At 71.2% G+C, this 53,671-nt stretch carries 59 protein-coding genes (2 of these 59 cut by a window edge); 29 read left to right on the plus strand and 30 right to left on the minus strand.

Annotation, left to right across the window (positions count from 1 at the left end; genetic code table 11):
* Window positions 1–85: the 3' portion of a hemerythrin domain-containing protein gene (locus tag AB0K05_RS14770; RefSeq protein ID WP_219542944.1), read on the plus strand. It extends 341 nt beyond the left edge of the window; 85 of the gene's 426 nt are visible here — the last part of the coding sequence; its start codon lies beyond the left edge, outside the window; its stop codon occupies window positions 83–85.
* 1 nt (window position 86) lies between these two features.
* Here the strand turns inward: AB0K05_RS14770 and AB0K05_RS14775 are convergent, their stop codons facing one another.
* The 6 genes from AB0K05_RS14775 to AB0K05_RS14800 all read right to left on the minus strand — a co-directional run bounded on the left by AB0K05_RS14775 (window position 87) and on the right by AB0K05_RS14800 (window position 4,575).
* Window positions 87–806, minus strand: a complete 720-nt coding sequence (locus AB0K05_RS14775; RefSeq protein ID WP_364229469.1) for a DUF2071 domain-containing protein — start codon at window positions 804–806, stop codon at window positions 87–89.
* A 15-nt stretch (window positions 807–821) separates the two neighbouring features.
* Entirely contained in the window at window positions 822–1,208 is a 387-nt protein-coding gene (locus tag AB0K05_RS14780; protein WP_219542946.1) for a DUF2795 domain-containing protein, read from the minus strand.
* Window positions 1,209–1,234: 26 nt separating this feature from the next.
* Entirely contained in the window at window positions 1,235–1,669 is a 435-nt protein-coding gene (locus tag AB0K05_RS14785; protein WP_271277359.1) for a hypothetical protein, read from the minus strand.
* A 9-nt stretch (window positions 1,670–1,678) separates the two neighbouring features.
* Window positions 1,679–2,200 (minus strand): DUF5709 domain-containing protein, encoded by a 522-nt coding sequence (locus tag AB0K05_RS14790; RefSeq protein WP_364229471.1) that lies wholly within the window; start codon window positions 2,198–2,200, stop codon window positions 1,679–1,681.
* A gap of 75 nt (window positions 2,201–2,275) precedes the next feature.
* On the minus strand, window positions 2,276–4,054 hold the full coding sequence (locus AB0K05_RS14795) for an NAD(P)/FAD-dependent oxidoreductase (protein ID WP_364229473.1): 1,779 nt from the start codon (window positions 4,052–4,054) through the stop codon (window positions 2,276–2,278).
* 62 nt (window positions 4,055–4,116) lie between these two features.
* The gene (locus tag AB0K05_RS14800) at window positions 4,117–4,575 is read right to left on the minus strand and encodes an Lrp/AsnC family transcriptional regulator (RefSeq protein WP_148035372.1); all 459 of its coding nucleotides are present in this window, start codon (window positions 4,573–4,575) and stop codon (window positions 4,117–4,119) included.
* A gap of 152 nt (window positions 4,576–4,727) precedes the next feature.
* Here AB0K05_RS14800 and AB0K05_RS14805 point away from each other — a divergent pair, with 152 nt between their 5' ends.
* Together AB0K05_RS14805 and AB0K05_RS14810 are read left to right on the plus strand one after the other, a co-directional pair.
* The gene (locus AB0K05_RS14805; protein ID WP_364229475.1) at window positions 4,728–8,126 is read left to right on the plus strand and encodes an indolepyruvate ferredoxin oxidoreductase family protein; all 3,399 of its coding nucleotides are present in this window, start codon (window positions 4,728–4,730) and stop codon (window positions 8,124–8,126) included.
* Window positions 8,123–9,262: an acyl-CoA dehydrogenase family protein gene (locus AB0K05_RS14810; RefSeq protein WP_364229477.1), complete on the plus strand. Its 1,140-nt coding sequence runs from the start codon at window positions 8,123–8,125 to the stop codon at window positions 9,260–9,262. The genes AB0K05_RS14805 and AB0K05_RS14810 overlap by 4 nt, the downstream gene beginning before the upstream one ends.
* Here AB0K05_RS14810 and AB0K05_RS14815 read toward each other — a convergent pair.
* Both AB0K05_RS14815 and AB0K05_RS14820 read right to left on the minus strand, forming a co-directional pair.
* Complete coding sequence (locus AB0K05_RS14815; RefSeq protein WP_271277364.1) at window positions 9,220–9,489, minus strand: hypothetical protein; 270 nt, start codon at window positions 9,487–9,489, stop codon at window positions 9,220–9,222. The two genes, AB0K05_RS14810 and AB0K05_RS14815, sit on opposite strands and share 43 nt — an antisense overlap.
* Before the next feature lie 22 nt (window positions 9,490–9,511).
* Window positions 9,512–9,991 (minus strand): helix-turn-helix domain-containing protein, encoded by a 480-nt coding sequence (locus tag AB0K05_RS14820; protein WP_364229480.1) that lies wholly within the window; start codon window positions 9,989–9,991, stop codon window positions 9,512–9,514.
* Between the two features lie 84 nt (window positions 9,992–10,075).
* Between AB0K05_RS14820 and AB0K05_RS14825 the strand changes: the two genes are divergently transcribed.
* From AB0K05_RS14825 to AB0K05_RS14840, 4 genes are all read left to right on the plus strand, one after another.
* Window positions 10,076–10,777 (plus strand): SDR family oxidoreductase, encoded by a 702-nt coding sequence (locus tag AB0K05_RS14825; protein WP_364229482.1) that lies wholly within the window; start codon window positions 10,076–10,078, stop codon window positions 10,775–10,777.
* Window positions 10,778–10,813: 36 nt separating this feature from the next.
* Window positions 10,814–11,239 (plus strand): tautomerase family protein, encoded by a 426-nt coding sequence (locus tag AB0K05_RS14830; protein WP_364229484.1) that lies wholly within the window; start codon window positions 10,814–10,816, stop codon window positions 11,237–11,239.
* A gap of 427 nt (window positions 11,240–11,666) precedes the next feature.
* Window positions 11,667–12,044, plus strand: coding sequence for a type II toxin-antitoxin system RelE/ParE family toxin (locus AB0K05_RS14835; RefSeq protein WP_364229486.1), 378 nt, complete (start codon window positions 11,667–11,669; stop codon window positions 12,042–12,044).
* On the plus strand, window positions 12,041–12,460 hold the full coding sequence (locus AB0K05_RS14840; protein WP_271280287.1) for a helix-turn-helix domain-containing protein: 420 nt from the start codon (window positions 12,041–12,043) through the stop codon (window positions 12,458–12,460). The genes AB0K05_RS14835 and AB0K05_RS14840 overlap by 4 nt, the downstream gene beginning before the upstream one ends.
* A 290-nt stretch (window positions 12,461–12,750) precedes the next feature.
* Here AB0K05_RS14840 and AB0K05_RS14845 read toward each other — a convergent pair whose 3' ends face one another.
* Window positions 12,751–13,377, minus strand: a complete 627-nt coding sequence (locus AB0K05_RS14845) for a YdcF family protein (RefSeq protein ID WP_364229488.1) — start codon at window positions 13,375–13,377, stop codon at window positions 12,751–12,753.
* 187 nt (window positions 13,378–13,564) lie between these two features.
* Window positions 13,565–15,271 carry an ATP-binding protein gene (locus AB0K05_RS14850; protein ID WP_364229490.1) on the minus strand — a complete coding sequence of 569 codons (1,707 nt, stop codon included), beginning with the start codon at window positions 15,269–15,271 and terminating at the stop codon, window positions 13,565–13,567.
* A gap of 236 nt (window positions 15,272–15,507) precedes the next feature.
* Here AB0K05_RS14850 and AB0K05_RS14855 point away from each other — a divergent pair, with 236 nt between their 5' ends.
* Window positions 15,508–15,990 carry a cupin domain-containing protein gene (locus AB0K05_RS14855; RefSeq protein ID WP_219542953.1) on the plus strand — a complete coding sequence of 161 codons (483 nt, stop codon included), beginning with the start codon at window positions 15,508–15,510 and terminating at the stop codon, window positions 15,988–15,990.
* Window positions 15,991–16,038: 48 nt separating this feature from the next.
* Here the strand turns inward: AB0K05_RS14855 and AB0K05_RS14860 are convergent, their stop codons facing one another.
* Window positions 16,039–16,899: a hypothetical protein gene (locus tag AB0K05_RS14860; protein ID WP_364229492.1), complete on the minus strand. Its 861-nt coding sequence runs from the start codon at window positions 16,897–16,899 to the stop codon at window positions 16,039–16,041.
* Window positions 16,900–17,099: 200 nt separating this feature from the next.
* On the opposite strand from AB0K05_RS14860, the gene AB0K05_RS14865 reads away from it, so the two are divergent.
* On the plus strand, window positions 17,100–17,537 hold the full coding sequence (locus AB0K05_RS14865; RefSeq protein WP_148035359.1) for a hypothetical protein: 438 nt from the start codon (window positions 17,100–17,102) through the stop codon (window positions 17,535–17,537).
* Between the two features lies 1 nt (window position 17,538).
* On the opposite strand, the gene AB0K05_RS14870 is transcribed toward AB0K05_RS14865, so the two are convergent.
* Entirely contained in the window at window positions 17,539–18,006 is a 468-nt protein-coding gene (locus AB0K05_RS14870) for a MarR family transcriptional regulator (protein ID WP_148035358.1), read from the minus strand.
* Between the two features lie 130 nt (window positions 18,007–18,136).
* On the opposite strand from AB0K05_RS14870, the gene AB0K05_RS14875 reads away from it, so the two are divergent.
* Complete coding sequence (locus tag AB0K05_RS14875) at window positions 18,137–20,257, plus strand: MMPL family transporter (protein WP_364229495.1); 2,121 nt, start codon at window positions 18,137–18,139, stop codon at window positions 20,255–20,257.
* On the opposite strand, the gene AB0K05_RS14880 is transcribed toward AB0K05_RS14875, so the two are convergent.
* From AB0K05_RS14880 to AB0K05_RS14890, 3 genes are all read right to left on the minus strand, one after another.
* Window positions 20,254–21,444 (minus strand): tetratricopeptide repeat protein, encoded by a 1,191-nt coding sequence (locus tag AB0K05_RS14880; RefSeq protein WP_364229497.1) that lies wholly within the window; start codon window positions 21,442–21,444, stop codon window positions 20,254–20,256. The two genes, AB0K05_RS14875 and AB0K05_RS14880, sit on opposite strands and share 4 nt — an antisense overlap.
* The gene (locus AB0K05_RS14885; RefSeq protein WP_364229499.1) at window positions 21,438–22,814 is read right to left on the minus strand and encodes an AAA family ATPase; all 1,377 of its coding nucleotides are present in this window, start codon (window positions 22,812–22,814) and stop codon (window positions 21,438–21,440) included. Before AB0K05_RS14885 ends, AB0K05_RS14880 begins: the two co-directional genes overlap by 7 nt.
* 70 nt (window positions 22,815–22,884) lie before the next feature.
* Window positions 22,885–23,187: a 4a-hydroxytetrahydrobiopterin dehydratase gene (locus tag AB0K05_RS14890; protein WP_364229501.1), complete on the minus strand. Its 303-nt coding sequence runs from the start codon at window positions 23,185–23,187 to the stop codon at window positions 22,885–22,887.
* 82 nt (window positions 23,188–23,269) lie between these two features.
* On the opposite strand from AB0K05_RS14890, the gene AB0K05_RS14895 reads away from it, so the two are divergent.
* Window positions 23,270–24,172 (plus strand): transglycosylase SLT domain-containing protein, encoded by a 903-nt coding sequence (locus AB0K05_RS14895; RefSeq protein ID WP_364229503.1) that lies wholly within the window; start codon window positions 23,270–23,272, stop codon window positions 24,170–24,172.
* Here the strand turns inward: AB0K05_RS14895 and AB0K05_RS14900 are convergent.
* Complete coding sequence (locus tag AB0K05_RS14900) at window positions 24,161–24,517, minus strand: ArsC/Spx/MgsR family protein (RefSeq protein WP_222709225.1); 357 nt, start codon at window positions 24,515–24,517, stop codon at window positions 24,161–24,163. The two genes, AB0K05_RS14895 and AB0K05_RS14900, sit on opposite strands and share 12 nt — an antisense overlap.
* Window positions 24,514–25,065: a GTP cyclohydrolase I FolE gene (folE, locus tag AB0K05_RS14905; protein ID WP_148035352.1), complete on the minus strand. Its 552-nt coding sequence runs from the start codon at window positions 25,063–25,065 to the stop codon at window positions 24,514–24,516. Before folE ends, AB0K05_RS14900 begins: the two co-directional genes overlap by 4 nt.
* 109 nt (window positions 25,066–25,174) lie before the next feature.
* On the opposite strand from folE, the gene AB0K05_RS14910 reads away from it, so the two are divergent.
* Together AB0K05_RS14910 and AB0K05_RS14915 are read left to right on the plus strand one after the other, a co-directional pair.
* Window positions 25,175–25,861, plus strand: a complete 687-nt coding sequence (locus tag AB0K05_RS14910; RefSeq protein WP_148037124.1) for a helix-turn-helix domain-containing protein — start codon at window positions 25,175–25,177, stop codon at window positions 25,859–25,861.
* A gap of 3 nt (window positions 25,862–25,864) precedes the next feature.
* Window positions 25,865–27,049 (plus strand): FAD-dependent oxidoreductase, encoded by a 1,185-nt coding sequence (locus AB0K05_RS14915; protein ID WP_364229506.1) that lies wholly within the window; start codon window positions 25,865–25,867, stop codon window positions 27,047–27,049.
* Between the two features lie 48 nt (window positions 27,050–27,097).
* Here the strand turns inward: AB0K05_RS14915 and AB0K05_RS14920 are convergent, their stop codons facing one another.
* The 3 genes from AB0K05_RS14920 to AB0K05_RS14930 are packed head-to-tail and all read right to left on the minus strand — an operon-like array spanning window position 27,098 to window position 29,309.
* The gene (locus tag AB0K05_RS14920; RefSeq protein WP_364229508.1) at window positions 27,098–28,066 is read right to left on the minus strand and encodes an NAD(P)-dependent alcohol dehydrogenase; all 969 of its coding nucleotides are present in this window, start codon (window positions 28,064–28,066) and stop codon (window positions 27,098–27,100) included.
* Window positions 28,063–28,977 carry a hypothetical protein gene (locus tag AB0K05_RS14925; protein ID WP_219542964.1) on the minus strand — a complete coding sequence of 305 codons (915 nt, stop codon included), beginning with the start codon at window positions 28,975–28,977 and terminating at the stop codon, window positions 28,063–28,065. Before AB0K05_RS14925 ends, AB0K05_RS14920 begins: the two co-directional genes overlap by 4 nt.
* Window positions 28,974–29,309, minus strand: a complete 336-nt coding sequence (locus tag AB0K05_RS14930) for a PadR family transcriptional regulator (protein WP_148035348.1) — start codon at window positions 29,307–29,309, stop codon at window positions 28,974–28,976. The genes AB0K05_RS14925 and AB0K05_RS14930 overlap by 4 nt, the downstream gene beginning before the upstream one ends.
* Window positions 29,310–29,385: 76 nt before the next feature.
* On the opposite strand from AB0K05_RS14930, the gene AB0K05_RS14935 reads away from it, so the two are divergent.
* The 7 genes from AB0K05_RS14935 (at window position 29,386) to AB0K05_RS14965 (ending at window position 35,335) form a co-directional block, all read left to right on the plus strand.
* A complete protein-coding gene (locus tag AB0K05_RS14935; protein WP_271277964.1) occupies window positions 29,386–29,838 on the plus strand; it encodes a TIGR03618 family F420-dependent PPOX class oxidoreductase in 453 nt (150 codons plus the stop codon).
* A gap of 100 nt (window positions 29,839–29,938) precedes the next feature.
* Entirely contained in the window at window positions 29,939–30,256 is a 318-nt protein-coding gene (locus AB0K05_RS14940) for a hypothetical protein (protein ID WP_364229511.1), read from the plus strand.
* 200 nt (window positions 30,257–30,456) lie between these two features.
* A complete protein-coding gene (locus tag AB0K05_RS14945; protein ID WP_271277962.1) occupies window positions 30,457–31,410 on the plus strand; it encodes an STM4015 family protein in 954 nt (317 codons plus the stop codon).
* Window positions 31,407–32,453, plus strand: coding sequence for an STM4014 family protein (locus AB0K05_RS14950; RefSeq protein WP_271277961.1), 1,047 nt, complete (start codon window positions 31,407–31,409; stop codon window positions 32,451–32,453). The genes AB0K05_RS14945 and AB0K05_RS14950 overlap by 4 nt, the downstream gene beginning before the upstream one ends.
* Entirely contained in the window at window positions 32,450–33,235 is a 786-nt protein-coding gene (locus tag AB0K05_RS14955) for an STM4013/SEN3800 family hydrolase (protein ID WP_364229786.1), read from the plus strand. The genes AB0K05_RS14950 and AB0K05_RS14955 overlap by 4 nt, the downstream gene beginning before the upstream one ends.
* Entirely contained in the window at window positions 33,222–34,490 is a 1,269-nt protein-coding gene (locus AB0K05_RS14960) for an STM4012 family radical SAM protein (protein WP_271277960.1), read from the plus strand. The genes AB0K05_RS14955 and AB0K05_RS14960 overlap by 14 nt, the downstream gene beginning before the upstream one ends.
* A complete protein-coding gene (locus tag AB0K05_RS14965; protein WP_271277959.1) occupies window positions 34,484–35,335 on the plus strand; it encodes an STM4011 family radical SAM protein in 852 nt (283 codons plus the stop codon). The genes AB0K05_RS14960 and AB0K05_RS14965 overlap by 7 nt, the downstream gene beginning before the upstream one ends.
* Here AB0K05_RS14965 and AB0K05_RS14970 read toward each other — a convergent pair.
* Genes AB0K05_RS14970 through AB0K05_RS15000 form a run of 7 tightly spaced genes read right to left on the minus strand, consistent with a single transcriptional unit; the run spans window position 35,311 to window position 39,918 of the window.
* Window positions 35,311–36,375, minus strand: a complete 1,065-nt coding sequence (locus tag AB0K05_RS14970; RefSeq protein WP_271277958.1) for a DUF6745 domain-containing protein — start codon at window positions 36,373–36,375, stop codon at window positions 35,311–35,313. The two genes, AB0K05_RS14965 and AB0K05_RS14970, sit on opposite strands and share 25 nt — an antisense overlap.
* Complete coding sequence (locus AB0K05_RS14975) at window positions 36,375–36,671, minus strand: hypothetical protein (RefSeq protein ID WP_219542974.1); 297 nt, start codon at window positions 36,669–36,671, stop codon at window positions 36,375–36,377. Before AB0K05_RS14975 ends, AB0K05_RS14970 begins: the two co-directional genes overlap by 1 nt.
* A gap of 59 nt (window positions 36,672–36,730) precedes the next feature.
* Window positions 36,731–37,714, minus strand: a complete 984-nt coding sequence (locus tag AB0K05_RS14980; RefSeq protein ID WP_364229515.1) for an endonuclease/exonuclease/phosphatase family protein — start codon at window positions 37,712–37,714, stop codon at window positions 36,731–36,733.
* Window positions 37,715–37,755: 41 nt separating this feature from the next.
* Window positions 37,756–38,523 (minus strand): MauE/DoxX family redox-associated membrane protein, encoded by a 768-nt coding sequence (locus AB0K05_RS14985; protein ID WP_364229517.1) that lies wholly within the window; start codon window positions 38,521–38,523, stop codon window positions 37,756–37,758.
* A gap of 11 nt (window positions 38,524–38,534) precedes the next feature.
* Window positions 38,535–39,131, minus strand: coding sequence for a cell wall protein (locus AB0K05_RS14990; RefSeq protein WP_148035345.1), 597 nt, complete (start codon window positions 39,129–39,131; stop codon window positions 38,535–38,537).
* Between the two features lie 10 nt (window positions 39,132–39,141).
* A complete protein-coding gene (locus AB0K05_RS14995) occupies window positions 39,142–39,591 on the minus strand; it encodes a hypothetical protein (protein WP_148035344.1) in 450 nt (149 codons plus the stop codon).
* A gap of 12 nt (window positions 39,592–39,603) precedes the next feature.
* Window positions 39,604–39,918, minus strand: a complete 315-nt coding sequence (locus AB0K05_RS15000; protein ID WP_364229522.1) for a hypothetical protein — start codon at window positions 39,916–39,918, stop codon at window positions 39,604–39,606.
* Here AB0K05_RS15000 and AB0K05_RS15005 point away from each other — a divergent pair.
* The 3 genes from AB0K05_RS15005 to AB0K05_RS15015 all read left to right on the plus strand — a co-directional run bounded on the left by AB0K05_RS15005 (window position 39,917) and on the right by AB0K05_RS15015 (window position 43,688).
* On the plus strand, window positions 39,917–40,150 hold the full coding sequence (locus AB0K05_RS15005) for a hypothetical protein (protein ID WP_364229524.1): 234 nt from the start codon (window positions 39,917–39,919) through the stop codon (window positions 40,148–40,150). The genes AB0K05_RS15000 and AB0K05_RS15005 overlap by 2 nt on opposite strands.
* Window positions 40,138–42,273: an ATP-binding protein gene (locus AB0K05_RS15010; protein WP_364229526.1), complete on the plus strand. Its 2,136-nt coding sequence runs from the start codon at window positions 40,138–40,140 to the stop codon at window positions 42,271–42,273. The genes AB0K05_RS15005 and AB0K05_RS15010 overlap by 13 nt, the downstream gene beginning before the upstream one ends.
* A 785-nt stretch (window positions 42,274–43,058) precedes the next feature.
* A complete protein-coding gene (locus AB0K05_RS15015) occupies window positions 43,059–43,688 on the plus strand; it encodes a response regulator transcription factor (protein WP_333485723.1) in 630 nt (209 codons plus the stop codon).
* A gap of 30 nt (window positions 43,689–43,718) precedes the next feature.
* Here the strand turns inward: AB0K05_RS15015 and AB0K05_RS15020 are convergent, their stop codons facing one another.
* Window positions 43,719–43,934, minus strand: coding sequence for a hypothetical protein (locus tag AB0K05_RS15020; RefSeq protein WP_148035339.1), 216 nt, complete (start codon window positions 43,932–43,934; stop codon window positions 43,719–43,721).
* 268 nt (window positions 43,935–44,202) lie between these two features.
* On the opposite strand from AB0K05_RS15020, the gene AB0K05_RS15025 reads away from it, so the two are divergent.
* Window positions 44,203–45,087: a helix-turn-helix transcriptional regulator gene (locus AB0K05_RS15025; RefSeq protein ID WP_271277952.1), complete on the plus strand. Its 885-nt coding sequence runs from the start codon at window positions 44,203–44,205 to the stop codon at window positions 45,085–45,087.
* A 3-nt stretch (window positions 45,088–45,090) separates the two neighbouring features.
* Here the strand turns inward: AB0K05_RS15025 and AB0K05_RS15030 are convergent, their stop codons facing one another.
* A complete protein-coding gene (locus tag AB0K05_RS15030) occupies window positions 45,091–45,900 on the minus strand; it encodes an SAM-dependent methyltransferase (protein ID WP_271277951.1) in 810 nt (269 codons plus the stop codon).
* A gap of 78 nt (window positions 45,901–45,978) precedes the next feature.
* Complete coding sequence (locus tag AB0K05_RS15035) at window positions 45,979–47,037, minus strand: peptidase (protein WP_271277950.1); 1,059 nt, start codon at window positions 47,035–47,037, stop codon at window positions 45,979–45,981.
* Window positions 47,038–47,315: 278 nt separating this feature from the next.
* Here AB0K05_RS15035 and AB0K05_RS15040 point away from each other — a divergent pair, with 278 nt between their 5' ends.
* The 5 genes from AB0K05_RS15040 to AB0K05_RS15060 all read left to right on the plus strand — a co-directional run.
* Window positions 47,316–47,618 carry an STAS domain-containing protein gene (locus AB0K05_RS15040; protein ID WP_271277949.1) on the plus strand — a complete coding sequence of 101 codons (303 nt, stop codon included), beginning with the start codon at window positions 47,316–47,318 and terminating at the stop codon, window positions 47,616–47,618.
* Between the two features lie 150 nt (window positions 47,619–47,768).
* Window positions 47,769–49,865, plus strand: a complete 2,097-nt coding sequence (locus tag AB0K05_RS15045) for a PQQ-dependent sugar dehydrogenase (RefSeq protein WP_271277948.1) — start codon at window positions 47,769–47,771, stop codon at window positions 49,863–49,865.
* Between the two features lie 9 nt (window positions 49,866–49,874).
* Window positions 49,875–50,771 carry a sugar phosphate isomerase/epimerase gene (locus AB0K05_RS15050; protein WP_345483007.1) on the plus strand — a complete coding sequence of 299 codons (897 nt, stop codon included), beginning with the start codon at window positions 49,875–49,877 and terminating at the stop codon, window positions 50,769–50,771.
* 99 nt (window positions 50,772–50,870) lie between these two features.
* Complete coding sequence (locus AB0K05_RS15055; protein ID WP_364229531.1) at window positions 50,871–52,160, plus strand: MFS transporter; 1,290 nt, start codon at window positions 50,871–50,873, stop codon at window positions 52,158–52,160.
* Window positions 52,157–53,671: the 5' portion of a sugar-binding domain-containing protein gene (locus AB0K05_RS15060; protein WP_364229533.1), read on the plus strand. 210 nt of this gene lie beyond the right edge of the window; the window shows 1,515 of its 1,725 coding nt (coding positions 1–1,515); its start codon is at window positions 52,157–52,159; its stop codon lies off the right edge, out of view. The genes AB0K05_RS15055 and AB0K05_RS15060 overlap by 4 nt, the downstream gene beginning before the upstream one ends.

Consider the following 53,671-nt stretch of genomic DNA (forward strand, 5'->3'; position numbering starts at 1 on the left):
GCACATCGACAAGGAGGAGCACGGCCTGTTCCCCGCCTCCGTGATCGTCCTGCCGATCCCGGCCTGGGACCGGATCACGGCCTGACTCAGAGCGGCTTCCACATGCCGATGCGGACCGGCACGCCGGGGGAGGCGTGCACGAGGGGCTCGTCATCGGTGTCGGGCAGGCCCGCCGCGCGCCGCAGCGTCTCGTCCAGGTCCAGCAGTCCCGCGCGGTGCAGCGGCCAGGGCGGGTGCTCCACCTCGGCGGTGACGGGCCGCCCCGCGACCTGCGAGAACAGCCTGAACCTGGCCGTCAGGAAGTGCGCCGTCTCGTCCCGCTCGCGCTCCGACAGCACCAGGCCGACCTTGGACTCGGCGTGGCAGCGGGCGCCCCGCGGCCCCGGCCAGATCCTGCGGCACCGGTAACGCCATCGACCGGCGTCGACCCGTACCGACATGTCAGACCAGTGGTACGGCAGCCAGTAGCCGGCCCGGCCGCCCAGCACGGCGGGCAGCCGCCCGGCGTCGAGCGACAGGAACCAGATCCCGCCGCGCCCGTGCTCGTCACGCACGTAGGTGCGCAGGTTGGTCTCCGGGAACCGCGACACCCACGGCAGCCTGGGCAGACCCGGCGCCCGCACGTCCTCCATGAGGAACGGCGTCATCCCCACCCAGGCGCTGCCATCGAACGTCTCGACCGTGAGATGGCCGGGCACCAGCGGCCGGACCGTCTCCGCCGGGTAGCGCCAGTGCAGGAAGGTCATGCTGGACCAGCGGTGGTACATCACCGGACGCGCGACGCGGGGCGAGGGCGGAGCCTTCATGGTCGGTCCCTGCCGTCAGTCGAACTGGCCCCGCCCGGCGATGCCGAGCTGCTCGGCCACCTCGTTCATGTTCTCGTAGCTGCGGTCCGGCAGCGACCGCAGCGCGGACAGCACCGCGTCCGGCGCGAACTGCTCCTGGGCCCGCTCCACCAGCTCCTTCTTGTCCGCCGGGAAGGCGTGCACGCCGCTGACCCAGCGGGCCAGGTTGCTGCGGCTGTCCACCTCCTCGGCGGTCATGCCCTCCGGAGAGCCGGGCTCCTGCGCGCGCGGCGCGGAGAGCCTCTCCTCGCCCGGCGCGTCGCCCGTCGGCTCGGGCCGCTGGTGCTCCTCCGACCGGCTGTCGTGCTTCTGCTCCTCGTCCATGCGGGGGCTGTGCTTGTCGCTGCCTCGCTGCTGCTCCATGCCACCGTTCCCTCGTTCGGTACGTGTCAGTAAGGCCGGCCGGTGCCCTCGCCCGGCAGGTAGTCGCCGTCATCCGCGTCGGTGCGGCCGGAGCCGGCGTCCGGGTCCTCGGCGAGGTCGGAGTCGACCCATTCGGTGTCGCCGCTCAGGTGGCCGCCGGCCGGCACGCGCTCGGCGAGGTTCTCGCCGTCGTCCTCGACCTCGCCCTCCCTGGCCTCGTCCACCGGACCTCGCACGCGGAAGCCCGGATCGCCGCCGTGGCCCTGGTCGCCACGCGCGCCGGGCGGCATCGGGTGCGGGCTGGGACCGGCGACGACCTCCTCGTGGCCCTCGATCTCGTCGGTGCGGGCGGCCACGGCCTTCTCGTCGGAGCCTGCCGTGACGGCGTACTCGTCGTCGCGACCGGCCATGTAGCCGGCCTCCTCGGAGTAACCGCCCTTGTCCCTTTCTTTTCTGGTCATGTGGTCTCCCTATTCCGGCTCGACCCGCATGGCGGACTCCTCGGCGGAGTAACCGCCGGCGTCCGGGCCGACGTCGCGGGCCACCTCGTCCGGTTCGGTGTCGGGGTGCGCGCCCTCGTCGGCGGCCACCAGGCGGCCGGCGCGGTCCGGGTAGTCCCCCTCGTCCACCCCGCTGTCCTGCTGGAAGTCGGTGTCGAGGTCGGAACCGACGCCCAGTCCGCCTTCGTCGGTGAGCGGTTGCTCGTCGGGGTCGGGGGACGGGGCCCGCTGCACGGTCACCGGCGTGTCCGTGCCGAACGACGCCTCCTCCTCCGGCACCTCGCGCTCCAGCCGGCCCTCCAAGGGCTCGCCCCGGATCTGCTCGTCGACGGTGGTGCCGAAGTCGTCGACGGCGGTGGGATGGTCCGCCGGGAGCGGAGCCTCCTGCGGGTCCTCGGCCCACTGCTGCTCCGGCGTGCCGTCCTGAAGATCCGGGATCCCCTCGTCCTCGAACCGCGAGCGCGGATCGTGTTCAGGTATGTGCTCAGTCACAGCGTCCCCTCCAGGTTTTCAGGCCGTCCATCGCCCGCTACCCCGGACGGCCGGAACCTCACAGGAGACGCGACCTCAGCGGAAGGCGAGTCCCTCGAACGTGCCGGACGCGCGCCACCGGTCGATGTAGTCGAAGAACGCGGTCGCGCCGTGCGGGTAGCCGACGAAGAGGCGGCCGAGCATCCCGGCGTCCTGACCCTCGTTGTTGTAGTAGCCGGGAGTGCAGTCGGCCCCGCCGAGCAGCCCGCCCGTCCCCGTCAGCAGCAGCTCCACCCAGGCGTCCTCGGCCTCGGCGGTCACCTCGACCTCGCGGTGACCGTGGTCGAGTGCGTGCCGGACGATCGCCGCGATGGTCCTGCCGGATTCGGTGAGGTTGTGCGGGATGTTGGAGACGAGGTTGGCGCCCTGGGTGGGCTGCACGATGAAGACGTTGGGGAAGCCGTGCACGTGGATGCCGTGCAGCGTGCGCATGCCGTCGGCCCAGCGCTCCGACAGCCTGACCCCGCCGCGCCCGACCAGGTCGTAGCCGGCCCGCCGGGTGAACTCGGTGCCCACCTCGAACCCGGAGGCGTAGATCAGGCAGTCGAGTTCGTACTCCCGGCCCGCGACCACGACGCCCTTCGCGGTGATCCGCTCCACGCCCTTGCCGTCGGTGTCGACCAGGTGGGTGTTCGGCCGGTTGAACGCCTGCAGATACTCGTCGTGGAAGCAGGGGCGCTTGCAGAGCTGGCGGTACCACGCCTTCAGCGCGCGGGCCGTCTCCGGATCCTCGACCACGGCGTCCACCCGGTCCCTGATCTCCGCCATCTTCTCGAAGTCGGAGTCCTCGAACGCGGCCAGCATCCGCTCCAGGGTCCGCTCCTCCGGCGGCAGCTCGGCGATCCTGCTGCGGACCCTGCGCGCGAGGTCGGTCCAGCCGTCCATCACCAGGTCCTCGTCGGCGAGCACGCCGGTCTGCATGGCGGTGAAGTTCTCCAGCCAGCGCCGCTGCCAGCCGGGGGTGGCGATCGAGGCGAACCATTCGGGGTCGGTCGGCCGGTTGTCGCGCACGTCCACCGACGACGGCGTGCGCTGGAACACGTACAGCTCGCCGCAGGCCCGCGCCAGGTGCGGCACGCACTGCACGGCCGTGGCCCCGGTGCCGATGACGCCCACCCGCTTGTCGCCGAGCCGGTCCAGGGGCGCGCCGGACGGGTCGCCGCCGGTGTAGTCGTAGTCCCACCGGCTGGTGTGGAAGGAATGGCCCCGGAAGTCCTCGATGCCGGGGATGCCGGGCAGCTTAGGCACGTGCAGCGGCCCGATGCCCATGGCCAGGAAGCGCGCCGTGAACGCGTCGCCCCGGTCTGTCGTCACGATCCAGCGGGACCGGGACCCGTCCCATTCGAGGCCGGTGACCTCGGTGTGGAACAGCGCGTCGTCGTACAGGCCGAAGTGCTTGCCGATGCGCCGGCAGTGTTCGAGGATCTCCGGCGCGTGCGCGTACTTCTCCGTGGGCATGTGGCCGGTCTCTTCGAGCAGCGGCATGTACACGTACGAGGCGGTGTCGCACTGCGCGCCCGGGTAGCGGTTCCAGTACCACGTGCCGCCGAAGTCGCCGCCCTTCTCGACGATGCGCACGTCCTCGACGCCGGCCTCCTTGAGCCGGGCCCCGGTGAGCAGGCCGGCGAAGCCGCCGCCGATGAACGCGACCGTCACGTCGTCGGTCTTCGGCTCCCGCTCGGTCCTCGGCGTGTACGGGTCGTCGAGGTAGCGGGAGAACCGGCCGGTGAGCCGGATGTACTGGTCGTTGCCGTCGGGACGCAACCGCTTGTCGCGCTCTTCCCGATATTTCAGGCGAATGGCCTCTTTGTCCACGATGCGCGCTCCGAAGGACGGGATTCCAGAATGGCATTCCGAAATAGTGCCGACAAGAGCCTTCAGGACGTCCGCGGCGTCAGCGTGTCGCGCGTCCAGGAACCCAGCACCAGCAGCGTCTTGGTGCCCGTCACGTCGCCCGCCCTGCGCAGCCGGTCGACGACCTGCTGCAGGTGGCCCAGGTCGCGCACCCGGACGTGGATGAGCGCGTCGGGGTCGCCGGCGATCGTGAACACCTCCTGCACCTCCGGCACGGTCGCCGCGGTGCGGACGATCTCGGCGACCGGGGTCGTGCCCGGATAGCTCAGCTCGGTGAACGCCTCGATGCCCCACCCCAGCTTCGCATAGTCGATCTGGACGGTGAAGCCGGTGATCACCCCGAGCTCCCTGAGCCGGTCGACGCGCCGCTTGACCGCCGCCACCGACAGGCCGATCCGCTCGGCCATCTCCGAGAACGTGCGGCGGCCGTCCTCCCGGAGCAGGCGCAGCAGCCGGTGGTCGATCTCGTCGACGTCTGACATGGGAAAGCCTCCTCACCGGCGCAAAGAAAGCAGCCGAATCCCCCAACAGTCTCAAACTTTTTGCGTCTTTCAACACCCTCCCCGCTTGACTCTTGCGCGTCCATAGGCCTCGTTGCTGTGCTGGGGGTTCCCCCCGCACGAAGGAGGTTCGCGTGAGCGTGACTCCCGCTGAGGTGTCGATCGACGACAAGTACGCGGCCGAGAGCGGCCGGGTGCTGATCTCCGGCATCCAGGCCCTGGTCCGGCTGACCCTGGAGCAGCGCAGGCTCGACCGCGAGCGCGGCCTGGACACCCGGGTCTTCGTCTCCGGCTACCAGGGCTCCCCGCTGGGCGGCGTCGACCTGGAGATGGGGCGGGCGGCGCGCTTCCTGGAGCCCGCCGGCGTGGTGTTCAGGCCCGGACTGAACGAGGAACTGGCCGCCACCGCCGTGGCCGGCACCCAGCTCCTCGACGCGCTGCCCGGCCGCCGCCACGAGGGGGTCACCGGCTTCTGGTACGGCAAGAACCCCGGCCTGGACCGGGCCGCCGACGCCATCCGCCACGGCAACCTGGCCGGCACCGCGCCGCTCGGCGGGGCCGTGGCCTGGATCGGCGACGACCCCGGCAGCAAGTCCTCCACCGTGCCCAGCTCGTGCGAGCCGATGTGCCAGAGCCTGTCGATGCCGCTGCTCGCGCCCGGCTCCGTCGCCGAGATCATCGAGTACGGGCTGCACGCGGTGGCGCTGTCCCGCGCCAGCGGCCTGTGGACCGGCCTGAAGATCGTCGCCGACGTCGCGGACGCCGCCGCCACCGTCGAGGTCGGCGGCCACCACGGCGTCCCGGAGCCCGGGCGGCCCGGCCCGCGCAAGCCGCCGGTGCTGGTCGGCCCGGCCTCGCTGGACGCCGAGCACGACATGCTCACCCGCCGCCTCGACGTGGCCCGCGCCTACGGCCACGCGCACGGGCTGAACCGCGTCGTGTTCGACGCCCCGCACGCCAAGCTGGGCATCCTCGCCTCCGGCACCGGATTCGCCGTGGTCCGGCGCGCGCTGGCCGACCTCGGCCTCGACGAGAGCGCCATGACGGACCTCGGGATCCGGCTGATCAAGATCGGCATGCCGTTCCCGCTCGACCACGCCGCGCTGGCCGCCCAGACCGCCGGGCTGGAGCGGGTGCTCGTCGTCGAGGACAAGGTGCCGTTCCTGGAAGGTCAGCTCAAGCAGGCGCTCTACGGCGGCGAGCACACCCCGGCCGTGCACGGCCGCGACCTGCTCACCGCCCGGGGCACGCTCGGCGCCGACGAGGTGGCCGAAGCCGTCGCCCGCTGCGTCGGCCCGGACCGGCTGCCCAGGAAACCGGCCGCGCCCAGGCCCGCGCGCCGCATGCTGCCGCTGGTCGCCGCCCGCACCCCGTACTTCTGCTCGGGCTGCCCGCACAACACCTCCACCCGCACCGCCGACGACACGCTCGTCGGCGTCGGCATCGGCTGCCACGCCATGATCGCGCTGGACGGCGACGGGCGCGGCACCCAGGTCGGGCTCACCCAGATGGGCGGCGAGGGCGCCCAGTGGATCGGGCTCGCCCCGTTCACCGGCGACCGCCACTTCGTGCAGAACCTCGGCGACGGCACCTTCCACCACTCCGGCTCCCTCGCCGTCCGCGCCGCCGTCGCCGCCGGCGTGACGATGACGTACAAGCTCCTCTACAACGACGCCGTCGCCATGACCGGAGGCCAGCGCGCCGAGGGCCGCCTGGACGTGCCCGCCCTCGCCCACGAGCTGGCGCTCGAAGGCGTACGGGAGATCGTCGTCACCACCCCTGAGCCGGAGACGTACCGGGGCGTCCGGCTGCCCGGCATCGCCCGCGTCCGCCACCGCGACGAGCTCCAGCAGGCCGAGAAGGAGCTGGCCGCGGTCGACGGCGTCACCGTGCTCATCCACGACGACCGGTGCGCCGCCGAGGAGCGGCGGCTGCGCAAGCGCGGCAAGCTGCCCGTCCCGGCCGCCAAGGTCGTGGTGAACGAGCGCGTCTGCGAAGGCTGCGGCGACTGCGGCGACGTCTCCACCTGCCTGTCGGTGCAGCCGGTGCAGACCGAGTTCGGCCGCAAGACCCGCATCCACCAGCCGTCCTGCAACACCGACCTGAGCTGCCTCAAGGGCGACTGCCCGTCGTTCCTGCTGGTCGAGCCGGGCACCAGAAGCGCGCACCAGGTGCCGGACCTGCCCGTCGAACCCGGCGAACCGGACCGCAAGGTCGGCGACACCGTGCTCATCAGGATGCCCGGCATCGGCGGCACCGGCGTCGTCACCGTCTCCCAGATCCTGCAGATGGCCGCCCACCTCGACGGCCTGCACGCCGCCGGGCTGGAGCAGACCGGGCTCGCGCAGAAGGGCGGCCCGGTCGTCAGCGACGTCCGCATCTTCGCCCGGCCGCTCACCGGCTCGGTGCGGGCCACCCGCGGCGCCGCCGACGTGCTCATCGGCTTCGACCTGCTCGGCGCCGCCGCCGACGGCAACCTCTCCGTCGCCGCCCCGGACCGGACCATCGCCGTCGTCGACACCTCGGTCGTGCCCACCGCCGCCATGGTGACCGGCCGCGCCGCCGTGCCCGGCTCGCCCGCCGACGCGCTGGCCCGCATCGAGTCCGCCACCCGCTCGGGCCTCTACGTGGACGCGCACGGGCTCGCCGAGGCGCTCTTCGACGACCACATGCCGGCCAACATGCTCCTGGTCGGCGCCGCCTACCAGCACGGCTGCCTGCCCGTCTCCGCCACCGCTCTCGAGCGCGCCATCGCGCTCAACGGTGCCGCCGTGGACAAGAACGTGGCCGCCTTCCGCTGGGGCCGCGCCCTGGCTCACGACCGCGACGCCGTGCTCAAGGCCGCCGGGCTCGTCGTCCCGGAGCCCACCGGCCTGGAGGAGGCGCTCGCCATCCGCGTCGCCGACCTCACCGGCTACCAGAACGCCACGTACGCTCGCACGTACGCGGAGGACGTGCGGCGCGTCACCGCGCTCGCCGTCGAACGGGCCGGCCAGGAGGCCGGCACCCGCGTCGCGCTCGCCTACGCCAGGAGCCTGCACCACCTCATGGCCTACAAGGACGAGTACGAGGTCGCCCGCCTGCACCTCGACCCCACGGAGCAGGCTCGGCGGGACCGCGAGTTCGGGCCCGACGCCAAGGTGTCCGTGCTGCTGCACCCGCCCGTGTTCCGCGCGCTCGGCATGAAGCGCAAGATCAAGCTGCGCCGCTCGGCCGGGGTGCTCTTCCGCGGCCTGCGCGCCGCCCGCGTGCTGCGCGGCACCGCGCTCGACGTGTTCGGCCGCGCTGAGGTACGCCGGGTCGAGCGCGGGCTCGTGGGGGAATACCGTGATCTCATGAACGACGCCCTCGCCCGCCTCACCCCCTCGACCGCCGACGCGGTGGCCGAGCTGGCGGCGCTGCCGGAGGGCATCCGCGGATACGAGGACATCAAGCTGGCCCGCGTCGCCGAATACCGCGAGCGCGCCGCCGCGGCCCTCGCGGCCCTCACCCAGGACGACCGGCTCCGGACCACCGCTCGGGAGAGATCATGACCGTCGACCGCCTGCTCCCCAGCCAGGACGCCCGGGACCTCATCGAGCTGACCCGCGAGATCGCCGACAAGGAGCTCGCCCGCCGGGCCGACCGGCACGAACGCGAAGAGACCTACCCTGCGGGCCTGTTCCCGCTGCTGGGCGAGGCGGGGCTGCTCGGGCTCGCGTACCCGGAGGAGTACGGCGGCGGCGGCCAGCCGTACGAGGTGTACCTCCAGGTGATCGAGGAACTGGCGGCCCGCTGGGCGTCGGTCGCCGTCGCCGTGAGCGTCCACACCCTCGCCTGCTTCCCGGTCTTCACCTACGGCACTGACGAGCAGAAGTCGCGCTGGCTGCCCGACATGCTGGCCGGCCGGCTCATCGGCGGCTACAGCCTCTCCGAACCCCAGGCCGGCTCCGACGCCGCCGCCCTCACCTGCCAGGCGGTCAAGACCGACGACGGCTACCGGATCACCGGCAACAAGGCGTGGATCACCCACGGCGGCATCGCCGACTTCTACGCCCTGTTCGCCCGCACCGGCTCCGGGAGCCGCGGCATCTCCTGCTTCCTGGCTCCCGGCACGGCCGACGGGCTGACCTTCGGGCGTCCGGAGGAGAAGATGGGCCTGCACGCCGTCCCCACCACCACCGCCCACTACGACGGCGTCCTGCTGGACTCCTCCCGGCTGCTGGGCTCGGAGGGCGAGGGTCTGCAGATCGCGTTCAGCGCCCTCGACTCCGGCCGCCTCGGCATCGCCGCCTGCGCCGTCGGCCTGGCCCAGGCGGCTCTGGACGAGGCGGTGACGTACGCCAAGGAGCGGCAGACGTTCGGCAAGCGCATCATCGACCACCAAGGGCTGGGGTTCCTGCTGGCGGACATGGCGGCGGCGGTGGACTCGGCTCGGGCCACCTACCTGGACGCGGCGCGACGCCGGGACGCGGGGCTGGGGTACTCGCGGCAGGCTTCGGTGGCGAAGCTGGTGGCCACGGACGCGGCGATGAAGGTGACCACGGACGCGGTGCAGGTGTTCGGGGGGTACGGGTACACACGGGAGTTCCGGGTGGAGCGGTACATGCGCGAGGCGAAGATCATGCAGATCTTCGAGGGGACTAATCAGATCCAGCGGTTGGTGATCAGCCGGCACTTGGCGAAGTAGACCCGGCCAGAGACTGGGCGGTGGGAGAGGCGTTCGGGACCGACCCCGGCTTGGCCCGGCCCAAGTTCGGCCATCCCAAGGACCGCAGGCCCGATCTGAAGCAGATCCAGGCCGGGATCGCAGTCAGCTCCGATGGCGCGATCCCAGTCTTCCACCGCGCCTATGACGGCGGGGGCCGGCGAGGTCGGCCAGGTGATCGGCGCCATGCGCGGGTTGCGGAAGCTCATGCGGAAAACGGGGCCAGCCGCGCTACCAGGCGGGGTTCAGCCGGATCTCGATGTCGTCGCACATCGTCTCCGGCGCTGCGTCGGCGGTTACGCGGACCCGTATCGGACGGCCGGTGTCGGTCTCGACGAACGACAGAGGCGGGCGGCCTTCCTGTAGGTACGTGTCGCCCCATTGCATCAGCGACAGAAACACCGGCAGCAGGTCCCGGCCCGCCTCGGTCAGCCGGTACTCGTCGCGGGCCCGGCTCCCCGGCTCCCGATAGAGAACGGGCGCGACAATACCCGCGGCTTTCAGCTGTTTGAGTGCCCGAGACACCGCAGGGGCCGAGGTCCCGATCCGCGCCACGAAGTCGTCAAACCTGGTCGTGCCGTAGAAGCATTCGCGGACCACCAGGAATACCGTCTTGGTGCTGAGCAGGTCCAGCACCCGCCCCGCCGAGCATCCATCGCCGATCGACCACGCATCTCGGTCGCGCAGCCGTTCCTCGAACTTCATCGCCATCTCACCATTGTAACTAACGTTTGCGTTATCCAGCATGGCGTGCTTACATCTCACTAACGACATCGTTACCCAGAGGAGAACGCAGTGGTTGCAGTAGCGGGCAGAGTGGTTGTGGTGACCGGGGGCCGACGTGGGCTCGGCGCGGCGCTGGTCGATGAGGTGCTGGCGCGCGGGGCGCGAAAGGTGTACTCGACTGCGCGCTCGGCGTACATCGACGACCGTCCAGAGGTGGTTACCGCCGAGTTGGAGGTCCGCTCGGAGGCGTCGGTCGCCGCCCTCGCGAAGGTCGCCGCCGACGTCGAGATCGTGTTCAACAACGCTGGCATCCTGTTGCCGGCTCCGCTGCTGACGGGTGACTTCGAGCGCGCCACCGTGACGTTCGACGTCAACGTCTTCGGACCCCTGCGGATGGCACGGGCGTTCGCGCCGATCCTGGCCGCGAACGGTGGGGGCGCACTGGTGAACATGCACTCCGTGCTGTCCTGGCTGGCCGGCGCCGGCGCCTACGGGGCGTCCAAGGCGGCGGCGTGGTCCATCACGAACTCGCTCCGACTCGAACTAGCGCGCCAGAACACCCAGGTCGTCGGCGTTCACGCAGGGTTCATCGACACCGAAATGGTCTCCGCCATCGACCTGCCGAAGGCGACGCCGGCCGAGGTGGCCGCGCGGATCGTCGACGGCCTGGAGGCCCAGGCCACGGAGGTGCTCGCCGACGACGTCACCATCGCCACCAAGGCGGCGCTGTCCGGCCCCGTGGAGCGCCTGGCCTTCTCGGTCGCCGGTTGACATCGCGTCCCAACACTTAAGGAGTACTGACCCGCAATGCCACTGTGGACTGTTCATCACACGCCCGGAATCTTCACCGACAAGGAGAAGCACCAACTTGCCTCCCAGATCGCCGACCACTACGAACAGGTGGGGCTGCCCCGGTTCTACGTGATCACGCTGTTCCACGAGACACGGCCCGAGGATTTCTACGTCGGTGGGGAGCCTGCCCCGGTCGGGGTCCGCATTGTGATCGACCACATCGCCCGCCGCAACGCCGATCGAGAGAGCCGGCGCCGGACCGCCCAGTGGGTCAAGGGCATGCTGCAGCCCCACCTCGAACGGAACGCAGGGCTGCACTGGGAGTTCCACATCGACGAGACCAGCGACGACCTCTGGATGATCAACGGGATCGCGCCGCCCCCGGCAGGCTCCGACGCCGAGAAGCTCTGGGCTGAGAGCAACTCGGCGTCCCCCTACTGACCGCACCGCCGGTACCGTCCCCGGAAGAGACGAGCCGCACCTGCCATGAGGTCGCTGGTGTGCGCCCTCATCCAGATGTCCCGTCTCGTTCGATCTTGCCTCCGGGCGGCGTCCTGACATGCGGAGATGCAAGGTCGGGTGAGACGCCGAAGTTCCGTCGTCTCACTTGATGTTGCCTGGCGCGCTCCGCCGCGGGACCCGGTCGAGCGCGCTGCGCTGGGTGCGGGCTTCGACGACGGTGATGCGGAAACCCCGCTTCTCTGTGTCGGCGGGCGGGGTTTGTCGGCTTGGCAAGCGTGTCCCCGGGGAAAGGGACGCACGCCACCGGCGGCGAACAGGCGCAGCCATGCCCTTGTATCTCGTGGCGCTCTCGGAGTGCCCGATTGCGCCAGTATAGTATCCCCTATACTTGGACTGTGCAGGACGAGTGGGGATCTACGTCACCGATGAAGTCGATGCCTGGATCAGTGGCCTTGATCCAGAGGCGCATCGGCTGGTCATCGATGCGCTCGATCGGCTCGCGGAGAATGGTCCAGCGCTGGGTAGGCCACTCGTGGGCAAGATGAACGGCTCGCGCATCGCCAACCTCAAGGAACTATGCCCCCGGTCCACCGGGCGTAGCGCGCTTCGACTGCTGTTCGTCTTCGATCCGAGGCGGGACGCCATCGTTCTCGTTGCCGCAGACAAGATCAAGGCAAGCCCTCGCGATCCCAACCGCTGGTACGAGGAGGCCATACCGCACGCAGAGCGGCTGTACGAGATTTACCTGAAAGAACGCGCAGAAGAGGAGGGGCGGAACCCATGACGACGTTCAAGAAGTGGAACCGCGCCAAGCACGTGGAGCAGGCAGGAGGGGAAGCGGCACTTGTCGAGACCCGGCGCATGGTCGACGATTTCATCGATGCTTGGCAGCTTGCCCAGCGCCGTAAGAACGCCGCTCTGACGCAGAGCGAGGTTGCCGCCCTGATGGGTGTGACGAAGGCACGCGTCTCGCAGATCGAGCGTGGCGAAGTTTCTTCAGTGGATGTGGTGGCCCGTTACGTGGAGGCCATCGGCGGACGGCTTGAGCTCACAGCCAGCTTTCCGAGCGGTACTTACCGGCTACGGGCAGGCAAGATGAGCAAGGCGCGTAGGCGACACTTCAAGTTCATTCACTCGCATGGCAAGGCACGGCCTTCGCATCTCGCTGCAGGGACGCCGGGTTCCACGGGCCCGGGATGAGTCGTCGCATTTTGCGAGCCCGCGTGCGGCGCCCCTCTTTGTTGGTGCCTCTCCTGCTCGTTCGGCCAATCCCCGCAACCGCTGGTCATCGTAAGGATCAGGCTGTATCCGCAGGTGACTGATCGTGGGTCGGAGAACATGCAGATCTTCGAGGGGACGAACCGAATCCAGCGACTGGCGCCCAGCCGGCATCTGGCAAGGTAGTCCCTGATGTACGGAAGCCTCGCCTGCCAGGCGTGAAAAGCTGCTGGCTCGGGGTGCACGATCACTTCAGCGCTCAAGAGCCTTCATCAGCGGAGCCGACGCGACCGTCGCTGTCTACGCGAGATCCTCCGTTCGTCGGCCTTGAGACCGCGGAGTGTCCAGAGTCCGTACAGAGCCAGCAGCGGCTTGACGACCGTCCACTCGCCGGGGCGGTAGTCGTCCGCGCGTACAAGCCTCTCGGCGAGATCGGGGCGCTGCCGCCGCAGGTATGCGCGGGCCTTGAGGGCGTGAGCCGGCTGGGAGACGATCTTGATACGGTCGACGTCCTCAAGCAGGGGGATCACGTTCGTGATGTTCTCCCATGTCGTCGCGCTCTGGTCTTCGAGGAGCACCGCGCCGTCGAATCCGAGCACCGACTTCGCGTAATCGGCCATCAACCGCGCCTCCGCGACGCCACCGCTGGTCGCACCGCCGCTGAAGATGACGCGAGTGTCGCGCGCACTGTCGGTGGCGATGGAGCGAATGCCAGCACGGACTCGCCAGCGGTTGAGGAAGTTCGCCGTGGGCTGGGGGTTCCGGTAACCCAACACGACCACGGCCTCGGCGGGGCCTGCACCGTTCTCCACGAGAGTGCGGGACCAGCGCCAGTTCAACCACTCGCCCCAGACCAGGACTCCAGCCCCGGCTATCAGCATTCCTGTCCTTCGCCGCATGCCGGCGACTCTAGAACGCCTCGGTATCGGACCGCGAAGTCGCGCACCGTACCGCCAGCACGATGAGGACGACGGAAGTTCGGAGGGTACGGGTACACGCGGAAGTTCCGTGTGGAGCGTGGCGCTGAACTTCGCCCGCGCCTCCGTCTCCTCGTACAGGGCCTGCGTGGAGATGAGTGCCGCGGTCTCACTTCGGGAATTTGGCTCCCGGGCCGTAGCGCACTCCAGCGCCTCCTTTCGCGTCTCCGATCTTCTTCAGAATTTCGCGTTCGCGAAGGCTGTTGATCAGGTCGCGGGCGGCGTAGACATGCAGATCGAAAAGGCGGCGAACACTCTGATTGGTGATGAAGCCGTATTCTTTTACGTGATCTATGACCTTCTGGTCGGTATCGTCGATCGCGCGCTGACGATATGTGACTGACCGAGACATGGACGCAAGGGATTCTGACCGCAGTCGATACGTCGGGAACGGTCGGCGAACGGTTCGGCTCGTGGCCTCGATGAGGCCGTATTCGTCCGCCATGGTGGAAAGCACTTCCTGCGCCTCTGCCGGCGTGCGTTGGATTGTGCTTGCCAATTTTGGGGCGTCTATACTTCTGCTGTGCCGCAGATGTGACAGTGTGAGAAGAACATTCAGGTCTCGGCCGGCCCGAGCCGGCAAATCGCTCACGAAACGCGCGAACGCCTTGTTCCCGATCCCTCCGCCGAGGGTCGCCCGAACCAGGGTGCCCTTGTCCTCGAATTGCGGTGGCTCTTTACCGACGCGTAGCATCTCGCGGTAGGCTCTGTCGACTCCTTGCCCAGTGCGCTCAGCCAGCTGGAGTACGGATACCGTCTCCGTGAGAAGCCTGTTTCGCGGGGTCGATGGATACGTGAGAATGTTGGCCGGCGTCACCCCGGCGACCAGGCCGCCAGGGCTTGAGATCGCCAGACGTTCTGGTGAGTGCTCGACATCCACCGTTCCACTGGTTTCATAAGAGCGATGGATGAACGCGTTGATGACGATCTCTCTGACAGCTTCGCCAGGGTAGTCCGTGAGTGCTAGTTGAACTCCGCCTGCCACATTGAGAGGGTGGATCTCGCGACGTGTTTCGATGGCCTCCGTCAAGATTTGGATGGCCGCTATCAAAGGCCGGTTTCCTCGCATCCGTCCGGTCGCCTCACTGCCCGAGGTCGGCCTGAACTGGTAGGAGTAACCGTAGCTGGGAACGACCCTGCCGATAAGCGACTCATCGCCCAGCAGAAGCACGCCTGCGTTGGTGATGCTCCCGTCGGACGCGATCAGCCTCAACGACTCCAGGAGTGCCTTGTTCGGTAGGTCTGCCAAGTTGTCGCGTCCGCTTGCCGTCAAGATCTGACGAAGTCTTTCGAATTCGACCGCGCTGAGATCCGAGATGCCGACGCTGGACGAGTCGGCCGACCAGTCCACCTGGCCTCGGGCGATCATCACTTCGCGTTGTTGATCCGGGGGATACGGCAGGCACTCTTTTCCCAGGCGGCGAGTCGACAGCCCTGCGGCATTGCTGTGCGGCATGACGCCCTCCGGAACCGTGATCAGTATCAGGCGGACACCGTCGACCGTCACATCTTCAACGAAGGGCGTTATCGGGGGGCGTGTACGATCAAATATGCCTTTGCGTATCGAGTCCACGCTGTAACTCAGCGGCACTCCTCGAAGCGCGTTCAGCCGACTCGTCGCTTTGTCGTCAACGCCCAGTACAACCGTCCCGCCGCGGGCATTCACAAAACATACGAGAGCATCGGCGAGCAGATTGTAAGTGGATTTTTGAGATTCTCCTGGAAGCTTGAAGTCGAGCGTCTCCGTTTCCAGGGCATCCGCTGCCACACCGTCCCCCACGACGGCCAGTGCTTGCAACGCTTCCCGCTGATCCACCTACTGAGCGTAACTGAGAAGTGCTGCTGAATCAACACTTCTCAGTTGGTTCTCAGTAGTCATGCCGGTGATCCGCGGCGGTGACGCCGGTACCGGGGCGCCATGCCAGCATCCGCGCGGTCATGGTCGCCGCGTCGACGATCAGTGACCGGCAGGTTTAGCGGCAACCATCTTCGGTATCCGCACCTGGGACTTACCCGCGCCTCAGGGGCAGTCAGCACCGACGGAGAGAGACGATGCACATCAGCGACAACGGGCCCCGGCCGAACGCCTTCGATATCGAAGCGGCCACGCGGCAGAACGAGAACTACCGAACCACCGCATGGACCGGGAAGTATCTGCAGGTCACCCTGATGTCCATCCCGGTCGGTAAGTCGATCGGCCTCGAAGTACACCCGGAAACCGACCAGTTCCTTCGTCTGGACGCGGGGCAGGGCACCTGTGTCATGGGCCCGGCCAAGGATCGGCTGGACTTCGAGCAACAGGTCTCCGACGGATGGTCGATCCAGGTCCCGGCCGGCACCTGGCACGACGTGATCAACACCGGTGACGAGCCACTGCGCCTCTACGCGATCTACGCCCCGGTCCACCACTCGCGCGGCATCGTCCAGCCTTCGAGCACCGACGCCGAGCGCGACGAATCGCTCGGCGTGGACGAACCTCCCGCCTGGACTGCGCAGCCCCAGGACCGCGTCCCCGACCAGCATGACACCCTCTGAAATTGATCAGTAACTGAGAAGTGCTGCTGAGTCAACACTTATCAGTAGTCATGCCACCCGGCGCACCCGTACCGCCAGCACGATGAGGACGACGGGAAGGAACGTGAACAGCGCCCATGTGAGCGTGATCGGATCGGCAGGGGACCGGGTGCATCCGAGCAGAGGCATCCAGGTCATCATCAGGTCGGCGGCCAGCAGGGGCGCCAGCGTCAACCAGCCCACAGCCCGGCCCAAAAGCCGGTGACCGGTGCGGGCCAGCAGCGCCCAGAGGGCGAAGCCCAGCGCGACCACCAGCGGCTGCGGGAGCAGGATCACCATGGCCATGGCAGGCCAGAGCAGGATTTCCTCCAGGGCGCCGAAGCAGGAGCCGTCCATGACGATCATCCCGTACTCGGCCGTACCGGCGGCGAGGACCACCACCGTCTGAGGAACGCTCACCAGCAGCAGAGCCACGCCCCACATGACCAGCGGCCACCGCCAGCGCAGCGGACGAAGCTCGCGCTGTCCTTCCTGATGGACGGCTCGGCCGAGCGTCAGCACGAGTGCCGCCGTGGCAAGGCAGGCGACGGCGAGCAGCAGCAGATCGATGTCGTCCCAGGGGAGGGACCCCAGAGCCCCGCCATGGAGGTCGACCGGTCTGCCGAGAGCGACCTGGACCGCGACGTAGTGCTGGATCTCCTCCGAGGTCGGCCTGCCGAGCCCGGAGACCGGCGGCACGGCGGCGGCCACGGCGAGCAGCGTCAGCAGCGCGGCGCCGGTGCGCGACGCCCAACGTTTACGGCGCAGCGCCACCACGGGAGCCACCAGCAGGACGGTGATGACCGCGCCGGCGACGACGTTCGCGGTCTTGGGCACGATGACCGCGGGGGCCAGCGGCATGAGGATCGCCAGGGCGGATAAGGCGGGCACGGAGGTTTTTGACGACACCACCGACGCGTTTATCGCTCGCGAGGGGATCATGTCAAACCGCCTCGAAGCCCCTCTCCGACCAGCACCTGTCAGGCTTTTCCCGACAAATCATCAATAACAGCATCATTGCATTGCAATTCCGGCATTGCCGGGAGGGGATTTGCGTCGCTACAACCCTCTTTGAGCAACTGGAGGGGTGTATGTCGGGGATGACTGGCCGGCGCGTGGTCCGGCTGATGGCGGCGGCTGCCGGGGGAGCGGTCGTGGCGGGGATCGTGGTCGGGGGTGCGGCGCGGCTGCTGATGAGCCTGATCGCGATCGCGGCGGCCGAGCAGAGCCAGTTCAGCCTGATGGGGACGGTGGGCGTCTTCATCGCGTTCACGGTGCTCGCCGTGCCGGCGGCGGTGACCGGTGCCGCGCCGAGGGTGGTGCGGGTGGCGGGGCGGTGGGTGACCGCGGCCGTGACCGGGTTCGGGGTGGCGTCCACCGGGTTCGCCGACGGCGCCGCGGTCATTCTCGCGCCCGACGGGCGCATGACGTACATCGCGATGGTGGTGGTCGGGTTCGGCGCCGTCGTGGTGGCTCATGGCCTGTTCGCCCAGTACGTCACGCGGCGCCTGGCCGGAGCTCCGTCCTAGGTCAACGGCGGGAGGCCAGCTCGTTCAGCGTCTGGGTGACGCGGTGCAGCCAGTCGGCGATGACCTCCAGTTCGGCCTCCGAGTAGCGCTCGTGCATCGCGAGCATGGCCTGGGCGATGCCGAGCTGGTCGCCGGTGGCGGGGCCGGGCTCGGGCTCGGTGGCGGGGCGGACGATCACCTTGCGCCGGTCGTCGGGGTGGCGGTCGCGGGCGACGAGGCCGCGGGCCTCCAGCCGGTCGATCAGCGCGGTGACCGACCCGGTGGCCAGCCTGAGCCACTGGGCGATCTCGCCGGGGGTCATGGGGCCCTGGATGCGGAGCAGCGCGTACGCCTGGAAGTCGGTGGGGTTGAGGTCGAGGCCCAGCGACATGGTGTGGAGCAGCCGAACGAGCCCGGTCGCGAGGCGCTGCCCGTCCTGCTGGATGTCGAGATAGAGGCGCTCGCGGGATCCGGAGCGCGAGGTGTCCATCTTTCTCCCTACCGGCCGGCGCGGTGTCGCCCGTCATTGTAGGGGCAGCTCAGGGGGGCGGTGTGGGGGCCCGTTCGCGCGTCATGTATCTTGATTTTCAAGTAACTTGATTATCGAGGGAAGGCGCAGGATGTCCGTTCACGACACCCGCACGCGGACCGGTACGGAGCGCCGTCATGCCCGGCCGCGGCGGCACCGAGCCTGGTACGGCGCGGCCGTGCTGATCGCCGTGGTCTGGCTGTTCGGAGCCGGCCCGCTCGGCATGTTCATGGGCAAGCTGACCGAGGTGCAGACCAACGACCAGTCTGCCTTCCTGCCCATCGGCGCCGAGTCCACGCAGGTCCAGGAGGCGCGCGAGGCCTTCGAGGAGAGCGACGCGGTGCCCGCCTTCGTCGTCTACTCGGCCGACCAGCCGCTCTCCCGGGAACGGCTGGCCGAGATCGCCCAGGACGCGCAACGGATCTCCGCCGAGCCCTGGATCCAGGGCAAGGTCGCCGGGCCCATCCCGGGGACCGAGGACCCGAGCGTCGCCCAGCTCGTCGTGCCGATCAGCGACCAGGTCGAGGCCGACGTCGCCGTCGACGAGCTGCGCGCCCTGCTCGGTGACAGCGCGGCCCAGGGCACGACCGTGCAGGTCGCCGGGCCCGCCGCGCTGGGCGCCGACCTCGGCGCGGCGTTCGGCGGCATCGACGGCACGCTGTTGCTCGTGGCGCTCGGCGCGGTGCTGGTCATCCTCATCGCCGTCTACCGGTCGCCCCTGCTGCCGCTCGTGGTCATCGTCTCCGCCATGCTCGCGCTCGTGCTGGCCGCCTTCGTCGTCTATCTGATGGCCGACGCGGGCTGGATCGAGCTGAACGGGCAGAGCCAGGGCATCCTGTTCATCCTGGTCGTGGGCGCGTGCACGGACTACGCCCTGCTGCTGGTCGCGCGCTACCGGGAGGCGCTGTACGAGAAGGAACGGCCGATCGACGCCATCAGGGTGGCGGTGCGCGGCACCGTCGAGCCCATCGTCGCCTCCGGCGGCACCGTCATCCTCGGCGTGCTCTGCCTGCTGGCCAGCGACCTGGCCTCGAACCGCGGGCTGGGCCCGGTGGCCGCGCTCGGCATCGCCGCCGCCCTCGTCTCCGCGCTCACGTTCCTGCCCGCGGTGCTCCTGCTGCTCGGCCGGGCCGCGTTCTGGCCGCTGTTGCCGCGTACCGGCGACCAGGAGGCCGACGCCGACTCGACCGCCGCCATCGTGCGCCGTCACCGGCTGTGGGGCCGCGTGGCCAGGTCCGTGGAACGGCGGCCGCGCGCGTACTGGGTCATCACGGTGGTGGCGCTGGCCGCGGCGGCGGCGTTCGTGCCGCAGTTCAAGGCCGAGGGCACCTCGCAGCTGGACGTGTTCCGCACCGAGGTCGAGTCCGTCGCCGGGCAGCGGACGCTGGAGCGCGGCTTCGGCTCCGCCGGCTCGGCCACGCCCGCCACCATCCTCACCTCGGCCGACCAGGCGGATCAGGTCAAGGCCGCCGCGGAAGGGGTGGCGGGCGTCACCGAGGTCACCCGGGTGGACAAGGTCGTGGACGGGCGGACGCTGCTGCACGCCACGCTCGGCGAGCCCGCCGAGTCGACCGCCGCCGTCGAGGTCGTCCGCGACCTGCGGGCCGCCGTGCACGCGGTGCCGGGAGCGGACGCGCAGGTCGGCGGCACTGCGGCGGTCACCCTGGACACGCTCGACACCTCGGCGCGCGACCTGCGGGTGGTGATCCCGCTCGTGCTGCTCGTCGTGCTGCTGGTCCTGATCGCGCTGCTGCGCTCGCTGGTGGCCCCGCTGGTGCTCATCGCGACCACGGTGCTGTCCTTCGCCACCGCCCTGGGCGTCGGCGCGCTGATCTTCAACCACGTGCTCGACCTGCCGGGCGCCGATCCGGCGGTGCCGCTGTTCGCGTTCGTCTTCCTGGTGGCTTTGGGCATCGACTACAACATCTTCCTGATGACCCGGGCCAGGGAGGAGACGATCCGGCACGGCGAGCGCGAGGGCACCCTGCGCGCCCTCACGCTCACCGGCGGCGTCATCACCTCGGCCGGCGTGGTGCTGGCGGCGACGTTCGCGGCGCTCGCCGTGCTGCCGCTGCTGTTCCTGATCCAGCTCGCCTTCCTGGTGGCCTTCGGCGTCCTGCTGGACGCGCTGATCGTGCGCTCGTTGCTGGTGCCCGCGCTGTCGCTGGACATCGGCCGCCGCATGTGGTGGCCGAGCCGCCTGTCCCGCTAGACCGCCTGGCGAGGGCGGAAGATCTTCCGTACGCCGGCCGCGATCCAGATCGTGGCCAGGGCGGCGTACAGGGACAGGATGGCGGGGGCGAAGGAGGAGGTGGCGACCGCGACGGCGATCGTCACCGCGAGCGCCCCCGCCCAGACGGCCAGGATGCGCCGGCCGGCCGCCGAACCGGTGTGGACGGCCTCCTGGACCGGGGTGACCAGGGCCATGGTCGCCACGCCGGCGGTGCCGAGGACATCCAGGCCGAGCCCGATGCCCAGGCCGAGCATGACCGCGCCGGCCACCGGCAGGGCCAGGCACAGCAGGGACACCCGGCCCGCCGCCCCCTCGAACAGCAGGCGGGTGGCCTTGGCCCTGGCCAGCCGGAGCGTGGTCCAGGACTCGGCCACCCACGCCGCCCAGTGCAGCAGCGCGCTGATCACGAAGACCGCGATGACCGGCGGCAGCGCGGGCAGCAGGAACAGCAGCCGCCAGCTCACCCGGAACCGCAGCTTCGCCAGCAGGCGGTAGACGGGGTTGCGCTGCTTCAGCGCGTACACCAGGAGGTCCCTGGCCGCGTCGAAGCCCGGGTCCAGGCGGAGCACCTCGCGGAAGGACTCGGCGGCGGTCCTCGGGTCGCCGGCGGCCAGCGCGGCGCGGCCGTAGGCCCAGTGCGCCAGCGCGCTCTCCGGGTCGTTGCCGACCGCCTGGGCGGCGACGGCCCTGGCGCGCTCGTTCTGACCGAGCATGACCAGGGCGATGGCCAGCAGACTGGCCAGCTCGGCGTGCTGCGGGTCCAGCCCCAGGCCGCGGCCGGCGGTCTCGGCCATCTGGGGCCAGTCGTGCCTGGTCATGTGGACGCGCGCCAGTAGCTCCCAGGACGGGGCGTGCTCGGGTGAGAGCGCCAGCCCGGCGACGACCGCGCGGACCGCCTCGTCGACCAGCCCCGCCTGGAAGTGCACCTGGCCGGAGAGGTAGTGCGGAACGTAGTGGTCGGGCGCGAGCCGCACCCCCTCGCGCGACTCCTCCAGCGCCTCGTCCGTACGGTCCTGCTGGACCAGCGCCAGGCCGAGCAGCGCGTGCGCGCCGGCGTGCTGGGGCTCCTCGGTGAGGACGCCGCGCAGCTCCCGCTCGGCGTCCGCCGGGCGGCCCATCTGCAGTAACAGCCGTGCCCGCTCCAGCGAGTCGCGGACCGTCACCATTTGCGCTGGATGTACGGCATGAGGTCGTCCCAGGCGCCCGACTCGTTGGCGTGCATCACGTAGTTGCGCGCGGTCGCCATCCACTCCCGCACGGACGTGGGCCTGGCCGTCTTGGCCGCGGCCAGCAGGTCGCGGGTCGACAGCGGGACCGGCCGGCCCGCGCGGATCGACTCCTGCAGCTTGGCCTCGACCGCCCGGTCCACCACGCCCTTGAGGTCGGCGCCGACGAACTGGTCGGTGACCTTGGCCACCGCGCCGAAGTCGACCTCCGCCAGCGGCTTGTCGCGGCACAGGATGCGCAGGATCGCCGCGCGCGCGTCCGCGTCCGGCGGCGGTACGAAGACGAGCTGGTCGAACCGGCCCGGCCGGCGGAACGCCACGTCGATGTACCAGGGCGCGTTCGTGGCGGCCAGCACCAGCACGCCCTCGTTGGCGTTCTGGTCCACGCCGTCCAGCTCCGCCAGGAACTGGTTGACGAGCTGCCGGTTGTGCGTCTGGCGCATGTCGGAGCGGCGCGCCGCCAGCGCGTCCACCTCGTCGAAGAACAGCACGCACGGCCGGTGGCGGCGGGCCAGGTCGAACGTGGCGCGCAGGTTCCGCTCGCTGGACCCGATGTACATGTCGAGGATGTCGGCCAGGCCGACGCTCACGAACGCCGCGCCGAGCTCCCCGGCGGCGGCCCTGGCCAGGTGCGTCTTGCCGGCTCCCGGCGGCCCGTACAGCAGGACACCGCCGCCGGCCCGCTTGCCGAACGCGGCGAACAGCTCGGGCTGCTGCATCGGCAGCAGCAGCTTGACCCGGAGCGCCTCCTTGACCTCGTCCATCCCGGCGACGTCGGCGAAGCTGAAGCCGGACCGCTCGACCTCCGCGGTCGAGCGCTCGTGGGTGACGGACGAGGGCGCCATGTACGCGGGCGGGGCGGGCGGGTTTCCCGCGGGCGGCCCGGCGGGTTCCGCGACCACCGGTGGCGGGGCCACCAGGCGGCCCGCCAGGTCGGCGTCCGCGACGGACGGGTCACGCGAGACCGCCTCGTGGTAGCGGTAGGCCGCCTTGTGCAGGTCGCCCTCACCCAGCAGGGCGCGCGCCGCCAGCACGCCCACCTTCGGCGGGTACCCGCCCTCCGCCAGCAGCGGCTCCAGCGCCGACAGCGCCTCTCCGTACGAGCTCTGCCGGACGAACGCCTCGGCCAGCCCGGCCACGATGTCCGGGTCCTTGGGCGCGAGCACGAGCGCGGCACGGAACTCGGCCTCCGCGTCGGCGAGATATCCCTTGCCCAGCAGCTGCTCGGCCAGGTGCCGGCGCAGTGGGAGGTTGTCCGGGGAGAGGCGCGCGGCCTCGCTGAGCGCCCTCAAACCGGGGTCGTCGACCACGTGCCGGGTCCCTTCTGTCGCGATTCCGGTGGTTCAGAACTACGTAAGCTACCGAAATCGGGACAGGACCTCAGCCCTTGTCGCGTGTGGCGCCGCTCAGCACCTGGTCGATGCGGGCCGCCAGCTCCACGTCCTTGGGCGTGACGCCGCCCGCGCTGTGCGTCCAGAGGCGGAAGCGGACGCCGCTGTCGGTGCGGTCGATGTCCGGGTGGTGGTTCATCTCGTCAGCCTCGTTCAGCACCGCCTCCCTCAGCCAGCCGAAGCTGTCGGGCGTGATCGGAACGTCCTTGACCAGGGCGTTCCCCTCGCTGTGCCAGCCTTCCAGCGCGACCAGCGCGGTGTCGATCTCGTCACGGTTGAGCAGTTCGGTCATGATGTGCTCCCTGCGGTAAGTGGCCGTCACCCTTGGCGTACCACCGGAACGGACCTTCACACACCGGGTAGATTGGCCGCCCATGCGAAGCTTCCGCGTCGTGACGGCGGCGGTGGTGCTCACGGCCGCCGCGGGCTGCGCCGCCCAGGAGAGCGCCGCCCCGCCGTCGGTCCCCACGCCCACCACCGCGCCCACCACCGCGTCCCCCGCCTCGGAACCCAGCCCCGACCTGCCCGATCCGGACGAACGCATCCCGAAGGATCCGGCGAAGCTGGCCGCGGCGCTGGAGAAGACCACCGAGGCCCTCGCCGAGGCCATCGACGGCTGGGACAAGAAGCGGGAGCCGCCCGAGGACGTCGAGCTCCTCGCCCTCCACCACCAGCGCATCCACCGGTTCGCCGCGCGCAACCCGGAGATCGCCGAGAAGGCGTTCGCCCGCCTGCCCGAGCGGCTGGCCGCCGGAGCCAGGGACGACACCCGGGCCATCCGCGAGCTGCTGGCCCTCGCCCACCCCGTCAAGAGCACGTCGGTCATCAGGACCCGCGACGCCCGCCCCGCCGCCGAGCTGCTCCGCTACTTCAAGCAGGCCGAGCGCCGCTTCGGCGTGGAGTGGGAGGTGCTGGCGGCGGTCATGTTCGCCGAGACGAAGTTCGGCCGGGTCAGGTCGGCCAGCCACGTCGGCGCGCAGGGGCCGATGCAGTTCATGCCCGCCACCTGGAAGGCGTACGGGATGGGCGGCGACGTCCAGGACCACCGCGACGCGGTCATGGCCGCCGCCAACTACCTGCGCGCCACCGGCGCGCCCCGCGACTACGGGCGCGCGCTGCATGCCTACAACCCCTCCCAGCGGTACGTGAACGCCATCCAGTCGCACGCCCGCCAGATCAAGCGGGATCCGGTGAACTACTACGTCTACTACAACTGGCAGGTGTACGTGATCACCACCAAGGGGGAGCGGCGCGTCACCGGCCCGTCAGAGGGCTGACCGGACCGCCTCCTCGGTGCGGGCGACCACGGCGGCGCCGTCGGCGGCGGTGATGATCGGGCGCTGGATCAGGATCGGATGGCCCGCCAGCGCGCCGATCCAGCGGTCGCGGCTCTCCGGGGTGCGCGGCCAGGTCTCCAGGCCCAGCTCGGCGGCGACCGGCTCGCCGTGGCGGGTGATGTCCCACGGCTCCAGCCCCAGCCTGGCCAGCACGTCGCGGAGCTCCTGCTCGGTCGGCGGGTCGTCCAGGTAGCGGCGGACGGTGTAGCCGGCCTGCTCGGCGTCCAGGATCGACAGGGCGGCGCGGCACTTCGAGCAGTCGGGGTTGATCCAGATCTCGATCATTTCGGCAGTCCCGTGAGAGCGAAGAACTCGGCCCGGGCGCGGGCGTCGTCACGCAGCGTACCGAGCAGCGTGGAGGTGAGGGTGCGCGATCCGGGAGCCTGCACGCCGCGCAGCGTCATGCACGTGTGGTCGGCCTCGATGACGACGCCGACCCCCTCGGGGTCGAGCTGGTCGTGCAGCCACCCGGCCACCTGGCGGGTCAGCCGTTCCTGCACCTGGGGGCGGCAGGCGAAGTGCTCCACGACCCTGGCCAGCTTCGACAGCCCCACGATGCGCTTGCCCGGCAGGTAGCCGACGTGCGCGAGCCCGGTGAACGGCAGCAGGTGGTGCTCGCAGATCGACCGCAGGGGGATGGACCGTACCAGGACGAGCTCGTCGTAGCCCTCGTCGTTGGGGAAGGTGGTCAGTTCGAACGGGCGCGGGCTCAGCATCTCGGCGTACGCGTGCGCCATCCGGCGCGGGGTCTCGCGCAGGCTCTCCTCGTCGGTGTCGACGCCCAGCGCCGCCAGGAACCGCTCGGCCGCGTGCTCGGCCTCGGCCAGGTCCATCAAGGGACCACCTCCTATTTTCACCAACAAGTGTTAGTCATATCCCCATATTTGGTCAATAGTGACCTGTTTCGCCAGCAGTCATGGGTGTTAACCTGACGGCGTGACGATGTCGGAGCAGGCCCGTGCGGCCGTCGCGGTGCTCAGCGACGACCTGCGGCGGCGCATGTACGACTTCATCAGGCGCGCCGACCGGCCCGTCACCCGCGACGAGGCCGCCGAGAGCGTCGGCATCTCGCGCAAGCTCGCCGCCTTCCATCTCGACAAGCTGGTCGCGGTCGGGCTGCTGTCCGCCGGATACGGACGTCCGGGGGAGCCGCGCCCGGTCGGCCGGGCGCCCAAGGTCTACCAGCCCACCGGCCTCGACGTGCGGGTCAGCATCCCGCCGCGCGAGCACGAGCTGCTCGCCGGCATCCTCCTGGAGGGCCTGCGCGTCCAGGGTCCGGAGGAGACGGGCCGCGAGGCCGCGCTCCGCGCCGCCGCAGCACGCGGACGCGAGCTGGGTGCGGCCGAGCGCGACCGGGCCAAGCCGGGCAGGCTGGGCGCCGAGCGCGCGCTGACGTGCGCCGGGCAGGTGCTCGAACGCCACGGGTTCGAGCCCGTACGAGCGAGCCCGACCCTGCTGCGGCTGCTCAACTGCCCCTTCCACCCGCTGGCCGCCAAGGACCCCGATCTGGTGTGCGCGATCAACCACGCGTTCCTGGCCGGGTTCCTCGAAGGGCTGGACGCGTCCACCGCCGAGGCCGTGCTGGCCCCGCGGCCGGGCGCCTGCTGCGTCGAACTGAGAGGAGCCTGACCGATGACCTACGTGATCGCCGGCGGCGGCCTGGCCGCCGCCAAGGCCGCGGAGGCGCTGCGCGAGCAGGGCTACGACGGCCGCCTGGTCCTGGCGGGGGCGGAGCCGCACCTGCCGTACGAACGTCCCCCGCTGTCGAAGTCCTACCTCCAGGGCAAGTCCGAGCGCGACAAGATCTTCGTCCACGACGCGGCCTGGTACGCCGAACAGCAGGTGGAGGTGCTGACCGGCACCTCGGTCACCGCCGTCGACCGCGCCGCCCACCAGGTCACCCTGTCCGACGGCGCGCGGCTCGACTACGCCAAACTCCTGCTGGCCACCGGCGCCACCCCGCGCCGCCTCCCGGGCGACGCCCTCTACCTGCGGTCGGTCGACGACAGCGAGCGCATCCGCGACGTCCTGGCCCGCGCCTCCCGGGTGGTGATCATCGGAGCCGGCTGGATCGGCCTGGAGGTGGCCGCCGCCGCCCGCGCCGCCGGCGTGGAGGTGACCCTGCTTGAGTCCGACGGCGCGCCGCTGCTGCGCGTCCTCGGCCCGCGGCTCGGCGCCGCCTTCGCCGACCTCCACCGCGACCACGGCGTCGACCTGCGGCTCGGCGTCAAGGTGGAAGAGATCGCGGGAGGCGTCCGGCTGGCCGACGGCACCCGCGTCGAGGCCGACGCCGTCATCGCCGGCATCGGCGTCGAGCCCGACACCCGGCTCGCCGTCGCGGCCGGGCTCAAGGTCGACGACGGCGTGGTGGTCGACGCCTCGCTGCGCACCTCCGACCCCGACGTCTTCGCCGCCGGCGACGTGGCCCGCGCCTACCATCCGCTGCTCGGCACCCACATCCGGGTCGAACACTGGGCCAACGCGCTCAACCAGCCGGCCGTCGCCGCCGCCGCGATGCTGGACAGGGAGGCGTCCTACGACCGGCTGCCCTACTTCTACACCGACCAGTACGACCTGGGCATGGAGTACACCGGCTACGTCCGCCCCGGCGAGGCCGACGACGTGGTGATCCGCGGTGACCTGGACTCCCGCGAGTACATCGCGTTCTGGCTGGCGGAGGGCAGGGTCGTGGCCGGCATGAACGTCAACGTCTGGGACGTCACCGACGACATCAAGACCCTGATCCGCGCCGCGGCCCCGGCCGACCGGGCCAAGCTGGCCGACCCGGCCGTCCCCCTCACCGAGACCCTGGCATGACGAGACGGCCGGGAAGCCCGGGCTACCCTGGCTTCCCGGCCGCCCGCGTCACACGGTGATGGCGATCTTCGATCGGGCGTGCCGTTCCTCGAAGTGACGCAGGGCGTCGGGGACCTCGCCCAGCGGGTACGCGCACTCGACGTGCGGGCGGACGGCGCCGGACTCGATGAGCTCCTTCAGCGTGGCAAGGTTGCCGGCGCTCCGGCCGACGACGGACGACCGGAGCGTACGGTCGCCGAACGGCGACATCACGACGGCCCGGAGGATGCGGCCCATGGGGCCGAGCCACGTGCCGCCGCCTCCGGAGGAGAGCACGAGCACGCCGCCGGGGTTGAGCAGGCGCGCCAGCTCCCGCAGCGACCGATTGCCGACCAGGTCGAGGATCACGTCGAAGCGCCGCCCCGCCTGAGCGAAGTCGGCACGGGTGTAGTCGATCACCTCGTCCGCACCGAGCGACCGGACCAGCTCGACGTTCCTCGTCCGGCACACCCCGGTGACCTCGGCGCCCAGCGCCTTGGCGACCTGCACCGAGAACGTGCCGACGCCCCCGGAGGCGCCGTTGACCAGGACCGACTGCCCGGCCCGCAGCCTGCCCGCGTCGCGCAGGCCCTTCAGCGCGGTGTTGCCCGCGACGGGGACCGCGGCCGCCTCCTCGAAGCTCAGCCCGCCGGGCATGGCCGCCAGGAACTTCTCCGGCACCCGCGCGTACTCGGCGTAGGCCCCGGCCACGACCTCGCCGTACACCGCGTCACCCGGCCCGAACCGCGTCACGCCGGGCCCCACCGCCTCCACCACGCCGGCCAGGTCGTGGCCGGGCACCCGATGCCGGGGCCGGCGCGGGCCCAGCACCAGCCGGGCCGCGTACGGCACGCCCCTGGTGGTGACCAGGTCGCCGAAGTTGACCGACGAGGCGCGCACCCGTACCAGCACCTCGCCGTCACCGGGCGCCGGCCGGTCCACCTCTCCGATCCTTAAGATCTCGGGCGGGCCGTACGCCCGCTGCATGATCGCCTTCATGCCTTCCTCCTCCGTGCCCGGACGAACCCGTTGATCGAGTCGTTGACCGCCATGAGGACCACGACGATCACGACCACCCACGTCACCACGCCCTCGGGCCAGCCCATGGCCTCCAGGAACGCGTCGTTCAGCAGCGCCCCGCCCGCCGTCACCCACACGCCGAGCACGACGAACGCCAGGCCCATCACCGCGTGCGCCACCGCCTGGGGGACGCCCCAGCCCACGTAGTAGCCGACCAGGTCGAAGCCGATCCGTACGGCGGCGAACACCACCGCCAGGTACAGCCAGCCGGACTCCCACAGCCCCGGCGAGATCACCGGGACCGGCCCGTAGAGCTGGACCAGCACCAGCAGGCAGATCAGGACCGTCGCGACCGAGGTGCCGCCGATCAGCGACGTGCGGTCGATCCGCCGCGCGGGCAGCTCGGGCAGCGTGGCCGGATCCCACCGGGCCGGCCGTCTGTCGCGCATCGACGGCGCCCGCTGGACGGCCGCGAACACCAGCGTCACCCAGAACGCGACGTGCATCGCCACCGTCAGCGCGGTCCCGGTCGCCTCCCACAGCGCCCGCCCGGCGGGCCCGCCCCGCGCGAACCCCACCACGCTCGCACCCAGGAACACCAGCGGGACGGCGGTCGTCAGCAGCGTCTTCAGCAGGCGCGTGTAGCTCAGGTAGAGCGCGGGCCCGATCAGGTGGAGCGGCCGGCCCGCGTACTCGGCGGCCAGCCGGGCCGGGTCGCCGAGCGCGGCGAGCGCCTCCACCTCGGCCCGCGACTCGTCCTCGCCCGTCCGGAGCCGCACCTCGACGGCGTCCGCGATCGAGGAGCGCAGCTCCAGCTCGATGTCGCGGCGCTGCCCTTCGGGGATGCCGCGCAGCGCCTCGGCGACGTAGCGGTCGGTGAGCGTGGTCATTCGTCGTCCCTGAGCTTGGTGAAGGCGGTGTGCAGCTCGTCCCAGTCGCGGGACAGGATGTCGGCCAGCTCGGCCCCGTCGGGGCTGGTCACGTAGTACTTGCGCGGGCGCGACTCGTCGGTGTTCCACTCGGCGGTCAGCAGTCCCTGCTTCTCCAGCCGGCGCAGCAGCGGGTAGAGCGTGTTGGCGTCGACCGCGAACCCGCAGCTCTCCAGCGTCTCCAGCAGCGCGTAGCCGTAGCCGGGGCGGCGCAGGATCAGCAGGCAGGCCAGCACGATGGTGCCCCGCCGGATCTCCTGGCGGTGCGTGGCCAGTACGTCATCCTCTATCACGTCTCACACGATACTGTGTGGCACACAGTACGGACAAGAGGGAAATTCCCGGCAGGCCGCGGACGTTGATCAGGTCATGACCCAAGGACCGGCGCCTCGGCCCCTCTCTGACGAAGCCCTCTCCGACCTGCTCGGCAAGCAACGGTTCGGCACGCTCGCCACTGTCAAGCGCAGTGGCCACCCCCATCTGACGACCATGCTCTACAGCTGGGATCCCGAAGCCCGCATAGTGCGCTTCTCGACGACGGCCGACCGGATCAAGGTCCGGCATCTGCGGCACAACCCGCGTGCGGCACTGCACGTGCAGGGCGGCGACGTGTGGTCGTTCGCCGCCGCCGACGGCGAGGCCGAGGTCTCCGAGATCACGACGGTTCCGGGCGACGCGGTGGGGCGGGAACTGCTCGCGATGATCCCGGAGGACGCGAGGCCCGAGGACGGAGACGCGTTCCTGGAGCAGTTGGTCGCCGAGCGCCGGGTGGTCATCCGCTTGAAGGCGGACCGGTTGTACGGAACGGCGCTCGACGGTTAGGACCTGTCGCGTCCAGTCAGGCTCTCATTGATCCACAACCTGCTTCCAAGGCCGGCCGGAGATCCTTTCGTGTGTCTTACTCACGAAAGGAGATGACCGAATGAACAGAAAGCGCAAGGCCGTCATGGTCATGGCCATGTTCTTCTCGGTGGGCGCCGCGACCCTGATCAGCGCCGGTCCCGCCGCGGCCATGCCGCCGAACTGCGACTTCTATGTGTGCGAGGGGCAGGGCGGCGGCGGCACCCCCGGCGGAGGCGGAGGCGGCGGCGGTGGTGGTGGCGGCGGTGGTGGTACGCCGCAACTGCCCTCCGACGGCGGGACCCCCGACGGCGGGTCAGGTGGCGGCGACAGATACCCCGATGGGCCGCCCCCGTGGGACATCTGCGACATCGAGCGCAACGCCCCAGGATGTCGCTGAACACGCGACTCCGCTGAAAGCGCGTAACGCTTTCTGGTGATACGCGGAGAGTGCGAACCCTCTTCAGGTGCTGTCGAGGCGTCCGCACTCTCTGTCGTCTCTGCTCTAACGGCGAAAGTCCTGTCGTCCATGACAAGTCCTTTATGTCGCCCCGCTCTGGTAGGACAGGACGCGCCGGACCCCCAGCAGAGGAACCTTCGATGATCGAATACGACCACGTCTTCGGCTACCAGCAGCCCCATAACGACACCTACGCCGGTCTGCCCGTGGTGCATGTGCTCGCGGACGACGACGACCTGCCCGCCGCCGATGCCGCCGCCTGGCGGTTCCAGGCGAACGACTGGGGCGACGGTCCCGACACCATGGACGAGGGGTTCGACTGGTTCTTCGAGCACGTCGACACCAGCCGGGTGAAGGCGGTCGTCATCGGCGCCTGGGAGGAGTGCTACACGAAGAACTCCGCACACATCGTCAGCAGGCTCGCCGACAACGCTTCCCGCCTCCCTGAGCTCCGCTCGCTGTTCCTGGGGGCGATCACGTCGCAGGAGGCCGAGATCTCCTGGATCCGGCAGTCCGACATCACCCCGCTGCTGGAGGCGTACCCCCGGCTGACGCGGCTGGAGGTCCGCGGCGGCAGCGGACTGGGGCTGAGCCCCGTGCGCCACCAGGCCCTGCGCATCCTTCGCGTCGAGACCGGCGGGCTGCCCGGCGAGATGACCCGCGCGATCGCCGCCAGCGACCTGCCCGCCCTGGAACACCTGGAGCTCTGGCTCGGCGAGGAGAACTACGGCGGCGACACCGCGGTCTCCGACCTCGCCCCGATCCTGTCCGGTGAGCGCCTGCCCGCGCTGCGCCACCTGGGCCTGCAGGACAGCGAGATCCAGGACGAGATCGCCGCCGCCGTCGCCACCGCGCCCGTCGTCGCCCGCCTGGAGTCGCTCGGCCTGTCCATGGGCGCGCTCACCGACGCCGGCGCGGAGTCGCTGCTCACCGGACAGCCCCTGACCCACCTGCGCGCGCTCGACCTGCACCACCACTACCTCACCGCATCGATGATGCGCCGCGTCGCGGACGCGCTTCCCGGCGTGCGGGTGGACCTCAGCGAGCAGGAGACCCCGGAAGAGGACTGGCGCTACATCGCGGTGAGCGAGTGACCGTGCGGCTCGCCGTGGTCGGCACGCCCGGTGACCGCCGTGTCTCGCTCTTCCGCGACGCCGCGCTCGCGTACGGGCTCGCCGAACCGCACGTGATCTCCTGGCGCGACGTGCTCGCGGGCCGGGAGGTGAGCGCGCCCGCCGGCGCGCTGCTCCGCGTCGAGTCGCCGGGGGAGGACGCGGGGACCGACGCGCTGCTGCGCGGGCCCGGCGACCCGAGCCGGGTCGGCGGAGGCGCCGCCTGGTACCGCGCGTTCCTGGCGGGGCTCGGCACGGTCGCCGCCATCCCCGGGGTCACGCTGCTCGCCGACGTGGACGAGATCGGGGTGATGTTCGACAAGCGGCGCTGCCACGCCGTGCTGGAGCGCGCGGGCGTGCCCGTCCCGCCCGCCTTCGAGGCCCGCTCGTACGAGGAGCTGCGCGATTCGATGGCCGGGCGGGGCTGGACCCGGGTGTTCGTCAAGCCGGCCCACGGCTCGTCGGCGTCCGGGGTGATCGCGTTCGAGGCGGCGGCCGGCCGGGTCCGGGCGATCACCTCGGCCGCCCGGACGGGGACGGGGTTCCACAACTCGCTGCGGGTGCGCGATTACCGGGACGAGGCCGACGTGCGGTGCCTGGTCGACCACCTCGCGCCCGACGGGCTGCACGTCGAGCGGTGGTTCCCGAAGGCGTCGACCGGCGGCGCGCCGTACGACCTGCGGGTGGTGACGGTCGGCGGAGCGCCGACGCACGCCGTGGTGCGGGTGGGGAACGCGCCCATGACGAACCTCCATCTGGGCGGCCGGCGCGGCGACCTGGAAACCGTCCGGTCCCGGCCGCGGCTCTGGGAGTCGGTGCTCGACGCGGCCGCGCGGGCCGCCGCCTGCTTCCCCGGCAGCCTCATGACCGGGGTCGACGTCATGATCGGGTCCGGCCGGCAGTCCGTCGCCGTGGCCGAGGTGAACGCGTTCGGCGACCTCCTGCCCGGCCTGACCGACTTCTCCGGCAAGGGCCGGTCGACGTACGAGGAGCAGGTGGAGGCGGTGCTGGCCCGGTGGACATGAACGCGGTGGTGGGCAGCCACGACATCCTGTTCGTCACGCTCGACACGCTCCGCTACGACGTGGCGGCCGAGCTGGCCGAGGCCGGGCGGCTGCGGAACCTTCTTCCGCCAGGGGTGCGCTGGGAGCGGCGGCACAGCCCCGGCAGCTTCACCTACGCCTCACACGCCGCCATGTTCGCCGGATTCCTGCCCACGCCCGTGACACCCGGCCCGCATCCACGGCTGGTCGCCGCGACCTTCCCCGGCAGCGAGACCACCGCGCCAGACACCTGGGTGTTCGACGCGCCCGACCTGCCCGCGGGGCTGGCCCGAGCCGGCTACCACACGGTGTGCGTCGGAGGCGTCGGCTTCTTCAACAAGCTGACCCCGCTCGGCTCGGCGCTGCCGGAGTTGTTCGCCGAGAGCCACTGGGAGCCCGCCTTCGGGGTGACCGACCCGCACTCGCTGGAGCACCAGATCGACCGCGCGGCCGAGGTCGTGCGCCGGACGCGGGGGCGGCTGTTCCTGTTCGTCAACGTGTCCGCGCTGCACCAGCCGAACCGCTGCTACCTGCCCGGCGCCGCCGAGGACTCCAGGGAGAGCCACGCGGCCGCCCTGGAGTACGTCGACCGGCACATCGGCCGGCTCTACGCCCTCATGCGCCGCCCCTGCCTCGTGATCGTCTGCTCCGACCACGGCACCGCGTACGGCGAGGAAGGCCACGCCGGACACCGGATCGGCCACGAGGTCGTGTGGACCGTCCCGTACACCCACTTCATCCTGGAGCCCCATGCGCCCCTATGAGGGATACGTCTACGCCTATCCCCACAAGACCGCCTACCGCCCGCTCGACCCGCGCCCCCCGCTGCGCGAGGTGTGGGCGGGGGAGCGGCCCGGCGCGCTGTACATGCACATCCCGTTCTGCGAGATGCGCTGCGGGTTCTGCAACCTGTTCACCCGCACCGGCGCGCCCGAAGAGCTGACCGGCGCCTACCTCGACACCCTGGAACGGCAGGCCGCGCAGGTGAGGGACGCGTTGCCGGAGCCACCGGCGTTCACCACGGCCGCGTTCGGCGGCGGTACCCCCACCTACCTCACCCCCGGGGAGCTGACGAGGCTGTTCGACCTGACCGAACGGGCCATGGGGGTCGACCTGACGGCGATCCCGCTGTCCGTCGAGACCTCCCCGGCCACCGCCACCCCCGACCGCCTCGCCGTCCTGGCCGAGCGGGGGACGGCGCGGATCTCGATCGGCGTGCAGAGCTTCGTCGACGCCGAGGCGCGCGCGGCCGTGCGCCCGCAGAAACGCGCCGAGGTGGAGGCGGCGCTCGACGCCATCCGCGCGGCGGGCGTCCCGGTGCTCAACATCGACCTGATCTACGGGATCGACGGCCAGACCCCCGCCTCGTGGCTCCACTCCCTGGAGGCGGCGCTCGCCTGGCGGCCCGAGGAGCTCTACCTGTACCCGCTGTACGTCCGGCCGCTGACCGGGCTCGGCAAGCTGGGCCGGGCCTGGGACGACCAGCGGCTGGAGCTGTACCGGATCGGCCGCGACCGGCTGCTGGCCGAGGGCTACGAGCAGGTGTCGATGCGCATGTTCCGGCTGCCGGGCGGCGATGCCGGCCCGGCCTACTGCTGCCAGACCGACGGCATGGTCGGCCTGGGCTGCGGCGCCCGCTCGTACACCAGCCGGCTCCACTACTCCTTCGAGTACGCGGTCGGCGCGCGGCAGGTGCGCGCCATCATCGACGACTACGTGAGCCGGGACGACTTCGGCGTCGCCAACGTCGGCTTCGCCCTCTCCGCCGCCGAACGCGGGCGGCGGCACCTCATCCAGTCGCTGCTCCAGGTCGAAGGGCTGGACCGGGGCTTCTACCGCGCCCGGTTCGGCACCGACGTGCTCGACGACTTCCCGCTGGACCGGTTCGGCGACCGCCTGGTGGTCGAACCGTCCGTCGTGCGGCTCACCGCCGAAGGGCTGGCCTACTCGGACGGGATCGGGCCGGCGTTGTTCTCGCCCGAGGTCAAGGCGCTCATGGAGGGCTACCGGCCGTGCTGACGATCCTCTACCGGGGGCCGCTGTCGAGCTGCGACTACGACTGCGCCTACTGCCCGTTCGCCAAGCGCCGCGACACGCCCGAGCGACTGCGCGCCGACCGGGCCGCGCTGGAGCGGTTCGCCGCCTGGGCCGCCGCGCAGGACTTCGAGCTCTCGATCCTGTTCACCCCGTGGGGCGAGGGCCTGGTCAGGTCGTGGTACCGGCGGGCGCTGGTGGCGCTGTCATGGCTGCCGAACGTGCGCAGGGTCGCCATCCAGACCAACCTGAGCTGCCGCACCGGCTGGCTCGCCGAGGCATCGGACCGGGCCGCGCTCTGGGTGACCTACCACCCCACGCAGGTGCCCTACGAGCGCATGGTGGCCAAGATCCGCTCGCTGCCGGTACGGCACAGCGTCGGCATCGTCGGCGACCCGGCGCACCTGGAGCACGCCCGCCGGCTCAGGGCCGACCTGCCCGCGGAGACGTACCTGTGGGTGAACGCCGAAGAAGGGCGGCTCTACACCGACGACGAGGCCGGCGCCTGGGCCGAGATCGACCCGCTCTTCTCCTACAGCCGCTTCCCGCACGCCAGCCGGGACCTGCCGTGCCGGACCGGGGAGAGCGTGATCTCGGTGGACGGCGAGGGGACCGTGCGGCGCTGCCACTTCGTCCCCGAGGTGCTGGGCAACCTCTACGACGGGTCGTACCGGCCGGCGTTGCGCCCCCGCGGCTGCCCCGCCGGCTCGTGCGACTGCCACATCGGGTACGTCCACCTGGAGCCGGTCGGTCTGTACGACGTCTTCGCCGGGGGGATCCTGGAGCGGATCCCCGCCTCATGGCCTCACGTCTCGCGCTCGGGGTGGTAGCCCTCCTCCGTCAGGCCGAACGTCCACGCGACGCCCTGGCGTGCCCGGCTCACCCACGGCGGCACCCGCAGGAAGTAGGTGCGGCTGGTGCCGTCGGGCTCGGGAGTGGAGTTGACCACCTCGACCATGGCGATCGGCTCGTCGTCGGCCAGGTCGATGCGCCACAGCCGCCCGGTCTCGTCGCGCTGCACCGGCCGGGCGCCGGAGTCGGCGAGGTAGCGCTCGAACCCGAAATGCTCCAGCATGACCCGGCGCAGCTCAGCGTTCTGCTCCTCGCGGATGCGCTCGGCGGTCAGGCCGGTCATCGCGGCGCCGAAATCGGCCGGGACCGGCATGCCGTGCCAGGCGTGCAGGGCGAACCCGTCGGGGTACGCGAGGGCGGGGCCGTCGGCGCGGTGGAGCCGCCCCAGCTCGTCGAGATGGATCTCGGCGGGCCGCCCGGTGACGATCGCCACCCGCTCGAACGGCCACCACCACCCGGCGCACCCGGCCACCCGCCCGAGCCCGTCGAGCCCGTCGAAAGCTGAGAGCCACGGGGCGTCGTGCTGGCCGAGCACGGCGTCCAGCGTGTGGTGACGCAGGGACTCACCCCCCAGGTCGCCCACGGCGCGGCGGATGTCGCCGACGATCCGCTCGACCCGGGGCCAGATCCGCCCGCCCGTCTCCGCCCACCGCGCGGACCACCCGTCATGCCCCAGCGCCTCACAGGCCGCGGCCCTGGCCGCCGCCCACGGCCGGGTGCGGATCTCCTCCCGCACCGACCGCCCGGCCTCCAGCCCGTTGCTCTCACCCATCCGGAGCAGCACGTCCGCCACCAGGCCGGTCTCTGCCAGTGTCCGGCGTACGGACGCGTCGCCGGTGAGCCAGGCGGCGGCGAGCGCTCCCGCCGCCGGCGAGCCGAGCGTGATCACCCGCTCCGGCTCGGCCAGCCCGGCCTCGCGGTAGGCCTGCCGCACCGCGGACTCCGGGTCGCCCCCGGGCCCCGTCGCGAACGCGACCCGCTCCCACGACGCCACCCGCTCGAACGTCAGGGTCTCCATCAGTCGGCCACCACCCGGTAGGAGCCCGGAACGTACTCGCGCTGGCGAACCACCCGATACCACCCCTTCGGCAGGGAGATCGGATCGTGCTCCTCGTGCACGAGCCGGCCGCCGTCGGGCAAGTGGAGGAACCCGCCGGACAGCGTGCCGGGCCCGGGGATGGCGTGGCAGTGGCCGGTGGCCTCGCCCAGGGCCAGGACCAGGCGGCCGCGCGCGTCACGCGGCTCGGGCCGGAGCGTGGCCGGCGCCGACTCCTCGGGCACCGGGATGATCAGGATGTCGCCCTGACGGTACATGGACCAGCCTCCGTGGTTGGGGGATGATCGCAAAGTACCGGCGCCCACTGACAGTTCCGCTACCGTACGCGCAGGTCGGCGAAGAGCGCGCGGTGGTCGGAGCCGGGCACGTCGTGGACCTGCGTCGCGACCGCCCCGCCGCGGCCGTCGGTCAGCACGTGGGAGATGGCCACCAGCGGCGGCAGCACCCGATTCGGCCAGGTCGGCGCCAGCCCGTTCCCGGTGGCCGCCGCCGCGTCGGTGTAACCGGTGCCGAGCAGCCGCCGGAACACGACATGGTCCAGCGTCGCGTTGAAGTCGCCGGCCAGGACGCGCGGCGGACCCCCGGCCTGGGCGGGCGGCAGGTTCGAGAGCCCCGCCTCCCACTCGTCCACGGTCCACGGCACCGGCGCCACCGGGTGCACGACCACTACTTCCACGGCCGGGCCGCCGGGCAGTGCCACCTGCGCCACCGGCATGTGGTGCCCCACCCGCCGGAACAGCCCCGAACGCTCGCGCAGCGGGTGACGCGCGTAGATGCCGCTGCCTTCCGGCCCGCGCGGCATCGGCTGGGTGACCTCGTACGGCAGCAGCTTCTTCAGCCCCGCCGCCGTCAGGCGCTCCCGCGCGGCCCAGGTCAGCTCCTGCACGCTGAACACGTCCACGTCGAGCTTCCGTACGAGGTCGACGATCACCTGGGCGTCACCCCGGCCGCCGTTGAGGTTCGCGGTCAGCAGCCGCAGCGGCCGTCCCCCGGCGGGCGCCTCTCCCGCGACGGCGCGCGGCACCACCAGCCAGGCCAGGCAGACGCAGACCGCCAGCAGGACCGCCACGGCCGCCCGGCTCCTGGCCCACAGCGCGCACGCCAGCGCCACGAGCGCCGCCACCCCGAAGTACGGAGTGAACGACACCAGCGGCACCAGGAGGAACCCGGTCTCCAGACCGCCCAGCCGCATCGCCGTCCCGGCCGCGAACACCACCGCCACCACGACGGTCAGCCGCGCCGTCCGAGCCCGCCGCGGCCGGGCCCGCACCGGCCCCTCCACAACCTCTTGCTTGAGCACGGCCACGAATCTAGGCGGCCATTCTTAAACTCCCATGAGCGTCAGGCGGGTGCGGGCTCCTCGACCAGCGCGACGCGGACGGCCGACGGGTCGTCCCCGGTGAGCGGCACCGCGAACACCGCCGTCCGGGCGCCCGCGCTGTAGACCACGAACCGGGTCCCGTCCTCGTCCCACGTCTCCCGGATGTCCGAGGAGAGCCGCGAGGACGCCGAGCAGTACGCGGGGCTGAGGTAGAGCAGCCGCAGCGAGGTCTCCAGCGGCACGTCGCGCGGCGGCGGCGCGGAGAGCGGCCCGCGCATCCGTACGAGGAAGCGCCGCGACGGCGTGAGCCAGTAGCGGTCCAGCTCCGCCGAGAGCGCCAGCAAGATCACCACCTCCACCACCACGAGCGCCGCGACCGGCGGGTGCGGCCCCGCTGTCATCGACAGGAGGCCCGCGGCGAGAAGGAGCCCCGCCCTGCCGAATCCGCGCCGGTCGGCAGGGCGGGAGTGGGCGCCCAGGCAGCCGCACGACGAGGTGGGCGCGGCGACGTGGGCGTAGCCGAGATACGCCAGGAACCCGGCGGCGAGCACGGCGGCGGCCGCGCCCTCGGCGGCGGAGTACGGCGGCAGCACCAGCGCCGCGGCCACCGCCACCTCCACCAGCCCCACGGCGACGAGCGCCGGGACCGCGCGCGCCGCGCCGACGAGCCGGGCCAGTGCGGTCTGCCCGGCCTGCGCCCGCGTCCGGCGGCTGAACAGCTTCAGCAGGCCCGCCCAGCCGAGGAAGAAGGCCAGGACGTACGGCTGCGACGCGGCGATCCCGTGCATGCGGTGCCTCCTTAGTGGGGGGAGAAGACGGTGGCGATGTCGACCTCGTTCGTGTCGGGCCGCCAGGCGCCGAGGATCTGCACGTGCTGGCTCACCTTGAGCATCGACAGGTCGGCGGTCGGCGGCGCCTGCGCCTGGATCGCGACGGACTTGCCGGGCACGACGTGGCACAGCACTTCTTTGCCGTGGTGGTCCAGGTGGAGCTTGCCGTCGGTGATGTTCTTGATGTGGCCCTTGATGTTCACGATGTTGAGCCAGACCGACTCGGCGGCGAGCATCCCGTCGGGCATCCGCACCCCGCGGGCGTAGAGGCCGTCACCCGGCTTCGCCGCCTCGAACGGGACCGGGCCGAGCTTCCACAGGCTGGTCCCGTTCACGATCCGGATGGTGTGGAACACCATGTTCGAGCCCAGGACGAGCAGCGTGTCGTCCTTGATCGTACGGATCCTGCCCTCGGCGAAATCGGGGTCGGGGGCGCCGGGTTCGGCGTCGTACGCGGTCTCCGCGAAGGCCGCCTCCGGCCCGAGCGAGCCGAGCGCGGTCGCGGCCACGACGGTGGCGCCGCCGCCGAGCACGGCGGACTTGAGCAGATCTCTTCTGCTGGTCATCGCCGCCTCCTCAGCCGGTCGCGATCTCGCACGGCCGCAGGCCGGCGGAGAGGCTGGCGATGCGGCTGAAGGCCGCCGGGGTGAGGTCGATCAGCCGGTTGTCGGCGCAGGTGGCGCCGCAGCAGCTGCGCTCGCCGCAGAACAGGTCGGTCTGCGGCCCGCAGTCGGCGATCGTGGTGACGACGCTGGCGCCGCCGCACAACGCCGTGGTGCGGTGGCGGAAGCCGCAGGTCCGGCGCGACAGCCCGACGCCGCACCGGTCGGGCCGGGTGATCGACCAGCAGGCGTCGGAGGTGTTGGGCCAGGCGTGCTGGAGGCTGCCGGAGTTGCAGGTGCCGCACGCTCCCTTGCCGGTGCTGCTGCACGGCCCCCACGCGGTGCCGCAGCAGAACCAGGAGACTTCGCCTGTGACGGGGCCGAGTAAGTCGGCGGGCGGGTCGGGGGACTTGCTTCGAGCCATGCGAGTTCCTCTCTACGGGTGCGCTCGCTGCTGAAGGTTTCTGACTTGATCCATGAATAACATGTAAGAATTTTTCGTCAATGCCCCTTTTCGCCCGTCCCCGATCCAGCGCCACATCGGCACCGTGCCCCCCAGCTCGGCGGACTTGATGAGCCGCGCCTCGTCGAGCGCCTTGGCGTTGAAGCAGATCGAGCAGATGAGGAACGTGCCGCCCGCGTTCTGGTACCGCTCGACCAGGTCCTCCAGCGCGGGGCAGCCCGCGCGGGCGAGGCGACCGTTACAATGAGTGTGCGATCCATCTCTCTCAGTGACTCCGGGAGTTCGCATGCGTAGGTCCCCTCGCTCGCTCGCCGTCCTCCTGACGGCCCTCTGCGTCGCCGTCACCCCGGTGACGCCCGCCGCGGCCAGCCTTCTCGGCAAGCGCTACATCGCCTCCTACCACTCCGAGGCGGGCTGCCTCAAAGCGGGGCAGGAGGGCGTGCGCAAGCGGCAGTGGACCAAGCCCCAGTGCATCAGGTCCTTCTACGCGCTGGGCACCTGGGACCTTTGGGTGGGCTAGCGCCCGCCGTCCGGTGGCAGGCGCGCGGCCCCCACCTCGCCGGGATGGCCGCCGCGCTGCTGCTGGCGGTGCTGGTGACCAGGGCCGCGGTGACGCTGCCGGAATGGGGGCGGCTCTCCTCCGGCGCGGCGCTGATGACGGCCGAGGTGACCCGGCTGGTGGTGGGCCTGCCGGTGTGCGTCGTCGGGGTGCTGCTCCTGGCCGACCGCTACGCCCGGCGCAGGGGCGCGCTCGTGCTGGCCGCCGGAGTCGTGTGGATCGTTCCGCCCGCGATGTCCGACGTGCTCGCCGCCGTGGAGCGCCCGGGGACGCCCGTCGCCGCCGCCGCGATCCTGCTCGCCGCGGCCGGCACCGCCTGCCAGCCGCTGACGGTGCTGCTCTTCCCGCTGTGCCTGCTGCCCCGCCCGGCCGTGCGGTGGCCGAGGACGGCCGTGATCGTGACCGCCGCCGCCGCGAGCATCCAGTACGCGGTCGTCTGGGGGCTGGGCACCCCCGGCTCGGCCCGGTTCGCCAGCCCGTGGGCCGGCACCGCGCCCGCCACGTGGGCCGCCGGCCTGCTGCACGACAGCCAGGTCGCGCTCGACTGGCTGGCGCCGGTCGTGACGGCGGCGGTGACCGCCGAGCTGGCCCGCGCGGCGTCGAAGGCGGGGCGGGGGAGCGCGGCCCGGTGGGTGATCGCCGCGGCCTGCCCGCTCTACGCCTGCCTCCTGCTTTCCGACCTGTGGGGTGAGAGCTGGACGATGGTGGCCCGGTCGGCCGGGGTGGTGCTGTGGGTCGCGATGATCGGGCTGGCCGCCTCGCACGGCGGGCTGTGGCGCCTGGAGCGGGTGACCAGCCACCGCATGGCCCGCGCGTTCGTCCTGGCGGTGCTGGTCATCGCCGTCACCTGCGCCGCCATGGCGGCCTGGGCGGCCCTGCTCACCGGGCGCACCACCGTCACGGCCGTGGTCGCGGGCTGCGCGCTGGTGACCGGATGGGCCGCCCGGCCGCTCGTCCGGCACGCCGTCCTGGCCGTCGAACGCGCCTTCTACGGGCCGCGCGCCCGGCCGCACGAGGCGGTGCGGGCGCTGGCCGTCCGGTTGCAGCAGGCCCCGCACCCCGGCGACGTGCCCGAACAGATCTGCCGCGGCGTCGTCGAGGATCTGGGGTTGTCGGGCGCGCGGATCGCGCTCGAGACCCGCGCCGGCGCCCGCCTGCTGGCCGCCGCCGGGGGCCCGGTCGACGGTCCGGCCCAGGTCTTCCCGCTGCGCCACCACGGGGAGGTGGTGGGCAGGCTGGAGGTGGCCCGCGACGGGGCGAGCACCCCTGCCGAGCGCGACAGCGAGCTGCTGGCGCTGCTGGCCGACCAGGCCGGGCCGGCGCTGGCCGCGCTGCGGTTCGGCGAGGAGGCGCAGGCGGCCCGTGAGCGGCTCGTGCTGGCGCGTGAGGAGGAACGCCGCCGCCTGCGGCGCGAGATCCACGACGGTCTCGGCCCTCAGCTCGCCGCGGTGCAGCTCCGGCTCGGCGTCGCGCAGGCGTGCGGGCAGGCGTCCCCTGCCGCGCGGGCCCATCTGGGCACGGCGGCGGAAGTGCTCGTCGAGGCGCTGGCCGAGATCCGTCGCATCACGGCGGGGCTGGCTCCCGCCACGCTGGTCGAGCGCGGCCTGCTGGACGCCACCCGCATCCTGGCGCACCGCCTCACCACGGACGCCGTACGGGTCACGGTCACGGCCGGGCCGCTCCCCGCGATGGCCCCGGCGGTGGAGACGGCCGCGTACCGCATCGCCGCCGAGGCCGTGACCAACGCGGTGCGGCACGCCCGCGCCCGCCACGTCGAGGTGGCCTTCACCACCGCCCCCGGCACCCTCACCGTCACCGTCACCGACGACGGGACCGGCTTCGGCGCGGACACGATCCCTGGCACCGGCCTCCTCTCGGTCACCGAACGCGCCGAGGAGGTCGGCGGCCACGCCGACCTCCACCCCACCCCCACCGGCACCACCATCACCGCCACCCTCCCCACCCCACCCCCACCGGCCCTTCCAGACCACCCCGGACGTCCGGACCGTGGTCATCCCCCCGCCCCCAGCAGTGGGATCGTGGTCGTCCCCCGGACCACCCCGCCTCCGGCGGTGGGGTCGTGACCGTCACCCCCTGCACCTCCGGACTGACCTCGGCGGTGGGATCGTGAGCGCAGCCCTCCCGGTGCTCCGGACCGACCTCGGCGTCCGGATTGTGACCGTCACCCTTCCGGACCTTCGCCCCGTCCTCGGCGTCACCTTCCGGCTCCTCCGGACTGACCTCGGCGGTGGGATCGTGAGCGCAGCCCTCCCGGACCTCCACCCCGCCTCCGGCGGTGGGGTCGTGACCCTCACCCCCTGCTCCTCCGGACTGACCTCGGCGGTGGGATCGTGAGCGCAGCCCTCCCGGTCCTCCGGACCGCCCCCGGCGTCACCTTCCGGCTCCTTCGAACTGACCTCGGCGGTGGGGTCGTGGGCGCCGCTCTCTCGGTCTTTCGGACCGTCCTCGGTGGCGGGATTGTGGCCGTTGCACTCCCGGTCCTCCGGACCGCCCTCGGTGTCCGGATCGTGATTGTCCCGATCCCGGACCTAGGCCTCGCCTCCGGCGGCGGGATCGTGACCGTCACCTCCCGCACCTCCCTGACTTCGGCGGTGGGATTGTGAGCGCTGCCCTCTCGATCCTCCGGACCGCCCTCGGCGTCCGGAGGGTGATTGTCCCGCTCCTGAGCCTTCGCCCCGCCGCCAGCGGTGGGATTGTGAGCGCCGCTTTCTCGGTCCTCTGGACCGCCCCCGGCGGCGGGGGCGCTGGGCTTTTTGGTTCCGTTGGTGTGCCGGGGTTCTTGGTTCGGGGGAGGGTGTGGATGAGTGAGGGTGGGTCGATGGATGGTGCGGGGCCGTGGCGGGTGTTGGTGGTTGACGATCATCCGCTGTTCAGGGAAGGGCTGGCGGCGGCGCTGGGTCTGGACGGTGAGTTCGTGGTGGTGGCGCAGGCCGCCACCGGGGAGCAGGCGCTGGTGGAGGCCGAGCGGACGGGCCCGGATCTCGTGGTGATGGACCTGGGCCTGCCGGGACAGTCCGGCATCGAGACCACCCGCCAGTTGCTCAGGGCGCGGCCGGAGGTCAGGGTGCTGGTGATGACGATGTCGGAGGACGACGACAGCCTGCTCGCCGCCATGCGCGCCGGCGCCCGCGGATACCTGCTCAAGGGCGCCGTACGCGAGGAGATCCTGCTCGCCCTGCGCACGGTCGGGTTGGGGGGCGCGGTGTTCAGCCCGCACATGGCCGGCCGGCTGGCCGGGTTGTTCGCCGCCCACTCCGCCGCGCCGGTCAGGGAGGCGTTCCCGACCCTGACCGGACGCGAGCGCGAGGTCCTCGACCTGCTGGCCCGCGGGCTCGGCTACGGGCAGATCGCCCAGCGGCTGTTCGTCACCGACAAGACCGTGCGCAACCACGTGGGCTCGATCTTCGCCAAGCTCCAGGTCCACGACAGGGCGGCGGCGATCGCCCGGGCGAGGGACGCGGGGCTGGGCTCGGGATGACCGGAGGGCCGCCATCCCGGGCCCGCCGGGTCACCGGTCGGTCCACAGGTTCCACAGCCAGCCCTCCGCGCACTGGTACCGCGACCAGTGGCCGCGGTCGATGCCCTGCTGGCCGGCGGTGATGCAGTCGCTGTGGAAGAGGAACTTGCCCCGGTGGATCGGCAGGTGGTCGGCGGCCGCGGAGGCGGCGAGAGGGGCGGCGGCCATCGTGACGACGAATCCGGCGATGGCGAGCAGCTGCTTCATGGTGATGTTCCCTTCTGGATGTCGGGGCCGGTGGTCACCGGCTCTTCCGGACATCCGAAGCTTCGCCCGCCCCCGTTCCCGGGCGCATGGGTCACCTGACCTGTCCGTTCCCGGGTTCTGATACACCCTTTTTCGTACCAGTGTTGTGACGGTGCGTTCACGAGCTGCCGCAATTCAGAGTGATTACGGTATTTGGCGTGGCAGGATTGTCGGTGAAGGGGTGGGGCGACGGAGGCATAGAGGAGCGCTTATGCCGACTTATCGCAATATGAGAGGTCTGACCGAAATCGTGGGCGGGGATTTCCAGCGGACCGGGCCGACCGCGTTGCGCATATTGGTGGGCTCGCAGCTGCGCAGGCTGCGGGAGGAGCGGAACATCACCCGCGAGCGTGCCGGTTACGCCATTCGCGGATCGCATTCCAAGATCAGCCGGATGGAGGGCGGGCGCTGCGGGTTCAAGATCCGCGACGTGGAGGACCTGCTCACCCTGTACGGCGTCGTCGAGCGGGCCGAGCGCGCGACGCTGCTGCTCCTGGCCGAGCAGGCCAACCAGCACGGCTGGTGGCACGACTACCGCGACGTGGTGCCCGACTGGTTCGAGGAGTATCTCGGGCTGGAGCAGGACGCGGAGCTGATCCGTACGCACGAGATCCAGTACGTCCCCGGCCTGCTGCAGACGGAGGACTATGCCCGCGCGGTGATCGCCAGGGGCCACGGCGGCGAGAGCCGTGAGCGGGTCGAGTCGCGGGTCCAGCTTCGGATGCGCCGCCGGGAGCTGCTGGATTCCTCCGGCCGCAGGCTCTGGGCCATCGTGGACGAGGGCGCGCTGCGCCGGCTGGTCGGTGGCCGCGACGTCATGCGCGCCCAGCTCGGCCACCTCGTCGAGATGGCCGGGCTGGCGCACGTCACCCTGCAGGTGCTGCCGTTCAGCGTCGAGGTCGCGGTCGGCGGCGTCGGCCCCGTCACCCTGCTGCGCTTCCCCCAGGCCGAGCTGGACGACATCGTCTACCTCGAACAGCTCGCCAGCGCCCAGTACCTCACGAAGGACGCGGAGGCGCACCCGTACCGGCATCTGCTGAACGAGCTCAGCGTGCACGCGCCCCCGCCGAAGGCCACGCCGGGCATCCTGCGCCGGATCATGGAGGAGCTGTAGGGCCTACGGCTTGCGGGCGACGCCGACCAGGGCGTCCACCTCCTTGAGCTCGGCCAGCGGGTCCGGGTCGGGCCGCCAGAAGGGGACGGACGCCACCCCGGGCTCCACCAGCTCCAGGCCGTCGAAGAACGCGCCGAACTCCTCCCTGGAGCGGAGGTTGTAGGGCACCGCGTCGCCCTCGTTGTAGTCCTCCTGGGCCTGGTCGAGGGCCTCCCCGGTGACGAGGTTGACGCCGTCCCACAGGGCCAGGTAGCTGCCGGGCGCCAGCCCGTCCATCAGCCTGGCCACGATCGCGTGCGCGCCCTCCTCGTCGGTCACGAAGCCCACGATGCCCATCAGCATCAGCGCGACGGGCTGGGTGAGGTCCAGCGTCTTGGCCGCGGCGGCGAGGATCGCCTCGGGGTCGCGCAGGTCTGCCTCGACGTAGTCGGTGGCGCCTTCCGGCGTGCCGACCAGGAGCGCGCGGGCGTGGGTCAGAACCAGCGGGTCGTTGTCCACGTAGACCACGCGGCAGGTGGGGTCGGCCCGCTGCGCGACCTCGTGGGTGTTGTCGACCGTCGGCAGTCCGGTCCCCACATCGAGAAATTGGCGGACACCTGCCTCATTGACCAGATAACGCACGATACGGGCGAGCAAGTGACGAGATAGCCGAGCGATATGCACAATGTCTGGAAATGCTTGGCTGAACTGGTCACCCGCCACGCGATCGACGTCGTAGTGGTCCTTGCCGCCGAGCCAGTAATTCCACATCCGCGCGGCATGGGGAACGGTGGTGTCGATTCGGGAGCCGGGGGGAGGGGTTTCACCCGTCATGTGAGTTACTCCTCTTTTGTCGGGATGCGCCGATCTTCAACGTAGCCGCCGCACCCCTCCCTTTTCCAGCGGCCGGTGTCAGAGGGCTCCGGAGTTCTGTGCGGCCTGGTAGACCTCCATCGCCTCGTCCCCGAAGAAGGGGCCGAACATGAAGCCGGGCGCGAAGTCGTACGTGAAGCTGTTGACCGAGTTGAGCATGCCCAGCCCGGTCGACTCGTTGAACCCGAGGAACCAGCCGCCGCCGCTCGACCCGCCCGTCATGTTGCAGCGCACCCCCTGGCCCCTGGTCGCGACCGGGTCGTTGAACGCCCGCCCGCTGCAGTAGATCAGGGTCGAGCCGTCGAACGGCGCCGCCGCCGGATAGCCGAACGCGAACATCTGCCGCTGCCGCGCCTGGTTGAACGCCACCCCCTGCCCGCCCACGACGTCGGTCAGCGTCCGTCCCTGCAGCGGCGCGACCACGGCGGCGGCGATGTCGAAGTTGATGTCCTCGCGGGCGTTCCACTGCTGCGTGGTGAACAGCCTGGTCGCCACCCAGGTGCCGAAGGGGCGGCGGCCGTTGTCGAAGGCCGGCACGAAGGCCACGTTGCGGTGCGCGGCGCCGTTCAGCTTGACGCAGTGTCCCGCGGTCATCACCACGCTCTCGTTCGCGCTGGTCACGGCCGTTCCCGAGCAGGAGGCGTTGGCGCCCTCGGCGGTGGTGAAGAACAGCCGCCCGCTGGTGCGCACGACGGCCCCGCCGTCGGTCCACCGCAGGCCGGGGCTGTTGGGCACGGCCTGCTGGGTCTGGGCGCCGCGGGCCTGGTTCCCGGAGCCCTGGGTGCGCCACGGCGTCCGTTGTGTGGCCCGCTGCCCCGTCCGCGCCGCGTCGCCCCTGGCCGCCCACGGCTCACCCCTGGTGGGCCCGCCCGACCGGGTGGCGCGCCGGGGCGCCGCCATGGTGTCCATCGGCTGCGCGGCCATCATCCGCTGCGTGGTCCAGTACTGCAGGACGGTCCTGCGCTCCGATGACGAGTCCGCGCCGGACCACCGGACGGGCCGGTGATCGGCCGTACCGGTCGCCTGTGCCTGTGCGGGGACGAGCGCGCCCGCTAAGGCGAGCGCGGCGACGGAGAGCAGGGCGACTCTGCGGTGCATGAAGTACCTCCCGAAGACCGGAATCTGCCATCAGGAGGTACGCACGAACCCGCCCGTCTTTCTCAAGCCGATCACAGATGGGTATGGCGGGACGCTCGGGGACGGGGCGGTCCTTCGGCCGTGAGGTAGAGTGGGGTCACCGCGCAAGCCGTTCCGCTCACCTTGGAGCCCCAGCTCAGGTGACCGGCTTCGGGTGGCCGCCATCGCGCCAGTCTCCGGCCCGACCCGGTTGCGCGCCCTGACGTTTTTTCTGTTCAAGTCTCCGATCGGAGAACCGCATGACCATCCGTACCGGCCCGCCGGTTCCGACCACCGTCCAGTTGTCCGGTGAGATCGACCTTCATACGGGCGCGAAGCTGCGCCGTCAGCTGCTGAACGCGCTGTGCCACGCCACGGGCACGCTCGTCCTCGACCTGTCGCGGGTCACCTTCTGCGACGCCTCCGGGCTGTCCGTCCTGGTCGAGCTCCGCAACCGGGCCCGGGCCAGGGGCGTCACCGTCCAGCTGACCGGGCCGAGCCCGTTCATGTCCCGGCTGCTGCGCATCACCGGCCTGGACGGCGGCCTCGTCGAGGCCGCCTGACCACGACCCCGCGGCGGCGGCACTTTGTCCAATCGGACGCGAAAGTCGGTCATCCTGCCGCCGATTGGGTCCTCCTCTATCGGCGTAACCCGGGTTACATTCACGTTGATCTGCCCTCACTTATCCCTCACGTTGACCGAAGGGAGAGGCATGAGAGCGAGAACCGCGATCGCGGCCATGACTGCTGCGGCGATCCTCATGCCGGCCGCGGCCGCCCAGGGCGCGGAGACCACCAGCGCCCCGCCCCCGGATGACCGGTTCCAGAAGGTGACGCTGAACGACAACCCCGGCGAGCCGATGGACCTGGCGGTGTTACCCGACTCCAGGGTGCTCCACACGACCAGGAAAGGCGAAGTCTGGTTACACGACCCGAAGACCGGGCTCAACACGCTGGCCGCCGACCTCGACGTCTACCAGCATGACGAGGAGGGCCTGCAGAGCATCGCCCTCAGCCCCGGCTTCGGGAAGGGATCCAAGAAGGACGACTGGGTCTACCTCTACTACTCGCCGCCGCTCGACACCCCGATCGACGACCCCTCGACGCCCGGCGTGAACGAGGGCGACGCCCCGTTCACCGGCGCCCCCGAGGACTTCGAGCCGTTCGAGGGCCTGATCCGGCTGTCGCGGTTCCGCTTCACCGGCGCCACCGTCGACCTGCGCACCGAGCAGCGCATCCTGGACGTGCCGGTGGACCGCGGCATCTGCTGCCACGTCGGCGGCGACATCGTCTTCGACGCCAAGGGCGACCTCTACCTGTCGACCGGCGACGACACCAACCCGTTCTTCTCCGACGGCTACACCCCGATCGACGAGCGCGCCGACCGGAACCCGGCGTTCGACGCCCAGCGCAGCTCCGGCAACACCGACGACCTGCGCGGCAAGATCCTGCGCATCAGCCCGCGCGACGACGGGTCCTACGCGATCCCGTCAGGCAACCTCTTCCGGCGCGGCACCCCCGGGACCCGGCCCGAGATCTACGCGATGGGCCTGCGCAACCCGTTCCGCATCGAGCTGAACCGGTCCAACGGTGACCTCTACGTCGCCGACTACTCGCCCGACGCCCGCAACGCCGATCCCGCGCGCGGCCCGGCCGGCACCGGGAAGTGGACGGTCATCCGCAAGGCCGGCAACTACGGCTGGCCCTACTGCGCGACCGCGCGGCTCCCGTACACCGACTACGACTTCGCGACCGGGACGTCCGGCGCGGCGTTCGACTGCGCCGCGCCCGTCAACGAGTCGCCGCACAACACCGGGCGGCGCGAGCTGCCTCCCGTCGTCCAGCCGGACGTGTGGTACTCCTACGGCCAGTCGGCGGAGTTCCCCCAATTGGGCACCGGCGGCATCGGGCCGATGGCCGGCCCCGCCTACGCCTTCGACGCGAGGGACACGCGCGGCCGCGACGCCGTGGGCTGGCCGCGTCACTACGACGGCGTCCCGCTGTTCTACGAGTGGACCCGCGACTACGTCAAGGCGTTCCACCGGGGCGGGCGGATCGAGGACGTGCTCCCCTCGTTCGTCTTCGACAACCCGATGGACATGGAGTTCGGCCCCGACGGGGCGCTCTACGTGCTGGAGTACGGCGACGGCTTCTTCCAGGAGAACCCGGACGCCCAGCTCGCCCGCATCGACTACATCGGCAACACCGGCAACCACACCCCCGTCCCGGCCGCCGCGGCGTCGGTGACCGCCGGGCAGGCGCCGCTCACCGTCCAGTTCACCGGCGCGGGCACCACCGACGCCGACGGCGACAGGCTCCGGTACGCCTGGGACTTCGACGCCGACGGCAGGGTGGACTCCCGCAGCCCCGAGGCCGCGTTCACGTTCACCGAGAACGGCCTGTACAACGCCACGCTCCGGGTCAGCGACCCGAGCGGCAGGTCGGCCTCGACGTCGGTGCGGATCGTGGTCGGCAACGACACCCCGGTCGTCGAGATCCTCCGCCCGGCCGAGGGCGACGCGTTCGCGTTCGGCGACGTGGTCGAGTTCGAGGTGCGGGTCACCGACGACCAGCCGGTCGACTGCGCCCGCGTGACCGTGGACTACATCCTCGGCCACGACGACCACGGCCACCCGCAGACCACGGCCCGCGGCTGCACCGGCTCCATCCAGACCACCGAGCCAGGCGGCCACGACCCGGAGAACGACGACCTCACCGGCGTCTTCGTCGCGGGCTACACCGACCCGGGCACCGGTGGCCTCCCCGAGCTGACCGGCACCGACCAGGTCGTCCTCCAGCCCACCCGTTAGGAGAACCCCATGTGCTACGGCTACGGCCCCAGCCGGCGGTCGCTGCTCGCCGCCGGGCTCGGCCTCGGCGCGGGCGCGCTCGCCGCCGCCTCCCCGGCCGCCGCGGCGTCGCCGCACCGGCCGCACCACAGGCACCGCGTCCCCCCGGGCCAGATCAGCATGCAGCTCTGGACCGTACGCGACGACCTCGCGCAGAACTACGACGCCACCCTCGCCTACCTCGCCGAGATCGGCTACCCGCGGATCGAGGTCGCGCTCGGCTACTTCGGGCGTACGGCGAAGCAGCTCCGCGAGTTCCTGGACGGGCTCGGCATCCGGGCCACCTCCAGCCACGACGGCATCAGCCCCGACGACGCCGCCCTGGATACCAAGATCCAGAACGCGCTGACCCTCGGCCAGACCTACATGGTCGTGCCGTACCTGAACTCCGACAGCCTGGACCAGTGGAAGGCCTGGGCCGAGCGGATGAACGTCGAGGCGCGGGCCGCCCGCAAGGCCGGGCTGAAGTACGGCTACCACAACCACGCCCACGAGTTCACCATCGACCTCGGCGGCGGCCGGACGCCGTGGGACGTGCTCACCGCCGAACTCGACCCGCGCCTGGTCCACCTGGAGATCGACATCTACTGGGCGGTGACCGGCGGCGTCGGCCGCGGTGTCCGTGACCCGGAGCGGTTCGCGATCGACGTCATCAAACGGGCGCCGCAGCGCGTGCTGCAGTACCACGTGAAGGACCGTCACCTGGACGGCGACATGGCCGACCTGGGGACGGGCACGATCGACTTCCGGAGGGTGTTCGACGCGCACCGCGTCAACGAGTACATCGTGGAGAACGACACCCCGGACGTGACGCCGAGGCAGACGTCCGAGGTCGGCTACCGCTACCTGAGGAAGCTCCGTTACTAGGGACGGCGACCGGGCGGCCCCCCGCGGGCCCGCCCGGTCCACGACCTGCCGCGCGTTTGACCCGGTTTAGTACCGGTTGGTAGCTATACGCTGTCGCGCGTGACCATCGCCGTACCCGCCCAGCTGGGCTCCCGCCGCTGGACGGCGGTGATCGTGCTCGGCTTCGTCGGCCAGCTCGCCTGGACCGTCGAGAACATGTATCTCAACGTGTTCCTGTACGACACGATCAGCGACGACCCCACGGCCATCGCCACCATGGTCGCCGCCAGCGCGGTCACCGCGACGGTCGCGACGCTGCTGATCGGCTCGTTGTCCGACCGCACGGGCCGCCGCCGGGTGTTCATCGCCGCCGGTTACGTGCTGTGGGGGCTGTCCACGGCGGCGTTCGGGCTGGTCACCGTGGACACCGTGGCGAACCTCGCGCCGGCCGCGAACGCCGTGCTGGTCGCCATGGTCGCGGTCATCGTGCTGGACTGCGTCATGTCGTTCCTGGGCTCCGGCGCGAACGACGCCGCCTTCCAGGCGTGGGTGACCGACGTGACGCGGCCGGCCAACCGGGGCCGGGTGGAGTCCGTCCTGGCCATCATGCCGCTGGTGTCGATGCTGGCCGTCTTCGGCGCCCTCGACCCGCTCACCAGGGCCGGGCAGTGGCGGGAGTTCTTCGTGCTGATCGGCGCGGTCATCACGGTGGTCGGGGTGGTGGCCTGGTTCCTGGTCCGTGACCGGCCGTCCGTGCCCCGGGCCCGCGACGGCGCCCTGGCCGCCGTCTTCCACGGCCTGCGCCCGAGCGCCATGCGCGCCAACCCCGGCCTCTACCTGCTGCTGTCGGCGTGGGCGGTCTGGGGCGTCTCGACGCAGGTCTTCCTCCCGTACCTGATCATCTACGTGCAGCGCTACCTGCAGATCGAGGCGTACGCGGTCGTCCTCGGCGTGGTGCTGACCGGCGCGTCGGCGGTCACCGTCGGGTTCGGCCGGCTGATCGACCGCGTCGGCAAGGCGCGCTTCCTGCTCCCCGCCGTGGCCGTCTACGCGGCCGGGCTGCTGGCGATGTGGGCGGCACGCGGGATGGTGCCGGTCATCGCGGCCGGGCTGGTGATGATGTCCGGGTTCATGCTGGTCGCCGCGACCATCGGCGCGCTCGTGCGCGACCACACGCCGCCGGAGCGCGCCGGGTACGTGCAGGGGCTCCGGATGGTGTTCGCGATCCTCATCCCCATGCTGATCGGACCGTACGTCGGGGCCCTCGTCATCCGGGGCGCGGACGCGTACTACGAGGATCTCGGGGTGCTCAGACAGGTGCCCACTCCCGCGATCTTCCTGGCCGCCGCCGCGGTGCTGCTGCTGATCGCCGTCCCCGTCCGGATCCTGCGCAAGAGAGAGATCGCATGAGCACGCTCACCCGCTGGGGCCGGGACCTCGACCCCGACGCGGTCCTGCCCGAGTACCCGCGCCCCCAGCTCGTCCGCGACAGCTACCTCAACCTCAACGGCCGGTGGGAGTACGCCATCACCGGCGACGGCGAGGAACCGGCGACGTACGACGGGCCGATCGTGGTGCCGTTCTCGCCCGAGTCGGCGCTGTCCGGCGTCGACCGGCGGCTGATGCCCGGCCAGACCCTCTGGTACCGGCGCGGCCTCACCCTGCCCGACGGCTTCGGCACCGGCGGCAGGGTGCTGCTGCACTTCGGCGCGGTCGACCAGACCTGCCGGGTGCTGCTCAACGGCGTCGAGGCGGGCCGCCACACCGGCGGCTACCTCCCGTTCGGCTTCGACGTCACCGACCTGCTGCGCGACGGCGAGAACGTCCTGACCGTCGCGGTGCGCGACGACACCGACACCGGGCAGCACGCCCGCGGCAAGCAGAAGCTGGAGCGGGGCGGCATCTGGTACACGCCGCAGTCGGGCATCTGGCAGACCGTGTGGGCCGAGCGCGTGCCCGCCACGCACGTCGAGCGGCTCACCCTCACCCCGCACCTGGACGAGTCGTGCGTCGAGGTGACCGTGCACGCCGCCGAGGGGGAGGCGGACGTCGAGATCCTCGCCGAGGGGATCGTCGTCGCCCGCGCCACCGCCCCCGCCGGTCAGCCGGTGCGGGTCCCGATCCCGGACGTCCGGCCGTGGAGCCCGGAGGACCCCTTCCTCTACGACGTCACGGTGGAACTGGGCGCCGACCGGGTGCGGAGCTACGTGGGCATGCGCTCGTACGGGGTGGGGACCGACGCCGACGGGGTGCCCCGGCTGCTGCTCAACGGCCGCCCGTACTTCCACGCCGGGATCCTCGACCAGGGCTACTGGTCCGACGGCATGTACACGGCGCCGTCCGACGAGGCGATGATCCACGACATCGCCACCATGAAGCGGCTCGGCTTCACCATGCTGCGCAAGCACATCAAGATCGAGCCGCTGCGCTGGTACCACCACTGCGACCGGCTCGGCATGATCGTCTGGCAGGACATGGTCAACGCGGGCGGACGCTACCATCCGCTGGTGGTCACCGCCCCGGCGGTCGTGCCGTTCCATCTGCCCGACCGGTTCTTCGGGCGGGCGCACCGGGAGCGGTTCCTCGCCGAGCTCCGCGAGACGGTGGAGCACCTGCGCAACGTGGTGAGCATCGCCGTCTGGGTGCCGTTCAACGAGGGCTGGGGCCAGTTCGACGCCGCCCGCGTCGCGGTGGAGGTGGCCAGGCTCGACCCCACCCGGACCGTCGACCACGCCAGCGGCTGGCACGACCAGGGCGCGGGCGACCTGCGGAGCCTGCACGTCTACTTCCGCCGCTTCCGCGTGCCGCGCCGCCGCGACCGGCGGGTCCTCGTGCTGTCGGAGTACGGCGGATACGGTCTGCGGGTCGACGGCCACACCTTCAACGACCGCAACTTCGGCTACCGGCGCTACGACACCCCC

It is taken from the genome of Nonomuraea sp. NPDC049486, assembly GCF_040676925.1.
Taxonomy (GTDB): Bacteria; Actinomycetota; Actinomycetes; order Streptosporangiales; family Streptosporangiaceae; genus Nonomuraea; species Nonomuraea ferruginea.

What these genes read in the sequence shown, in the direction of transcription:
- AB0K05_RS14855 (WP_219542953.1), top strand. Translation starts at nt 15,508, where the DNA reads ATGCACATCAGCGACAACGGGCCCCGGCCGAACGCCTTCGATATCGAA.
- AB0K05_RS15000 (WP_364229522.1), bottom strand. Translation starts at nt 39,918, where the DNA reads ATGCGAACTCCCGGAGTCACTGAGAGAGATGGATCGCACACTCATTGT.
- AB0K05_RS14870 (WP_148035358.1), bottom strand. Translation starts at nt 18,006, where the DNA reads ATGGACACCTCGCGCTCCGGATCCCGCGAGCGCCTCTATCTCGACATC.
- AB0K05_RS15020 (WP_148035339.1), bottom strand. Translation starts at nt 43,934, where the DNA reads ATGAAGCAGCTGCTCGCCATCGCCGGATTCGTCGTCACGATGGCCGCC.
- AB0K05_RS14925 (WP_219542964.1), bottom strand. Translation starts at nt 28,977, where the DNA reads ATGACCACGCTCACCGACCGCTACGTCGCCGAGGCGCTGCGCGGCATC.
- AB0K05_RS14810 (WP_364229477.1), top strand. Translation starts at nt 8,123, where the DNA reads ATGACCGTCGACCGCCTGCTCCCCAGCCAGGACGCCCGGGACCTCATC.
- AB0K05_RS14900 (WP_222709225.1), bottom strand. Translation starts at nt 24,517, where the DNA reads ATGATCGAGATCTGGATCAACCCCGACTGCTCGAAGTGCCGCGCCGCC.
- AB0K05_RS14960 (WP_271277960.1), top strand. Translation starts at nt 33,222, where the DNA reads ATGCGCCCCTATGAGGGATACGTCTACGCCTATCCCCACAAGACCGCC.
- AB0K05_RS15045 (WP_271277948.1), top strand. Translation starts at nt 47,769, where the DNA reads ATGAGAGCGAGAACCGCGATCGCGGCCATGACTGCTGCGGCGATCCTC.
- AB0K05_RS14840 (WP_271280287.1), top strand. Translation starts at nt 12,041, where the DNA reads ATGACGACGTTCAAGAAGTGGAACCGCGCCAAGCACGTGGAGCAGGCA.
- AB0K05_RS15030 (WP_271277951.1), bottom strand. Translation starts at nt 45,900, where the DNA reads ATGACGGGTGAAACCCCTCCCCCCGGCTCCCGAATCGACACCACCGTT.
- AB0K05_RS14830 (WP_364229484.1), top strand. Translation starts at nt 10,814, where the DNA reads ATGCCACTGTGGACTGTTCATCACACGCCCGGAATCTTCACCGACAAG.
- AB0K05_RS14975 (WP_219542974.1), bottom strand. Translation starts at nt 36,671, where the DNA reads ATGTACCGTCAGGGCGACATCCTGATCATCCCGGTGCCCGAGGAGTCG.
- AB0K05_RS14785 (WP_271277359.1), bottom strand. Translation starts at nt 1,669, where the DNA reads ATGACCAGAAAAGAAAGGGACAAGGGCGGTTACTCCGAGGAGGCCGGC.
- AB0K05_RS14865 (WP_148035359.1), top strand. Translation starts at nt 17,100, where the DNA reads ATGTCGGGGATGACTGGCCGGCGCGTGGTCCGGCTGATGGCGGCGGCT.
- AB0K05_RS14915 (WP_364229506.1), top strand. Translation starts at nt 25,865, where the DNA reads ATGACCTACGTGATCGCCGGCGGCGGCCTGGCCGCCGCCAAGGCCGCG.
- AB0K05_RS14955 (WP_364229786.1), top strand. Translation starts at nt 32,450, where the DNA reads ATGAACGCGGTGGTGGGCAGCCACGACATCCTGTTCGTCACGCTCGAC.
- AB0K05_RS15005 (WP_364229524.1), top strand. Translation starts at nt 39,917, where the DNA reads ATGCGTAGGTCCCCTCGCTCGCTCGCCGTCCTCCTGACGGCCCTCTGC.
- AB0K05_RS15050 (WP_345483007.1), top strand. Translation starts at nt 49,875, where the DNA reads ATGTGCTACGGCTACGGCCCCAGCCGGCGGTCGCTGCTCGCCGCCGGG.
- AB0K05_RS14940 (WP_364229511.1), top strand. Translation starts at nt 29,939, where the DNA reads ATGAACAGAAAGCGCAAGGCCGTCATGGTCATGGCCATGTTCTTCTCG.
- AB0K05_RS14845 (WP_364229488.1), bottom strand. Translation starts at nt 13,377, where the DNA reads ATGCGGCGAAGGACAGGAATGCTGATAGCCGGGGCTGGAGTCCTGGTC.
- AB0K05_RS15040 (WP_271277949.1), top strand. Translation starts at nt 47,316, where the DNA reads ATGACCATCCGTACCGGCCCGCCGGTTCCGACCACCGTCCAGTTGTCC.
- AB0K05_RS14995 (WP_148035344.1), bottom strand. Translation starts at nt 39,591, where the DNA reads ATGGCTCGAAGCAAGTCCCCCGACCCGCCCGCCGACTTACTCGGCCCC.
- AB0K05_RS14820 (WP_364229480.1), bottom strand. Translation starts at nt 9,991, where the DNA reads ATGGCGATGAAGTTCGAGGAACGGCTGCGCGACCGAGATGCGTGGTCG.
- AB0K05_RS14920 (WP_364229508.1), bottom strand. Translation starts at nt 28,066, where the DNA reads ATGAAGGCGATCATGCAGCGGGCGTACGGCCCGCCCGAGATCTTAAGG.
- AB0K05_RS14945 (WP_271277962.1), top strand. Translation starts at nt 30,457, where the DNA reads ATGATCGAATACGACCACGTCTTCGGCTACCAGCAGCCCCATAACGAC.
- AB0K05_RS14875 (WP_364229495.1), top strand. Translation starts at nt 18,137, where the DNA reads ATGTCCGTTCACGACACCCGCACGCGGACCGGTACGGAGCGCCGTCAT.
- folE (WP_148035352.1), bottom strand. Translation starts at nt 25,065, where the DNA reads ATGGACCTGGCCGAGGCCGAGCACGCGGCCGAGCGGTTCCTGGCGGCG.
- AB0K05_RS14815 (WP_271277364.1), bottom strand. Translation starts at nt 9,489, where the DNA reads ATGAGCTTCCGCAACCCGCGCATGGCGCCGATCACCTGGCCGACCTCG.
- AB0K05_RS14935 (WP_271277964.1), top strand. Translation starts at nt 29,386, where the DNA reads ATGACCCAAGGACCGGCGCCTCGGCCCCTCTCTGACGAAGCCCTCTCC.
- AB0K05_RS15025 (WP_271277952.1), top strand. Translation starts at nt 44,203, where the DNA reads ATGAGAGGTCTGACCGAAATCGTGGGCGGGGATTTCCAGCGGACCGGG.
- AB0K05_RS14895 (WP_364229503.1), top strand. Translation starts at nt 23,270, where the DNA reads ATGCGAAGCTTCCGCGTCGTGACGGCGGCGGTGGTGCTCACGGCCGCC.
- AB0K05_RS14800 (WP_148035372.1), bottom strand. Translation starts at nt 4,575, where the DNA reads ATGTCAGACGTCGACGAGATCGACCACCGGCTGCTGCGCCTGCTCCGG.
- AB0K05_RS14890 (WP_364229501.1), bottom strand. Translation starts at nt 23,187, where the DNA reads ATGACCGAACTGCTCAACCGTGACGAGATCGACACCGCGCTGGTCGCG.
- AB0K05_RS14970 (WP_271277958.1), bottom strand. Translation starts at nt 36,375, where the DNA reads ATGGAGACCCTGACGTTCGAGCGGGTGGCGTCGTGGGAGCGGGTCGCG.
- AB0K05_RS14780 (WP_219542946.1), bottom strand. Translation starts at nt 1,208, where the DNA reads ATGGAGCAGCAGCGAGGCAGCGACAAGCACAGCCCCCGCATGGACGAG.
- AB0K05_RS14990 (WP_148035345.1), bottom strand. Translation starts at nt 39,131, where the DNA reads ATGACCAGCAGAAGAGATCTGCTCAAGTCCGCCGTGCTCGGCGGCGGC.
- AB0K05_RS14880 (WP_364229497.1), bottom strand. Translation starts at nt 21,444, where the DNA reads ATGGTGACGGTCCGCGACTCGCTGGAGCGGGCACGGCTGTTACTGCAG.
- AB0K05_RS14775 (WP_364229469.1), bottom strand. Translation starts at nt 806, where the DNA reads ATGAAGGCTCCGCCCTCGCCCCGCGTCGCGCGTCCGGTGATGTACCAC.
- AB0K05_RS14910 (WP_148037124.1), top strand. Translation starts at nt 25,175, where the DNA reads ATGTCGGAGCAGGCCCGTGCGGCCGTCGCGGTGCTCAGCGACGACCTG.
- AB0K05_RS15035 (WP_271277950.1), bottom strand. Translation starts at nt 47,037, where the DNA reads ATGCACCGCAGAGTCGCCCTGCTCTCCGTCGCCGCGCTCGCCTTAGCG.
- AB0K05_RS14985 (WP_364229517.1), bottom strand. Translation starts at nt 38,523, where the DNA reads ATGCACGGGATCGCCGCGTCGCAGCCGTACGTCCTGGCCTTCTTCCTC.